Source organism: Pseudomonas sp. P179 (genome assembly GCF_000478485.2).
Classification (GTDB): domain Bacteria; phylum Pseudomonadota; class Gammaproteobacteria; order Pseudomonadales; family Pseudomonadaceae; genus Pseudomonas; species Pseudomonas aeruginosa.
Map to the genome: position 1 here is coordinate 244185 of NZ_KI517354.1, position 57671 is coordinate 301855.

The window sequence follows — 57671 nt, forward strand, 5'->3', positions numbered from 1 at the left end:
CGTTCACTGCCGTGTAGGCAGCTAAGAAATGGGGCGAAACCCCTAGGCGCCGGGCTAGCTCGTTCACTGCCGTGTAGGCAGCTAAGAAATCCTCAAGTTTTGTCAGCCGAGCCAGCATTTCGTTCACTGCCGTGTAGGCAGCTAAGAAATCGATGCCCCGGCGAACCGGGGCGGGGTGGTTGTTCACTGCCGTGTAGGCAGCTAAGAAATGATTGCTGCGGCACCTGAACTGCTCTCCATTGTTCACTGCCGTGTAGGCAGCTAAGAAATACCCCTCATTAGCCCGGCAAGTCCGGGCATTGTTCACTGCCGTGTAGGCAGCTAAGAAAACTCTGCGCCTCGACGTCGGGATCTACGAAAAGTTCACTGCCGTGTAGGCAGCTAAGAAAAAAATGAAACGGATCAGCTCGCCGACAATCTCGTTCACTGCCGTGTAGGCAGCTAAGAAATGGAGCGCTGCACCATTACCCGCGCAGCCCGAGTTCACTGCCGTGTAGGCAGCTAAGAAAACCCGAATGCATCACCAACCCACGGCGTGCCCGTTCACTGCCGTGTAGGCAGCTAAGAAACTCCAGAGCGGGTCCGACAATAGTCAAAACCCGTTCACTGCCGTGTAGGCAGCTAAGAAAAGGACTCAGCGAGCCTTCACAAGACGCCTCCAGTTCACTGCCGTGTAGGCAGCTAAGAAAATCGAGCAGTGCATCGCCGTCTACAACCAGCTGTTCACTGCCGTGTAGGCAGCTAAGAAATGATCGACATCAGGAACGCCCACAGAGGCCGCGTTCACTGCCGTGTAGGCAGCTAAGAAAATCACGCCCCAGCCACTTTTCAACCCCGCACTGTTCACTGCCGTGTAGGCAGCTAAGAAAGGTGTGTGCGGCCAGCTCGGACCCGAACTTGAGTTCACTGCCGTGTAGGCAGCTAAGAAAAGTCACAGCCGCCGCAGCAGCCAGACCGCCCGGTTCACTGCCGTGTAGGCAGCTAAGAAATTAGCGAGTCACCGGGACAAAGGTGACCACGGGTTCACTGCCGTGTAGGCAGCTAAGAAATGTCCGAACTCCCATCTGTTGCCCTGATCAACGTTCACTGCCGTGTAGGCAGCTAAGAAAAGAAACTGCGGAACCGGAAGTGCATTGATCAAGTTCACTGCCGTGTAGGCAGCTAAGAAAAAGTTCGTGACTGAGCACCGGCACCTGGGCATGTTCACTGCCGTGTAGGCAGCTAAGAAAATCACGTGTGATTTTCGATGAACGTGATTTTTGTTCACTGCCGTGTAGGCAGCTAAGAAAGGAACGAAGCGGGTGCGACACGTCGCAACTGCGTTCACTGCCGTGTAGGCAGCTAAGAAAAGACCATCACACCGGTGACGCTGCACATCGTCGTTCACTGCCGTGTAGGCAGCTAAGAAAGCATAAAAGTGCCAACGTCGACTTTGTAGCGTGTTCACTGCCGTGTAGGCAGCTAAGAAAAGGAGGTTCTGGTCCGTCGCCCAGTTCCCGGTGTTCACTGCCGTGTAGGCAGCTAAGAAATCGCCCGTCACGGAGCCCGCCGCCTTGGTCACGTTCACTGCCGTGTAGGCAGCTAAGAAAAGAATGGACTGCCGAGCGCCGGCCGCCAGTTGGTTCACTGCCGTGTAGGCAGCTAAGAAACGGCATTGCTGAATGCCATAGCGGATCTGCTCGTTCACTGCCGTGTAGGCAGCTAAGAAAGGCATCCCCGAGCGCAAGCTTCCATCCCCGCCGTTCACTGCCGTGTAGGCAGCTAAGAAAAGCGGCCTGGACCTGGTTCGGCCCGTCCAGGCGTTCACTGCCGTGTAGGCAGCTAAGAAACAGAAGCGCCGGCCGTTGGCGAAGAACCAGTAGTTCACTGCCGTGTAGGCAGCTAAGAAAGATACCTGACGGCCTGGTGCTGGATCACCTGTGTTCACTGCCGTGTAGGCAGCTAAGAAATGTCCTTTCAACTCGGTCTGCTCGTAGAGGTTGTTCACTGCCGTGTAGGCAGCTAAGAAATTGAGAAGCCGCGGGTGTCTAAGAAACTGGTAGTTCACTGCCGTGTAGGCAGCTAAGAAAAAGACGTGGCAGGCGGCCTACAACCACGACGAGTTCACTGCCGTGTAGGCAGCTAAGAAATGACTGCGGGGCTGCACGACATAGTCGTCGACGTTCACTGCCGTGTAGGCAGCTAAGAAAGTATGAAGTGTGTTACCGCGTGGGCGATTCCTGTTCACTGCCGTGTAGGCAGCTAAGAAATCGTAGTGGCCCCACGTCGGCGGTAGCTCGCCGTTCACTGCCGAGTAGGCAGCTAAGAAACTCGAACCCACCTCGGCCACAACAGCCACCGGGTTCGCTGCCGTCTAGGCAGAACCACCCTCCCCATCCCGCTACCAAACATCCGAATATAAAAGTTCCTACCCCGCCCGCCAGCCTCGCCCGTCCACGACAATGTGCCCCGCTTGGAAGCTCACGCTCCTCATACAGACGAAAACGGGGTAGCGGCAATCGGCCATATCCGCTAAACAGTTGCCTTGGCGCAGAATTCGATAGATCCGATAGGGACAGGCCACGGTCAGCATGGACGACATTTCTCCCAGCGAACTGAAGACGATCCTTCACTCCAAGCGTGCCAACCTGTACTACCTGCAACACTGCCGGGTACTGGTCAACGGCGGGCGGGTCGAGTACGTCACCGACGAAGGCCGGCATTCGCACTACTGGAACATCCCCATCGCCAACACCACCAGCCTGTTGCTGGGCACCGGTACCTCCATTACCCAGGCAGCCATGCGCGAACTGGCCAGGGCCGGGGTATTGGTAGGCTTCTGCGGCGGCGGCGGAACGCCGCTGTTCAGCGCCAACGAAGTGGACGTCGAGGTGTCCTGGCTGACGCCGCAGAGCGAATACCGCCCCACCGAATACCTGCAGCGCTGGGTCGGCTTCTGGTTCGATGAGGAAAAACGCCTGGAGGCCGCCCGGCACTTCCAGCGGGCCAGGCTGGAGCGGATTCGCCACAGTTGGCTGGAAGACCGCGTATTGCGCGACGCCGGCTTCGCCGTCGATGCCACCGCGCTGGCAGTTGCCGTGGAAGATTCCGCCCGAGCGTTGGAGCAGGCTCCCAATCATGAGCATCTACTGACCGAAGAAGCGCGCCTGAGCAAGCGCCTGTTCAAGCTCGCAGCCCAGGCCACCCGCTACGGCGAGTTCGTCCGCGCCAAGCGCGGCAGCGGCGGCGACCCGGCCAACCGCTTCCTCGACCATGGCAACTACCTGGCCTACGGCCTCGCGGCGACCGCCACCTGGGTGCTGGGCATTCCCCATGGACTGGCGGTGCTACACGGCAAGACCCGGCGCGGAGGCCTGGTGTTCGATGTGGCGGACCTGGTCAAGGACTCGCTGATCCTGCCGCAGGCATTTCTTTCCGCCATGCGCGGCGACGAGGAACAGGACTTCCGCCAGGCCTGCCTGGACAACCTGAGCCGCGCACAGGCCCTGGACTTCATGATCGACACGCTGAAAGACGTGGCGCAGCGGAGCACGGTGTCCGCATGAACATCCTGCTGGTGTCGCAATGCGAAAAGCGCGCCCTGAGCGAAACCCGCCGCATTCTCGACCAGTTCGCCGAGCGCCGCGGCGAACGGACCTGGCAAACGCCCATCACTCAAGCCGGACTGGATACCCTGCGACGCCTGCTGAAGAAAAGCGCACGGCGCAACACCGCCGTAGCCTGTCACTGGATCCGCGGCCGCGACCACAGCGAACTGCTGTGGATCGTCGGCGATGCCAGCCGCTTCAACGCCCAGGGTGCGGTGCCGACCAACAGGACCCGCCGCGACATCCTGCGCAAGGAAGACGAGAACGACTGGCACAGCGCCGAGGACATCCGCCTGCTGACGGTGATGGCAGCGCTGTTCCACGATATCGGCAAGGCCAGCCAGGCCTTCCAGGCCAAACTGCGGAACCGCGGCAAACCGATGGCCGATGCCTATCGTCACGAATGGGTATCACTGCGCCTGTTCGAAGCCTTCGTTGGCCCAGGCAGCAGCGACGAGGACTGGCTGCGGCGCCTGGCGGACAAGCGAGAGACGGGCGATGCCTGGCTGTCGCAACTGGCCAGGGACGACCGGCAACCCGCGCCACCCGGCCCGTTCCAGAAAAGCCGGCTACCGCCGCTCGCCCAGGCGGTCGGCTGGTTGATCGTCAGCCATCATCGCCTGCCCAACGGGGACCATCGCGGCAGCGCCTCGCTGGCACGCTTGCCGGCCCCCATCCAGAGCCAATGGTGCGGTGCACGCGACGCAGACGCAAAAGAAAAGGACGCCTGCTGGCAGTTCCCCCACGGCCTGCCCTTCGCCAGCGCCCATTGGCGCGCCAGGACAGCGCTATGCGCGCAGAGCATGCTCGAGCGTCCCGGCCTGCTGGCTCGGGGACCGGCCTTGTTGCATGACTCCTACGTCATGCATGTGTCCCGACTGATCCTGATGCTCGCGGACCACCACTATTCCAGTCTCCCTGCCGACTCCCGGCTGGGCGACCCGAACTTCCCCTTGCACGCCAACACCGACCGGGACAGCGGCCAACTAAAGCAGCGCCTGGACGAACACCTGCTCGGCGTCGCCCTGCACAGTCGCAAGCTCGCCGGCACCCTGCCACGCCTGGAGCGACAACTACCGCGCCTTGCCCGGCACAAGGGCTTCACCCGCCGGGTCGAGCAGCCGCGCTTCCGCTGGCAGGACAAGGCCTACGACTGCGCGATGGCCTGCCGCGAGCAGGCTATGGAGCATGGATTCTTCGGCCTCAACCTGGCGTCGACCGGTTGCGGTAAGACCCTCGCCAACGGCCGCATCCTGTATGCGCTGGCCGATCCGCAACGCGGCGCGCGTTTCAGCATCGCTCTCGGCCTGCGCAGCTTGACCCTGCAAACCGGGCAGGCCTACCGCGAGCGGCTCGGCCTGGGCGACGACGACCTCGCTATCCTGGTCGGCGGCAGCGCCGCCCGCGAACTGTTCGAAAAGCAGCAGGAGCGCCTGGAGCGCAGCGGTAGCGAGTCAGCCCAGGAACTGCTGGCGGAAAACAGCCATGTACATTTCGCCGGCACGCTCGAGGACGGCCCTCTACGCGAGTGGCTCGGCAGGAACAGCGCGGGAAACCGCCTACTCCAGGCGCCCATCCTGGCCTGCACCATCGACCACCTGGTGCCCGCCAGCGAAAGCCTGCGCGGCGGACACCAGATAGCGCCACTGCTCCGCCTGATGACTTCCGACCTGGTGCTCGACGAGGTCGACGACTTCGATATCGACGACCTGCCCGCCCTGTCGCGGCTGGTGCACTGGGCCGGCCTGTTCGGCAGCCGCGTGCTGCTCTCCTCCGCGACCCTGCCGCCGGCCTTGGTGCAGGGCCTGTTCGAGGCCTATCGCAGCGGCCGGGAAATCTTCCAGCGCCATCGTGGCGCTCCCGGACGCGCTACGGAAATCTGCTGCGCCTGGTTCGACGAGTTTTCCAGTCAATCCAGCGCCCACGGCGCCGTAACCTCCTTCAGCGAAGCGCACGCGACCTTCGTCGCCCAGCGTCTGGCGAAGCTCGAGCAACTGCCGCCACGTCGCCAGGCGCAGCTATGCACCGTGCATGCCGCTGGCGAGGCCCGTCCCGCGCTGTGCCGCGAGTTGGCCGGGCAGATGAATACCTGGATGGCTGACCTGCATCGCTGCCATCACACCGAACACCAAGGACGTCGCATCAGTTTCGGCCTGTTACGGCTGGCCAACATCGAACCCCTGATCGAACTGGCCCAGGCCATCCTCGCCCAGGGTGCGCCCGAGGGGTTGCATGTCCATCTGTGTGTCTACCATTCGCGGCATCCCCTTCTGGTCCGCTCGGCCATCGAGCGACAACTCGATGAACTGCTGAAGCGTTCGGACGACGACGCCGCCGCGCTGTTCGCTCGTCCGACGCTGGCCAAGGCGCTCCAGGCCAGCACGGAGCGGGATCATCTGTTCGTCGTACTCGCCTCGCCGGTGGCGGAGGTCGGTCGCGACCACGATTACGACTGGGCCATCGTCGAACCCTCCTCCATGCGCTCGATCATCCAGTTGGCCGGGCGAATCCGCCGCCATCGCTCCGGCTTCAGCGGCGAGGCCAACCTGTACCTGCTATCGCGCAATATCCGCTCGCTGGAAGGGCAGAATCCGGCGTTCCAGCGGCCCGGCTTCGAGACTCCCGACTTCCCTCTTGACAGCCACGACCTGCACGACCTGCTCGACCCCGCCCTACTCGCCCGCATCGACGCCAGCCCACGAATCGTCGAACCGTTCCCACTGTTCCCACGCAGCCGGTTGGTCGACCTGGAACACCGACGCCTGCGCGCGCTGATGCTTGCCGACGACCCACCGTCGTCCCTGCTCGGCGTACCGCTCTGGTGGCAAACCCCGGCATCGCTCAGCGGCGCCCTGCAAACCAGCCAACCATTTCGCGCAGGCGCCAAGGAGCGATGCTACGCCCTGCTGCCGGACGAGGACGACGAGGAGCGCTTGCATTTCAGCCGCTACGAAGAAGGGACCTGGAGCAACCAGGACAACCTGTTGCGCAACCTCGACCTCACCTATGGCCCGCGCATCCAGACATGGGGCACGGTCAACTATCGGGAGGAGCTAGTCGCAATGGCCGGCCGCGAGGACCTCGACCTGCGTCAATGCGCCATGCGCTACGGCGAGATGAGATTGCGAGAAAACACCCAGGGATGGAGCTACCACCCTTATTTGGGGTTCAAGAAATACAACTGAGGAGCACAGCTTTCGAATGCGAGCACTCGTCAATGACAATCGACCAAGGAGGCATGGATGACCTCTCCCCTCCCAACGCCTACGTGGCAGGAGCTTCGCCAGTTCATCGAATCCTTCATCCAGGAGCGCCTCCAGGGCAAGCTGGACAAACTCCATCCCGACGAAGACGACAAGCGCCAGACATTGCTGGCCACCCACCGGCGGGAGGCCTGGCTGGCAGATGCCGCCCGGCGGGTTGGCCAGTTGCAGTTGGTGACCCACACGCTCAAGCCGATCCATCCCGACGCCCGCGGCAGCAACCTGCACAGCCTGCCGCAAGCACCCGGGCAACCGGGCCTCGCCGGTTCCCATGAGCTAGGTGACAGGCTGGTCAGCGATGTGGTGGGCAATGCCGCGGCGCTGGACGTATTCAAGTTTCTTAGTCTCCAGTATCAGGGTAAAAATCTTCTGAACTGGCTGACAGAAGACAGTGCCGAGGCAGTACAGGCGCTGTCCGATAACGCCGAACAGGCTCGCGAATGGCGGCAAGCGTTCATCGGCATCACGGCCGTCAAAGGCGCTCCCGCGTCCCACAGCCTGGCCAAGCAGTTGTACTTTCCCCTGCCCGGTTCCGGCTACCACCTGCTAGCACCGCTGTTTCCCACCAGTCTGGTGCATCACGTCCACGCTCTGCTCCGCGAAGCGCGCTTCGGCGACGCGGCCAAGGCGGCACGCGAAGCGCGCAGCCGCCAGGAGTCATGGCCCCACGGATTCAGCGAGTACCCCAACCTGGCGATCCAGAAGTTCGGCGGTACCAAGCCGCAGAACATCAGTCAGTTGAACAGCGAGCGCTATGGGGAGAACTGGTTGCTACCTTCGCTTCCGCCACATTGGCAAAGACAGGACCAGCGCGCACCGATACGCCATTCCTCGGTCTTCGAACATGACTTCGGGAGAAGCCCTGAGGTGTCCCGGCTGACCCGGACCTTGCAGCGCCTCCTTGCCAAGACCCGCCATAACAATTTCACCATCCGCAGATATCGCGCCCAACTGGTCGGGCAAATCTGCGACGAAGCCCTGCAATACGCCGCCCGTCTGCGCGAACTGGAGCCCGGCTGGAGCGCAACCCCCGGGTGCCAACTGCATGACGCGGAGCAGCTCTGGCTCGATCCGTTGCGCGCACAGACCGATGAGACGTTCTTGCAGCGCCGACTACGAGGTGACTGGCCTGCCGAGGTCGGAAATCGCTTCGCCAACTGGCTGAACCGGGCGGTCAGCAGCGACAGTCAGATACTGGGTAGCCCGGAAGCCGCCCAATGGAGCCAGGAGCTGAGCAAGGAACTGACGATGTTCAAGGAGATACTCGAAGATGAGCGTGACTGATCCCGAGGCGCTGCTGTTGCTGCCACGCCTGTCCATCCAGAACGCCAACGCCATTTCCAGCCCCTTGACCTGGGGTTTCCCTTCGCCCGGCGCTTTCACCGGATTCGTCCATGCCTTGCAGCGTCGAGTCGGAATCTCCCTCGATATCGAACTGGACGGTGTCGGCATCGTCTGTCACCGCTTCGAAGCGCAGATATCGCAACCGGCCGGCAAGCGCACCAAGGTCTTCAACCTGACCCGCAATCCGCTGAACCGCGACGGTTCCACCGCAGCCATCGTCGAAGAAGGGCGCGCCCATCTGGAGGTCAGTCTGCTGCTCGGAGTGCATGGCGATGGTCTGGACGATCACCCCGCACAGGAAATCGCCAGGCAGGTACAGGAGCAGGCTGGCGCCATGCGCCTCGCCGGTGGCAGCATCCTGCCCTGGTGCAATGAGCGCTTCCCGGCTCCGAACGCCGAACTGCTGATGCTGGGTGGCAGCGACGAACAGCGGCGCAAGAACCAGCGCCGGCTTACCCGCCGCCTGCTCCCCGGCTTCGCCCTGGTGAGTCGCGAGGCGTTGTTGCAACAACATCTGGAAACCTTGCGCACCACGCTCCCCGAAGCCACCACGCTCGATGCACTGCTCGATCTTTGTCGAATCAACTTCGAGCCTCCTGCAACCTCGTCCGAAGAAGAAGCATCGCCGCCCGATGCAGCCTGGCAAGTGCGCGACAAGCCCGGCTGGCTGGTGCCGATCCCGGCTGGCTACAACGCCCTGTCACCCCTGTACCTCCCCGGCGAAGTGCGAAATGCCCGTGATAGGGAAACACCGCTGCGCTTCGTCGAAAACCTCTTCGGTCTGGGCGAATGGCTCAGCCCCCATCGCGTCGCCGCGTTATCGGACCTGCTTTGGTATCACCACGCCGAGCCTGACAAAGGGCTCTACCGCTGGAGCACACCCCGTTTCGTCGAACACGCCATCGCATAAGGAAATCAGCATGTCCAAGCCAATACTGAGCACCGCTTCCGTCCTCGCCTTCGAACGTAAGCTCGACCCTTCCGACGCCCTTATGAGCGCTGGCGCCTGGGCGCAACGCGACGCCTCGCAGGAATGGCCGGCCGTGACCGTGCGCGAGAAGTCCGTACGCGGCACCATCTCCAACCGCCTCAAGACCAAGGACCGTGACCCGGCCAAGCTGGACGCCTCGATCCAGTCGCCCAACCTGCAGACGGTGGACGTGGCCAACCTGCCGAGCGACGCCGACACCCTCAAGGTCCGCTTCACCCTCCGTGTGCTCGGCGGCGCCGGAACACCGTCTGCCTGCAACGATGCGGCCTACCGTGACAAGCTGCTGCAAACGGTCGCCACCTACGTGAACGAGCAGGGCTTCGCCGAGCTGGCTCGTCGTTATGCGCACAACCTGGCCAACGCCCGCTTCCTGTGGCGCAACCGGGTGGGCGCGGAAGCGGTGGAAGTCCGTATCAACCATATCCGCCAGGGCGAGGTGGCTCGCGCCTGGCGCTTCGACGCCCTGGCCATCGGCTTGCGCGACTTCAAGGCCGACGCCGAACTGGACGCGCTCGCTGAACTGATCGCCAGTGGCCTCTCAGGCAGCGGGCATGTCCTGCTCGAAGTGGTCGCCTTCGCCCGTATCGGCGATGGCCAGGAAGTCTTCCCCTCCCAGGAACTGATCCTCGACAAAGGCGACAAGAAAGGCCAGAAGAGCAAGACCCTGTACAGCGTGCGCGATGCCGCGGCCATCCACTCGCAGAAGATCGGCAATGCCCTGCGCACCATCGATACCTGGTATCCCGACGAAGATGGCCTCGGCCCCATCGCCGTGGAGCCCTACGGCTCCGTCACGTCCCAGGGCAAAGCCTATCGCCAGCCCAAGCAGAAGCTGGACTTCTATACGCTGCTCGACAACTGGGTACTGCGCGACGAGGCGCCCGCCGTGGAGCAACAGCACTATGTGATCGCCAACCTGATCCGTGGCGGCGTGTTCGGTGAAGCCGAAGAGAAGTAAGCCATGGACCACTACCTCGACATTCGCTTGCGACCGGACCCGGAATTTCCCCCGGCGCAACTCATGAGCGTGCTCTTCGGCAAGCTCCACCAGGCCCTGGTGGCACAGGGCGGGGACAGGATCGGCGTGAGCTTCCCCGACCTCGACGAAAGCCGCTCCCGGCTGGGCGAGCGCCTGCGCATTCATGCCTCGGCGGACGACCTTCGTGCCCTGCTCGCCCGGCCCTGGCTGGAAGGGTTGCGGGACCATCTGCAATTCGGAGAACCGGCAGTCGTGCCTCACCCCACACCGTACCGTCAGGTCAGTCGGGTTCAGGCGAAAAGCAATCCGGAACGCCTGCGGCGGCGGCTCATGCGCCGGCACGATCTGAGTGAGGAGGAGGCTCGGAAACGCATTCCCGATACGGTCGCGAGAACCTTGGACCTGCCCTTCGTCACGCTACGCAGCCAGAGCACCGGACAGCACTTCCGTCTCTTCATCCGCCACGGGCCGTTGCAGGCGACGGCAGAGGAAGGAGGATTCACCTGTTACGGGTTGAGCAAAGGAGGTTCCGTTCCCTGGTTCTGAAGAACCCCGTCAGCACCTCATCGGCATGTCCGCAACGAAGTTCCATGGAAAGGGACTTCGTTTCGACTGGTGACCCCGGCCGACAGCGAACCGCATCAATCGATACTTCAGGGCTGCTGGCCGTTTCTTGACGACCTATGTGGCAGTGAAATCGCCCGAAGCCCGCTTATGAACTTCGGGACATTTTTTAGCTGCCTATACGGCAGTGAACGCCAGCGCGAACCAGCACTCGCAGCAGCTGGTTTTCTTAGCTGCCTATACGGCAGTGAACTGAGCTACAGCGAATCCGTGGCCTCCGGTGATTTTCTTAGCTGCCTATACGGCAGTGAACGCCAGCGCGAACCAGCACTCGCAGCAGCTGGTTTTCTTAGCTGCCTATACGGCAGTGAACTGAGCTACAGCGAATCCGTGGCCTCCGGTGATTTTCTTAGCTGCCTATACGGCAGTGAACGCCAGCGCGAACCAGCACTCGCAGCAGCTGGTTTTCTTAGCTGCCTATACGGCAGTGAACTGAGCTACAGCGAATCCGTGGCCTCCGGTGATTTTCTTAGCTGCCTATACGGCAGTGAACGCCAGCAGGCCGACATGATGATCGTGCTCACTTTTCTTAGCTGCCTATACGGCAGTGAACCGGGCCTTCGCTTCGGCATCGACACGCTGGTTTTTCTTAGCTGCCTATACGGCAGTGAACGAGTGCATCTTCGTATCGCTGGATGCGCTTCTTTTCTTAGCTGCCTATACGGCAGTGAACGTCTTGCGCGACCGTGCGCGCTCGATCACTGCTTTCTTGGCTGCCTATACGGCAGTGAACCTATGCCAAGTGGCTGAACTCCGCCTCGGATTTTTCTTAGCTGCCTATACGGCAGTGAACGATATCAAGTCATTGTCCTGCGGGGCTTTGCGTTTCCTAGCTGCCTATACGGCAGTGAACAACCATGCGCTGCGGCTGGTCATCAGCGAGCATTTCTTAGCTGCCTATACGGCAGTGAACCGGGGGATATCGCTCAGCTCGGGCTGGATGTTTTTCTTAGCTGCCTATACGGCAGTGAACGCTATGAGAGGGAAATGCGCCGGATGGCAGCGTTTCTTAGCTGCCTATACGGCAGTGAACAGGAAATGGTGAGTCAAGAGATCAGAGTCCTTTTTCTTAGCTGCCTATACGGCAGTGAACTTGCTCAGGGATGCTATGCGGGTTGTCGGACATTTCTTAGCTGCCTATACGGCAGTGAACCAGTTATCCGGATTACCGGCCTGCTGCGGACATTTCTTAGCTGCCTATACGGCAGTGAACCCATCCTCCGCGAATTACTAGCCGTCGGGCCCTTTCTTAGCTGCCTATACGGCAGTGAACGGTACTCGTCTGCTCGCATCACATGCCCTCCCTTTCTTAGCTGCCTATACGGCAGTGAACCCGGGGCATCGAGGACAACGAAATGAGCCTGATTTCTTAGCTGCCTATACGGCAGTGAACTGCGACCAGGTCCGCGGTAATCCCTTCTGACATTTCTTAGCTGCCTATACGGCAGTGAACAACAGTTCGTAGGTCTGGCCCGCACTGTTCCTTTTCTTAGCTGCCTATACGGCAGTGAACTATACGAGCAGATAGCCGCCCTCGATCAGCAATTTCTTAGCTGCCTATACGGCAGTGAACAGAGACGCCCCCAGCTGGCGGGTCGCCATCCTTTTCTTAGCTGCCTATACGGCAGTGAACAGCAGCGGAGTAAGCCCTGGCTGCATGGCGGATTTCTTAGCTGCCTATACGGCAGTGAACTAGACCAAAAAACCATCAACCTTCCAAGCTCCAAGGGCTCCAGCGCCAAAGCCCGGAAAAACCCTCTTTTTGCAGCGATCTCTAACCCTCTGATCTAAAAGGGCTTTAAAAAACCACCAAAAAAAGGGTTCCCAAGCATAGCGTCCATCCCCTGTTTTCTCCATGCCGGCGTAATGTTCAGAACGGCCTAGCTGTTCAGCGGGCTTGTGCCATCGGAGACTTCGTACAAGGCTTAGCCATTGCCGTCCTACAGGCGCTGTCAGTAGGCTTTTTTCGCCGGCGACTTCGGTTCCCGGCAGGCCACAGCCTGCTGGCCCAACACCCACGAGCGGCCTGTCTCCCTGCCGCGCCGGCAGAAGCCAGGCAGCGGACAGCTCAGAGAAGGATTTCTCCTATGCACGGCCATACCCAGCTTGCCCCGCACTACTTCTTCCGACAGCAGCGATTGCTGCGCGCGCTGCTGATCGACGACCAGGCCTGGTTCGTCCTCGACGACTTCGCCCGGCTCATCGAACACAGCCAGCCCGAACAGATGCTCGCCCGCCTGGACGACGACCAGGCGCGCCGGGAGTCGTTGCGTTCCGAACGTGGCGAAGACCAGGCGCAGTGGCTGATCAGCGAGTCCGGCGCGTATGCCGCGCTGATCTACCAGCAGCGCGGCGATGGCAGCGAATTGCGCCGCTGGCTCAGCGGCGAGGTGGTGCCGGAGTTGCGCAGCGCCACCGACGACAGCGGCATGCCACGCTACGTCAAGTTGCGCTGGGAGCGCCAGGTGGTGCACATGCTCGACTGGCAGGGCAAGCTCTGGGTGAATTTCAGCGAGATGCCCGACCTCCTCGAACGCCAGGGCGAACCCATGGTGCAACTGGGTTGGCGACGCTGGTTGAGCAAGTTGCGGCCGCTCTAGGCGCCGCTCTGGCGTCGTGTTGGGCGGGGCCTGTCAAATCTGCCAGCTTAAGCGGCGCGGCGCCATCCATTAACAATAGAGCAACGACTCGGGCCTAGCCTCTCCTTTCCCACGGACAGCACGAAACCGCTGGCATGAAGATAACGCGAAACCTTCTGGACGATCTCTACACGGATGACCAGGGCAGCCAGGACCTGACGGGCCTCCGTCAGCCTCGCAAGATGCGTCGTGAAACCAAGGAGAAGCCGCGCAAGCGAACGCTGCGCGACTCCCGGCCGGACCGTCCCCTGTAGGAGCTACGCTCGCCTAGCGGGCGGGTTCGCCGCTCCGAACGCCCCTCTCCCTCAAGGTCAGAGGGCTGGTTTGCCTAGAACGAATTTGTAGAAAGGCCCGCCAAGGACGCCCGGGCGTCTTCGGCGGGCCTTTTTCATGCCTTTCCGCCACGCGCCCCGCACAGGTATCCGGCCTGTGGCGGGGCGCGTGCCTCAGAGCATTTCCAGCTTCGACATCAGGTCGTTCAGGCGCTCGGCCTTCTGCTCGCTGATCTCACTCGGGGCCAGGGACTCGATGTAGCTGGCCAGCTCTTCCACCGTGGTGCATTCGAACATCGCCCGTAGCGGCACGTTGCGTTGCAGGGCCTTCTGCACCCGCGAGGCGATCTGGGTGGCCAGCAGCGAATGCCCGCCGAGTTCGAAGAAGTTGTCGAACACCCCGACCCGCTCGACCTTCAGCACCTCGGCCCAGATCCGCGCCAGGGTTTCCTCCAGTTCGTTGCGCGGGGCCTGGTAGGCCTGGTTCTGCATCTGGCCGATGTCCAGCGCCGGCAGCGCCTTGCGGTCGAGCTTGCCGTTGGCGTTGAGCGGCATCCGGTCCAGCACCAGCCAGTGCAGCGGCACCATGTAGTCCGGCAGGTCGGCGCGCAGTTGCTGCTTGATCCGCTCGAACCAGGCGCCCTGCTCCACCATCAGTCCGGCCGGCGAGTCGGCGCTGGAACGCTGTGTCTCGCCGGGAACCAGGTAGCCCACCAGGTACTTGCCGTTCGCCCCTTCCTGCACCGCCACCGCCGCCTCGCGGACGTCGGCGCGTTCGTGCAGGCGCGCCTCGATCTCGCCCAGCTCGATGCGCAAGCCGCGCAGCTTCACCTGGTGGTCGATCCGCCCGACATATTCCAGCACTCCGTCGGCGCGCCGCCGCGCCAGGTCGCCGGTACGGTACAGACGCTCGCCCGGCGCGCCGAACGGATGCGGGACGAAGGCCTGGGCGGTGCGCAGCGGATCGCCGACGTAGCCACGACCGACGCCGGTGCCGGCCACGCACAGCTCGCCCACCGCGCCCAGCGGCACCAGTTCGAAGGCGTCGTCGGCGCCGGCGCCGAGCAGGTACAGGCGGTTGTTGTCGGTGGGACTGCCGATCGGCAGGTAGGTGCTCTCGGTGGAGGCCAGGTCGACGCGGAAGAACGCCACGTCGTCGGAGCATTCCGCCGGCCCGTAGGCATTCACCAGGCCGATCCGCGGGTAGCGCTTGAGCCACTGGCGCGCCAGTTCCGGCGGCATCGCCTCGCCGGTGGGCAGCATCCAGCGCAGGCCGTCGAGGGCCTGGCGCTCTTCGGCGAGCATGCCCTGGATCAGCGACGGCACGCTTTCCAGCACCGTGATGCCCTGTTCGCCGACGTGCGCCAGCAGGCCCTGCGGATCGTGGGCGATGGCGTTCGGCACGATCGCCACGCGGGCGCCGAACAACGGCGCGGCGAGGAACTGCCAGACCGAGATGTCGAAGCTCTGCGAGGCGGTCTGGGCGATCACGTCGTTCTCGTCCAGTTCCAGGTACGGGACCTTGCTCAACTGGTTGTTGAGCATGCCCGCCTGCTCCACCATCACGCCCTTCGGCAGTCCGGTGGAGCCGGAGGTGTAGATCACGTAGGCGAGGTTCTGCGGCCCGCTGTAGACCTGCGGATCGTGCTCGGCGCCCTCGCCCTGCTGGATCTCGTCCCACACCAGCAGGCGCGGCCGGTCGACGCAGCCGAGTTCGTCGAACAGCGCCAGCGCCTGCTCGCGGCAGGCCTGGGTGCAGACCAGCACCGGCGTGCGGCTCAGCTCGACGATCCGGGTCAGGCGCTGGGTCGGATGGCCGGGGTCGAGCGGCAGGTAGCCGGCACCGGCCTTGAAGCTGCCGACGATCATGCCGAGCAGGTCGAGGCCGCGCTCGGCCAGCAGTGCCACCGGCTGGTCGATGCCGACGCCGGCGGCGCGCAGGGCGTGGCCGAGGCGGTTGGCCCGGCGGTTCAGCTCGGCGTAGCTCCAGCGCTGTTCCAGGCAACTGGCGGCGATGCGCTGCGGATGGGCCGCCACCTGCGCCTCGAACAGCCGCACGTAGCCTTGCTCCAGCGGGTAGTCGCGGGCGCTGCGGTTGCAGCCGTCGAGGAGGAAGTCGCGCTCGTCCTCGCCGAGCAGCGGCAAGGCCTCCAGTTCGCCGTGGAAACCGTCGGCCAGGGCCAGTAGCAGGCGCTTGAACTCGCCGAGCAGGCGCTCGACGGTCGGCGCCTCGAAGTAGCGCTGGTCGTAGGACAGGTGCAGGCCGAGGTCATCACCCGGATAGCAGACCACGGTCAACGGGAAGTTGGTGTGGGTACGCCCGGAGTCGGAACTGGCGTTCAGGCTCTGCGCGCGGTCCAGCACCGAGACTTCCACCGGAGCGTTCTCGAACACGAACAGGCTGTCGAACAGCGGCTGGCCCTTGGGCAGCTCGCTGCTTTCCTGGATGGCTACCAGGGGCAGGTGCTCGTGCTCGCGCAACTCCAGGTTGCGCTCGAACAGCCGGTTCAGCCATTCGCGCACCGTGCAGCGCTGGCCGGCGGCCGGCATCTGCACGCGCAATGGGATGCTGTTGATGAACAGGCCGACGGTGCGCTGCATTTCCGGCATGCCCACCGGGCGCCCGGCCACGGTGACGCCGAAGAGCACGTCGCGCTCGCCGCTGAAGCGGCGCAGGGTCAGCGCCCAGGCGGCCTGGGCGAAGGTGTTGACGGTGAGCTGGTAGCGCTGCGCCAGTTCGCGCAGGCGCGCGCCGTCGGCGGCGTCCAGACGCGTATAGCGGTCACCGACGATCATCCCGCCGCTTTCGCCGGCGTGCTCGCGGAGGAACGGGCGGTCGCTGGGCACCAGGGTCGGCCGCTCGAAGCCGCGCAGGCTCTCGCTCCACCAGCGGCGCGACTGCTCCAGGTCCTGGCGTTGCAGCCAGGCGATGTAGTCGCGGTAGCGCGGCGGCGTCGGCAGGTTCGCCGGGCGGCCTTCGCCGAGGGCGCCGTAGATCTCGAAGAAGTCGTTCATCAGCAGGCCACGGCACCAGGCATCGATGAGGATGTGGTGGTTGCTCATCATGAACCAGTAGCGCGCCTCGTCCAGGCGGATCAGGCGCAGGTGGAACGGCGGCTGTTCGAGCAGGTCGAAGCCGGCCTCGCGCTCGCGCTTGTGCAGCGCTTGCAGGCGTTCCTCGTGGCCGTCCTCCGGCAGTTCGCTCCAGTCGAGGAACTCGATGCGGGTGCGACCGGGCTTGTGGATCACCTGCAACATCGTTTCGCCAGCATTCCAGACGAACGACGCGCGCAGCGCCTCGTGGCGGGCCACCACCGCCTGCCAGGCGGCGGCGAAGCGCTCGGGATCGAGCGGGCTGTCGATCCGGTAGCGGTCCTGCATGTAGTAGATGCCGGTGCCCGGTTCCAGCAGGGTGTGCAACAGCAACCCTTCCTGCATCGGGGTCAGCGGATAGACGTCCTCGATCTCGCCGGCCGGCACCGCCAGGGCGTCCAGTTGCGCCTGGCTCAGTTGCGCCAGCGGGAAGTCGGACGGGGTCAGGCCGCCGGCGCCGTCTTCCAGGCAATGCTCGATCAGCGCCTGCAGTTCGGCGAGATAGGCCTGCGCCAGCTCGTTCACCGTCTGCGCGTCGTAGCGCTCGCGGCTGTAGGTCCAGCGCAGCACCAGCTCGCCGCCGTAGACCTGGCCATCGACGCTCAGCTCGTTGGGCAACGGCGCCTGCTCGTCGTGGATCGGCCCGGTGGGCTGGTCCAGCGGCTGGAACAGGGCGTCGGCGAAGCTCTGGTCGAACTGTCCGAGGTAGTTGAAGGTTATCGGCGCCGTGGGCAGCGCGGCCATCGCCTGGCGCACCGCCGGATCGGCGAGGTAGCGCAGCACGCCGTAGCCGAGGCCTTTGTGCGGCACCGCGCGGAGCTGTTCCTTGATCGCCTTGATCGACTCGCCCGGGCTCTGCGCCGGGGTCAGGCGCAACGGGTAGGCGCTGGTGAACCAGCCGACGCTGCGGGTCAGGTCGATATCGTCGAACAGCGCCTCGCGGCCATGCCCTTCCAACTGCACCAGCGTCGATGGCTGCCCGCTCCAGCGGCAGAGCACGCGAGCGAGGGCGGTCAGCAGCAGGTCGTTGACCTGGGTGCGGTAGGCCGCCGGCGCCTGTTGCAGCAATTGCCGGGTACGTTGCGGGTCGAGCCGCAGGCTGACACTTTCCGCCAGCGCCTCGCGGTTGTCGCCCTGCGGGCGGTCGCACGGCCACTCGACCGGCTGCCCACCCAGCCGGGCTTGCCACCAGCCCAGCTCCTCGCGCAGCGATTCGCTGCCGGCGTAGGCCTGCAGGCGTCCGGCCCAGTCGCGGAAGGCGCTGGTCTTGGCCGGCAGCGCCGGTTCGGCGCCCTCGGCGAACTGACGGTAGACCTGTTGCAGGTCCTCCAGCAGCACCCGCCAGGACACCCCGTCCACCACCAGGTGGTGGATCGCCAGCAGCAGGCGTTGCTCACCGGCCGGGCCGTCCACCAGCACCGCGCGCAGCAGCGGCCCCTGTTCGAGGTCGAGGCTGCGCTGGGCCTTGGCGAACAGCTCGGCGCATTCGTCGAAGGATTGCACCGGGACGTGCCAGAGCAGTTCCTGTTCGCGCAGCGGACGATGCTGCGCCAGCCACTCGCCGTCGACCTGGCGGAACGCCAGGCGCAGGGCATCATGCTGTTCGACCAGGCGTTGCAGGGACTTGCGCAGCAGACCGAGGTCAATGGCCTGCCGCGGCTGCAACAGCAGCGACTGGTTCCAGTGTTCGCGGCGCGCCAGCGGCAGGTCGAAGAACCAGTGCTGGATCGGCGTCAGCGCGCTGTCGCCCTGCACCGGCCCCTGCTCGGCCTGGCTGGCCTGGCTGTGCCGGGCCACCGCGGCGAGGCTCTGCACGGTCTGGTGCTGGAACAGGTCGCGGGGGCTGAAGTGGATGCCGAGCTGGCGGGCGCGGCTGACCACCTGGATCGACAGGATCGAATCGCCTCCCAGTTCGAAGAAGTTGTCGCCGAGACCTACCCGCTCGACGTTCAGCACCTCGCGCCAGACCCCGGCCAGTTGCTGCTCCAGCACGCTGCGCGGGGCCTCGTAGGCCTGCCGGTTGAGCGCCGGGTCGGGCGCCGGCAGCGCGCGGCGGTCGAGCTTGCCGTTGGCGGTCAGCGGCAGGCTGGCGAGCAACAGCAGGTGGGCCGGCACCATGTAGTCCGGCAATTGCTGCTTGAGATGCGTTTTCAGCGCCTCGCGCAGCGCCGCCTGGGCGTCCTCGTCCTGCTCGGCCACCGCGCTGGCGACATAACCGGCCAACTGCTTGCCGCTCGGGCTGTCGAGCGCCAGGACCAGCGCTTCGCGAACCTGCGGATGCTCCAGCAGGCGCGCCTCGATCTCGCCCAGTTCGATGCGGAAGCCACGGATCTTCACCTGGTGGTCGATGCGGCCGACATATTCCACCTGGCCGTTGTCGCACAGGCGCACCAGGTCGCCGGTGCGGTACAGGCGGCCGCCCTCGGCAGCGAAGGGATCGGGCACGAAGCGCTCGGCGCTGAGCGCCGGACGCTCATGGTAGCCGCGCGCCAGGCCGGCGCCGCCGACGTAGAGTTCGCCGGTCGCGCCCTGCGGCACCAGGGCCAGGTCGGCATCCAGGATGTAGGCGACCCGCGCACCGACCACGCTGCCGATCGGCACGCTGGCGGCGCCCTCCTCCAGTCGTTCGGGAGCCAGGCAGGCCAGCGGCATGACCACCGTTTCGGTCGGTCCGTAGGCATTGAAGAACGACGCCGGGGCGAAGGCCTGGCGAATCCGTTGCAGGTGCTCGCCGGTCAGCGCTTCGCCGCCGGTGATGCACATGCGCACCGGCAACTGCCGGCCCTGGCTCTCCAGCCACTGGGCGAGTTGGCTGCCGTAGCTCGGGGTGAAGCCGAGGATGCTCACGCCCTCCGCGCGGATCAGCTCGCAGATTTCCTCCGCGCCCCACTGGCCCTGGGCCCGCAGCACCACGCGGGCGCCGCACAGCAACGGGGCCAGCAGGCGCTCGCTGGCGGCGTCGAAGTTGATCGAATAGAAGTGCAGTTCACAATCCTCGGCGCGCATGCCGAAGCGCTCGATCACCGCGGCGCAGTGCATGGCGATCTCGCCGTGGGAGACCGCCACGCCCTTCGGCTTGCCGGTGGAGCCGGAGGTATAGATCAGGTAGGCCTGGTGCTGCGGCCCGCTCAGCGCTGCCAGCGGCGCGGGGTCCTCGGCGTCCAGCGCCGGGCCGTCCTCCTCGAGGCACCAGCGCGCCACGCCCGCCGGCAGCTCGCCGAGGGCCTCGAACAGCGCCGCGTGGCTGAGCAGCAGGCGTACGCCGCTGTCCTCGATCATGTATTGCAGGCGCTCCAGCGGATATTCCGGGTCCAGCGGCACGTAGGCGCCGCCGGCCTTGAGGATCGCCAGCAGGCCGACGACCATCTCCAGCGAACGCTCCAGGGCCAGGCCGACCCGCACTTCCGGGCCGACGCCGTGACTGCGCAGGACGCGCGCCAGACGGTTGGAGCGGGCATCGAGTTCGGCATAGCTCAGGGTCTGTCCGGCGAAGGTCAGCGCCGGGGCCTGGGGGCTGGCCGCCACGCGGGCGGCGAACAGGCCATGGAGGGTGTCCTGGAGCCCTGCCTCGCCGGCCGTGCCGGCGAGCAGCAGTTGCTTCCGCTCCTCGGCGGCGAACAGCGGCAATTCGGCAATGCGCCGCTGCGGGTCGCCCAGCAGCGCCTCCAGCAGGTTCTGCCAGTGTCCGGCCATCCGCGCGATGCGCGGTTCGTCGAACAGGTCGCGGCTGTAGGTCAGGCAGCAGCCGAGGCGCTGGTCGAGGTCGGTGACCTCCAGGTTGAGGTCGAACTTGGTCGCCCGCGCATCGTTGGCGATGTACTCGACGGTCATCCCGGCCAGTTGCCGGGTCTGCTGGAACTCCCAGCGCTGGACGTTGCACATCACCTGGAACAACGGGTTGTAGGCGGCGCTGCGCGGCGGTTGCAGGGCTTCCACCAGGTGGTCGAACGGCAGGTCCTGGTGCGACTGGCCATCGATCACGGTCTGCCGCACCTGCTCAAGCAGCTCGCCGACGCTCATCTGTCCGTCGAGCCGGCAGCGCAGCACCTGGGTATTGAGGAAGGCGCCGATCAGCCCTTCGCTCTCCGGGCGGATGCGGTTCGCCACCGGCGCGCCGATACGCAGGTCCTGCTGGCCGCTGTAGCGGTAGAGCAAGGCCGCAAGGGTGGCGGTCATGGTCATGAACATGGTCAGCCCGCGGGCGGCGTTGAAGCGCCGCACGCGCTCGGCCAGCTCGGGGCTCAGGTCGAAGCGGTAGAGGTCGCCCTGGTGGCTCTGCACCGGCGGGCGTGGCCGGTCGCCCGGCAGTTCGAGCAGCGGATGCTCGTTGCCCAGCTGGGCCTTCCAGTAGTCGAGCTGGCGCTGGCGCTCGCCGCTCTCCAGCCACTCGCGCTGCCACACGCTGTAGTCCAGGTACTGGACCGGCAACGGCTCCAGCGGCGATTCGCGGTCGTCGAGGAAGGCCTCGTAGAGCGCGCCCAGTTCGCGGGCGAAGATGTCCATCGCCCAGCCTTCGGTGACGATGTGGTGCAGGGTCACCACCAGGTAGTGCTCGCGCTCGGCCATCTTCACCATGCAGACCCGCAGCAACGGCCCGCTCTCAAGGTCGAAGGGCCGGTGCGCCTCGCTGTCGGCGAGGGTCTGCAGGTGCTGCTGGCGGCTGTCGCGGTCGAGCGCGGAGAAGTCCTGCCAGTCCATGTGCAGGCCGCCATCGCCGTGCACGCGCTGTACCGGCACGCCGTCGACGCTGGGGAACGTGGTGCGCAGGGTCTCGTGGCGCTGCACCAGGGCCTGTAGCGCGGCCTCGAAGCGCGCCACGTCCAGCGGCCCGCTCAGGCGTGCCAGGCCGCCGACGTTGTAGGCCGGGCTGTCCGGCTCCAGTTGCCAGAGGAACCACATGCGCTGCTGCGAGTAGGACAGCGGCACCGGCTGCTCGCGGTCGATGCGGCGGATCGCGCCGTGGCTGTCGGTACGTCCGGCGGCCTGGGCTGCGCGGACCTGTTCGCAGAAGGCCTCCAGTTCGCTGGCCTCGAACAGCGCGCGCAACGGCAGTTCGACGTCGCAGGCCTGGCGGGTGCGCGAGACGATGCGGGTGGCCAGCAGGGAATGCCCGCCGAGCTCGAAGAAATCGTCGCGCAAGCCGACCCGCGGCAGGCCGAGCACTTCGCTCCAGATCGCGGCGATGCGCCGTTGCAGCTCGGTCCGCGGCTCGACGTGCTCGCGCTGCTGCCAGACCGGCTCCGGCAGCGCCCGCGTATCCAGCTTGCCGCTCGGGCCGAGGGGCATCTGCGCCAGGCGCATCAACTGCGTCGGGACCATGTATTCCGGCAGTTCGGCCTGTAGCGCGGCGCGCAGACGCTGGTTCTGCTCGGCTTCCGCCTCGGCGCCGACAGCGCCGGTGTAGTAGCCGACCAACTGGCTGCCGGCCACGCCTTCGCGGATCACCACTACCGCCTGGGCCACCCCCGGCTGCGCCAGCAGGCGTGCCTGGATTTCCTCCGGCTCGATGCGGAAGCCACGCAGCTTGACCTGCTGGTCGAGGCGGCCGAGGTATTCCAGCACGCCGTCGGCGTTCCAGCGCGCGCGGTCGCCGGTGCGGTACAGGCGCTCGCCGGCGGCCGAGAACGGATCGGCGACGAAGCGCTCGGCGCTCAGCGCCGGGCGCCCCAGGTAGCCGCGGGCCAGGCCCAGGCCGCCGATGCACAGCTCGCCGGCGACGCCGGCCGGCAGCAGGTTGAACTCGGCGTCCAGCACGCGGCAGACCACGTTGCCCAGCGGTCGGCCGATCGGCGAACGCTCGCCGTCTTCCGCGCGGCACTGCCAATGGGTGACGTTGATGGCGGTCTCGGTCGGCCCGTAGCGGTTATGCAGGGCCACCGCCGGCAGGCGTTGCAACACGCGGTTGCGCAGCTCCGCCGGAAGCGCCTCGCCGCCGGAGAACAGGCGGCGCAGGCTGCCGCAGGCGGCGACGCCGGGTTCGTCGATGAACAGTTGCAGCAGCGGCGGCACGAAGTGCAGCGTGGTCACCCCGAACTGCCGCACCAGTTCCACCAGGCGCGCCGGATCGCGGTGCTCGCCGGGGGCGGCGAGGACCAGCCGGCAACCGGTGACCAGCGGCCAGAAGCACTCCCACACCGACACGTCGAAGCTCACCGGCGCCTTCTGCATCAGCACGTCGTCGCCGTCGAGGGCGTAGGTGGCCTGCATCCATTGCAGGCGCTCGGCCAGCGCCGCGTGGGTGTTGCCCACGCCCTTCGGCTGGCCGGTGGAGCCGGAGGTGTAGATGACGTAGGCGAGATTGTCGCCGTGCAGGTGCAGGCCCGGTGCCTGGCTCGGCCAGTTGTCGAGCTTGAGGCTGTCCAGGCAGATCGGCGTGACGCCCTCCGCGCCAGGCAGGCGCTCGAACAGATGGGCCTGGGTCAGCAGCAGCTCGACGCCACTGTCGGCGAGCATGTAGGCCAGGCGTTCGCTGGGGTAGTCCGGGTCCAGCGGCACGTAGGCGCCGCCCGCCTTGACGATCGCCAGCAGACCGACCAGCAGTTGCGGCGAACGCTCGGCGCAGATCGCTACCCGCACGTCCGGGCCGACGCCCTTGTCGCGCAGGTAGTGGGCCAGGCGGTTGGCCCGGGCGTGCAGTTCGGCGTAGCCGAGGCTGCCGCCGTCCCACTCCAGGGCGACGCGTTCGGCGGACTGCGCCAGTTGCCGCTCCAGCAGCTCCGGCAGCAAGGCGCGCGCCGGCTCGCAGGGCGCGCTGCCCCATTCGGCGAGGTGCGCCGCCTGCTCGGCGTCGACCAGGGCGATATCGCCGAGGCAGCGCTGCGGGTCTTCCGCGACCTGGCGCAGCAGCTCCAGGTATTGCGCGGCGAAACGCCGGATGCTGGCCTCGTCGAAGAGGTCCGCGGCGTAGTCGAAATTCAGGGTCAGGCGACCGCGAGCGTCCTCCTCGCTCTGCAGTTGCAGGTCGAACTTGGCTTCGCGGCTGTGCCAGGGCAGCTCGTCGGCGAGCAGGCCGGGCAGCCGGCGCAACGCCGACAGGTCGCGCTGCTGGTGGTTGAACAGCACCTGGAACAACTGGCCGCCCTGGCCGCAGGCCGCGAGCACCTGGTCGAACGGCAGGTCCTGGTTGGCCTGGGCCCCGAGGGTCGCCTCGCGAGCCTCGCCGAGCAACGCGGCGAACGGCTGGCGCGCCCGGGGCGTGCCGCGCAGGACCAGGGTGTTGATGAAGAAGCCGACCAGCCCCTGGGTCTCCAGGCGCTGGCGGTTGGCGCTGGGCACGCCGATGCGGATCTCGCCCTGCCCGCTGTGGCGATGCAGCAGCGCCTGGAACGCCGCCAGCAGCCACATGAAGACACTCGCCTCATGGTCCAGCGCGGCCTCGCGGATAGCCCGCGCCAGGGCTTCGTCGACCCGCAGGCTGTAGCGCGCGGCGGGCGACGCCTGGCGCGCCGTGCGCGGATGGTCGGTGGCCAGTTCCAGCACCGGCGCCGTGTCGCCCAGGCGCTCCCGCCAGTAGGCCAGTTGGCGGGCGCCCTCGCCCGCGTCCAGCCACTGCCGTTGCCAGGCAGCGAACTCGGCGTAGTGCAGTTCCAGCGGCGCCAGGTCGGCCGGCTGGCCGCCGCAGGCTTCGGCGTAGAGCCGCGAGAATTCGTCGAGCAGCAGGTTCAGCGACCAACCATCGGCGACGATGTGATGCAGGGTGACCCAGAGCTGGTGCTCCTGTTCGTCCAGGCGCACCAGGCTGACCCGCAGCAGCGGCCCCTTTTCCAGGTCGAACGGCTGCTGCGCCTCGGCTTCGCGGCGCTGCGCGGCAGCCGCGGCGCGTTCGTGCTCGGCCAGCGCGGCGAGGTCGACGAACTGCCAGGCGAACTCGCCCCGCTCGTCGATACGCTGCAAGGCCGCGCCGTCGCGCTCGAGGAAACGCGTGCGCAGCGCTTCGTGGCGTTCGACCAGGCGCTGGAAGCTGGCGCGCAGCGCCGCTTCGTCCAGCTCGCCGCGCAGGCGCAGGCCGCCGGGGATGTTGTAGGCGGCGCTCTGCGGATCGATCTGCCAGGTCAGCCAGAGACGCTGCTGCGCCGCCGACTGCGGCAGGTCGACACCGCGCGGCAGGTGCGCCATCGGTGCCTCGGCCGGCAGGCCGGCGGCCAGTTGGCGGGCCACCGTGGCGCTGAAGGCCTGCAGGGTCGGCGCCTCGAACAGTTGGCGCAGGTCGAGAGCGACGCCGAGACTGTCGCGCACCTGGGCGACCACCTGGGCGGCGCCGATGGAATTGCCGCCAAGCAGGAAGAAGTGATCGCGCGGCGCTACCTGCGCCACGCCCAGCCGGGCCTTCCAGATCTCGCCGATGCGTGCCAGCAGTTCGTCGTCGCCTGCCGGCGGCTGCGCCTCCTGCACGGCCTGGAGGCCGGGAAACAGCGCATAGCTGTCCAGGCTGCCGTCTTCCAGGCGCAGGCGGCAGGCGGAACGTTGCAGCTTGCCGCTGGACGTCTTCGGCAAGGCGCCGGGATTGAGCAGCGCCACCACCTTCGGCGCTTCCTGGTAGGCCTCGGCCACCGCCTGGCGGATCGAGTCGATCAGCTCCTGGGCCGGCACCGATTTCTGGACGCCGCGACCGATCTCGGCGGCGATGCCGATGCCTTCCTCGCCATCGACCGTGACCGCGAAGGCCGCGACCCTGCCCTTGCGCGCCGACGGCACCTCGCTCTCGACGGTGCGTTCGATGTCCTGCGGATAGAGGTTGTGGCCGCGGACGATGAGCATGTCCTTCAGGCGCCCGGTGACGAACAGTTCGCCGTCGCGGAGGAAGCCGAGGTCGCCGGTGCGCAGCCAGGTGCGCCCGTCACGCTCGACGAAGGTCTTCGCCGAAGCTTCCAGGTTGCGCCAGTAGCCGTGGGCGATGCTCGGCCCGGCGGCCCAGATCTCGCCGACGTTGTCGTCGCCGAGGACCTCGCCGCTCGCCGCGTCGACGATCAGCACGGCGTGTTCCGGCTGGCTGCGGCCGCAGCACATCAGCACGCTGCCTTCGCCTTCGGCGATGCGGTTGCGCGCCAGCGCCTCGCCATCCACCGCCAGGGCGGGAATGCCCTGGCCGCGCTGGCCGCCGGTGACGAACAGGGTCGCCTCGGCGAGGCCGTAGCAGGCGAAGAAACTGGACGCATCGAAGCGGCTGGCGGCGAATTTCTCGGCGAAGCGTTCCAGGCTGTCCTGGCGGATCGGCTCGGAACCGGAGAAGGCTACCCGCCAGCCGCTCAGGTCGAGACGCTGCAGGGCCGACTCGGCGACCCGCTCGCTGCACAGCCGGTAGGCGAAATCGGGACCGCCGCTGACGGTGCCGCCGTACTGGCTGATGGCTTCCAGCCAGCGCACCGGACGTTCGAGGAAGTAGCGCGGCGACATCAGCACGCAGGGTACGCCGCTGAAGATCGGTTGCAGCAGGCCGCCGATCAGGCCCATGTCGTGGTACAGCGGCAGCCAGCTGACGATCACGTCGTCGGCACCGATGCCGAAGCCTCGGCGGATCAGCACCTCGTTGGCGACCAGGTTGCCATGGCTGACCTGCACGCCCTTGGGCAATGCGGTTGAACCGGAGGTGTACTGGAGGAAGGCGATGTGCTCGGGACGCACTTGCGGCTCGTCCCAGGCCTCGGCAACGGCCGGGTCCAACTGGTCGACGCAGAGCAGTTGCAGGGCGTTGGCGGCGGACAGTTGCGCGTTCATCTGCAGCAATGGCTCGCGCAGGTCAGCGGTGGTCAGGACCAGGCGCGGCTCGGCGTCGGCGATGATCGACAACAGGCGTTCCTGGTGATGGCGGCGCGCCGATTCCGGCGGGTAGGCCGGCACCGCGATGACCCCGGCATACAGGCAACCGAAGAACGCCGCGACGTAGTCGGGGCCGCTGGGAAACAGCAGTACCGCGCGATCGCCCAGCTGCGCATGGGCCTGCAGGGCCGCGGCGATGCTCCGCGCGCGCAGGTCGAGATCGCGATAGCTGAGGACCACGCCTTCGCCATCGTCCTCGGCGAGGAAGCGCAGCGCCAGGCGCTCGGGCTCCTGGACAGCGCGGCGACGCAGGGCCTGGACCAGGGTGGTGGGAAGTTCGAAGGCGTCCATCATGTGTTTTCCTGCCTGAATTCGGCTTGCAATCGAGTTCTAGTGAGTCCCGGAAACAGTCGTCGCGGCCGCCCCTCAACTGGCGGCGCGCATGCTTCCCCGGACCTTGTCCTTGTGCCAGCGCAGCAGATGCTGGCCGGCGTAGCGACGCAGCAGGCGCAGCAACTGCCCCTGCTGTTCACGGATGAAAAAGTGCTGCCCGTCGAGCAGGTCGAGGGTGAAGTCGCCCCCGGCCTCATGCAGCCAGCCGAGCAACTCGGCGCTGCGCAGGCTGTCCTCGCGTCCGCCGAACAGGTGCAGCGCCGCTTCCAGCGGCCCATGCGCCTGGTAGCGGTAGCTGCCGGTGACGAGAAAGTCCGCTCGCACCACTGGCAACAGCATCTGCATCAGCGACGGATCGTTGAGGACGACCTCCGGAGTACCCCGGTAGTCGCGCAACGCGGCAACCAGTTCGGCGTCGGCCTTGGCGCGCCGGTAGCCGCTGACATCGTTTTCGGCGGGCGGGGATACGCCGGAGAGGAATAGCGCCAGCGGCCCTTCGAGGCCGCGCCGACGCATGGCATGGGCCAGTTCGAAGGCCAGCAGCCCGCCCAGGCTGTGGCCGAAGAAGGCGTAGGGAGAAGCGCTATCGAGGGTGCCGTGCAGCTCGCCGGCCAATTGCGCGACCAGGCTGGCGGCATCGGTATGCAGGGCCTCGCCGAAGCGAAGGCCGCGCCCCGGCAATTCCAGGGGCAGCAAGCGGATCCAGCCCGGCAGGCTGGGCTGCCAGCGGCGGAACAGCGTGGCGCTGGCCCCCGAATAAGGCAGGCAGAACAATTGCAGGGAAACGGCCGGGCTCACCTGCCGACCTCCTTGCGCCGCTGTCGTGGCCCTCGTCCGGGGCAGAGCGCTTTCCCATGATCGATCGGCATTTCCGTCTCCTGCTGCGCACGCCGGGGCGCCGGGCACCTGCCCGCGCTGTCACAGAGGGGAACGGATAACAACGGCAAATAATTAGCGCATGTAACCGCAATCTCCGGGCAACCGCGGAGCATTGCGCGAAAGGACGCCAACCCCTATCCATTCTGATGGGTTGTGCCCGGCGCTATCGCCGCATCGGCGATAGCGATGTACGCCATGGAGCAGTCGGGAACGGTTGTCGCAGCGCCTTCGCGCAGTTCTTGCGCGGAACGCCGGCAGGAGCGGCGAGGCATTCAATACCGATTTCTAACTAGCTGATTCCTAAAGATTATTAAAAAAATTTCGTCTGCGACGCATGACTGCAACATTGGCGCGGCCATCCTTCTGAAACGCCGAAGAATTTCTCCCCTCCATCATTCGCAGCGGCTATTTGCCAGCATGCGGACCATTCACGAATAAAGGTGAGATTGGTTATTTCTTCGTAATTGACAATCATTATCATTCAACATAATTTGTTGCGCCATGTGTGGGTCTTACCCCACCGCCAGTGCTCTGCAGCCCCCTCCGCAGCAAGGTGATTTCCATGTCGGAACAACTGTCTACCCGCAGATGCGATACCCCGCTCCTCCAGGCATTCGTCGATAACCGTACGATCCTGGTGAAGATCGCCGCCCGCATTACCGGTTGCCGCTCGCGAGCCGAAGATGTGGTCCAGGATGCGTTCTTCAGGCTCCAGTCGGCGCCGCAGATCACTTCGTCGTTCAAGGCACAGCTCAGCTACCTGTTCCAGATCGTCCGCAACCTGGCCATCGATCACTACCGCAAGCAGGCGCTCGAACAGAAATACTCGGGGCCGGAGGAAGAAGGCCTGAACGTGGTGATCCAGGGCGCCTCGCCGGAAACCTCGCACATCAACTACGCGACCCTCGAACACATCGCGGATGCCCTCACCGAGCTGCCCAAGCGCACCCGCTACGCCTTCGAGATGTACCGCCTGCACGGCGTGCCACAGAAGGACATCGCCAAGGAACTGGGCGTCTCGCCGACCCTGGTCAACTTCATGATCCGCGACGCCCTGGTGCACTGCCGCAAGGTCACCGCCGAGCGCCAGGGCGACAACGTCACCCATCTCAGCGCCCGCCGCTGACGGCGGCGAGCATTCCTCAGCGCCGGTAGCGGCGCACCGACGCCGCCTGCGCCTCGGCCCTGGCGGCGAAATGGGTTCCCAGCAGCAACAGCGCCGCGCGCTTGTGGCGAAAATCGAAGGGTTGGCCGCAGCAGCGGCAAAGGCCCGGCGCGGTTTCGCAGCGCTCCTTTCCCAGCGTTGTCCTCGGCGGCTCAACGGGACCGTCCAGGTAGAAATGGTGGACCAGCGCCGCCAACCACTCCGCCACCCGCTCCGGCTCTCCCCGCTCCCGCGGCCCAAGGGCGTAAAGCAAGCCCGTGGGATCGCCACGCCGGCGCTCCTCCTCGATGAATGCGCAGGTCGCGACAGGTTCAGGACGCTCCTGCGCCGGCTCGTGCGACTCGTTGCACGCAGGCCGTTGCCTGTCGCAGCGGGCATATGGATCGGCCTCGCGGCGCTCGAGGGGCGACGGAAACGACAGGCTGGAGGCTGGGGACGGAAGCATGGCCGGCTACTCGTGGGGCTTGCCTGAGTAACGTCGCATCCCGCCGCGAATTTACCCGTCCAGCCCGGCGTCCGGCCGAACGGCCATCAATAGACTTCCGGCACGATGATCTCACCGGGCGTCGGATGCCTGACGTAATCGGCGTGGCGCAGGCGCTCCGGCAGGTGTACCGGCGGCTGCGGAACTTCCCGGTAGGGCATCTGCTGCAACAGGTGGTGGATGCAGTTCAGCCGCGCGCGCTTCTTGTCGTCGGCCTGTACCACCCACCAGGGCGCCTCGGGGATGTGGGTGCGTTCGAGCATGGTTTCCTTGGCCTTGGTGTAGGCCTCCCAGCGCCGCCGCGACTCCAGGTCCATCGGACTGAGCTTCCACTGCTTGAGCGGATCGTGGATACGGCTGAGGAAACGCAGGTGCTGCTCGGCGTCGGAGATGGAGAACCAGTACTTGAGCAACTGGATGCCCGAGCGCGCCAGCATCTTTTCGAACTCCGGCACGCTGCGGAAGAATTCCTCGTATTGTTCGTCGTTGCAGAAACCCATGACCCGCTCGACCCCGGCACGGTTGTACCAGCTGCGGTCGAACAGGACGATCTCGCCACCGGCCGGCAGGTGCGAGACGTAGCGCTGGAAATACCACTGGGTCTGCTCGCGGTCGTTCGGCGCGGGCAGCGCGGCGACCCGGCAGACCCGAGGGTTGAGGCGCTGGGTGATGCGCTTGATCACGCCGCCCTTGCCCGCCGCGTCGCGTCCCTCGAAGAGAATCACCACCTTGTGCCCGGTGTGCACCACCCAGTTCTGCAGTTTCACCAGTTCCCGTTGCAGGCGGAACAGTTCGCGGAAATAGCGGCGCCGACTCAATTCGCCGGGCGCATCCTCCTGCTCGGGACCGAACAGCTCGTCCAGGTTCAGCTCGTCGTCGAGCAGTTCCTGCTCCAGCTCTTCGTCGTGTCGATCGAGCCAGTCGCGACCGATGCGGCCCGAGGTATCGCCATAGGAGTCCATGCGCTGCTCTCCACGTCATGCCGAAATACCGCGAATGCTAGGCGCGTCTTCATGACGGTTTGGTGACGGTTCGATGAAAACGTAGCGATCGCCCGCCGTCGAAAACAGTCGAAAGGTCACTGAAAGTCAGAAAATTCCCTAATCATTTGAATGACTTGGCCTAAGCTGGCCAGCCTCTCCGCACTTTCCACATGCTCCGCGCACCCCGGCGACCGCCGGGGCGAACCGCGCCCTTGCGGCGCCATTGATCGGAGATCGACCATGCAAGCGTTTTCCAAACAGCAACTCATCGATGCGCTGAATGCCCAGAGCAGCGACCTGGCCACCCTGCAGAGCCTGGTCATGGGCCTCTACCTGTGGATTCGCGACAGCCATGGCCAGGCCAGCGTCGATGCGGCCTTCCAGCGCGCCCGCGAGGAGGCCAGGCAATTCCGCCAGCAGAGCGGCAACCAGGCTGACGAGCGATTGATCCTGCACCTGGCGGAAATCGTCCGCGAACAACCCTGAGCCATGACCGGCACAGACTGACCGGTTCGGCCTGACTCAAGGCCGCAAGGCAGTCCCGGGCGCCGCGGAATCGACTTTCGCGGTGTCCTCCGCGGGCAGCACCCGGATGGTCGCGGTCACGCCGGCGCGCAAGGTGTTGCGCTGGCGATAGGCGGGATCGATGGCGATGCGCACCGGAATTCGCTGGGCCAGCTTGACCCAGGTATAGCTCGGGTTGATGTTCGCCAGCAGGCGCGAGCCCTCGGCATTCTCCCGGTCGGTGATGGCATGGGCGATGCTCTGCACGCGCCCGTCGAAGCGCTCGCCGCTCATCAGTTCCACCCGCGCCCGGCTGCCGACGTGGATGCCCGGCAACTTGGTCTCCTCGAAGTATCCGCTGACATAGAACGAATCGCGGTCCACCAGCGCCAGCAATGGCACCCCGGCGTGGGCGTAGTCGCCCTCGCGGGTCTGCAGGTTGGTCACGTAGCCGCTGACCGGGGCGCGCACCTGGGTACGTTCGAGGTCGAGACGGGCCTGCTGCAAGGCGGCTTCGGCAAGCTCCACGTTGGCCTGGGCCAGGCCGAGGCTGGCCTGGTTCCTCAGCAACTCGGCCTGGGCCAGGCTGACGTCGGTCTGGGCCTTTTCGTTCTCTTCCACCGATAGCATCGAGCGCTTCTGCAATGCCGAGCGCCGTTGCGCCTCGCTGCGGCGCTGGCGCAACTGGGCCTGGCTGGCCTCGATCGCCGCGCGCGACTCGCCCAGCGCCGCCCGCGCCACGTTCACCGCGCGCTCGGCGCGCAGCACCGCCAGTTCATAGCGCGCCGGATCGATGCTGAGCAGCAGCTCGCCCTTCTCCACGGGCTGGTTGTCGCTCAGCGGCAACCGGGTGATCAGCCCGGAAACGTCCGCCGACAGCGTCACCACATCGGCGCGGACCCGCGCGTCACGGGTCCAGGGCGTGCGGGTGTAGCGTTCCCAGGCGAGGAACACCAGCGCCGCCGCCACCAGCACCGCCAGCAGGGTGGCCAGGCGCGGCCATTTGCCTTGCAACAGGTTCATCGGGACATCTCTCCCATCCACAGGATCAGACCGGCGCAGATCGCGCAGTACAACGCGCCCTGGAACAGCGCTTCGTGCCAGACCCGCTGCAACACGCCGAAGCGCCGCAACAGCGGGTTGAGCAGCAGCAGGATCAGCCAGGCCAGCAGCAGCGCCTGGGCGATCGGCGGCAGGTAGGCGCCCCCGACCTCGACATCAGCGGGCATGTCCGCCCTCCTCTTCTGGTTCTTCGACGACCGCCGGTGCGCCGCGGTCCTCCTCCAGCAGCGTCCGATAGCGTTGCAGCGACTGCTGCAGGATCAGTACCGCGACATTCATGATGAAGCGCTGCCGCGTCGCCCCGAGGTCCTTCGACGGCTGCGCCAGCAAGGCCTCCAGGCCCCGCCCGAAACGCCGCAGGGCGGCCAGGGCGAGGTCCTGCCGCGGGGCGTCCGCGCCGCCGGCTATGTAGGCGGCGACCTCGCGCAGCGCCTCGCCCAGCAGCGGCTGCAACTCCAGCGGCACCACCCCGGCGTCATGCAGCGGCTCGCGCAGGCGGTTCAACGCCACGCCCATCACCACGCAGCCCAGGGCGCACTGGAAACGTTCCGCCGCAGCCGGCTCCTGGCTCGCCGGCAGCAGGCCGACCATCACCGCCAGGCGATCGATCATCCGCGTCTCGAAGGCGAAGCGCTGCGCCTCGCTGGCCTCGCAGCGCGACATTTCCGCGACGTCCTGGCGCGACAGGTAGAGCAGCCGGCGCAGGCGCGGGTCGGCGCGGAACGGATAGACCAGGGCGAACACCAGCACGGCGAGGACCGCCGCGGCGAGGAAGCCGCCGACGAACTCGAACCACTGCGAAGCGTTGCTGTAGTAGACCGCGATATTCTGCGGCGCCACCATCAGCAGGGTCTCCAGGCCGATGCCCATGGCGATCCCGGCGCTCAGCGGGCTGCTCAGGCCGACCGCGACCACGTACAGCAGCAACGCCATCCACAGCGCCAGCCACTCGAAGTCGGCGGATGCCGGCAACAGCACGAACAGCAGCGCCGCCGAGATCAGGATCGCCAGCAGCAGCCCGCGCAGGAAGTTCTGCGCCGCCAGCAGCGGACGCGGGAAGGTCGCCATCAGCGAGCACATCACGCCGACCAGCAGCAGGCTGCTGAGGGCGCCGTTCCAGGCGCTGGTGATCCACAGCCAGGCGGCGCAGGATAAGGCAACGAAAGCGCGCACGGCGTTCATCGAGGCCAGTGCCCAGTCCAGGTGCAGCGCCTGCGCCTGGCCACGGCGGTAGAAACTGCTGGCCTGGCGGCCGGACTGGATCGCATCGTTGAGTTCGAGCACTTCGCCCAGGCGCTGGAACAGCCGCGCGTATTCCCAGCGCAGGATCGCCACCTGCGGGCGCAGCGCCGGGCTCAGCGCCTCGTCGTAGGACTCCGCGCGCGTCGCCGCGGCATCGAAGGCCTGGCGCACCGCCTGGAACTCCTCCAGCACCTCGGAGGGTACCGCCCGCCCCTGCTCGGCCAGCGCGTCCAGCACCCGCAGCGCACGATCCAGCAGCGCCTGGATATCCGCCGGCAACGGCCCGACCCAGTGCGCCCGCACCAGCAGGCGATGCTGGCGCAGCAGCAACAGCCGCGAGGCCATCAGCACCAGCAGGTTACCCAGCAACTGCACCAGGCCATCGGCGCGGCGCAGGTTCGGCGCGTCGAAATAGAGGTGCCGGCGCAGGCCGTCCAGCGCGGTGATGCTGGCGACCAGTTGCATCTGCCGCTGGTTGAACGACTCGTCGCCCTCGTCGCCGCGGATCACCGCCGCGGCGTGCCGCGCGGTACTGCGGATCAGGCCGTCGACCTGGGCGAAGTAGCCCTTCGCCACCGCCTGCGGTCGCGCGCTGAGCAGGCTGACCAGGGCCACGCAGGCGACGCCCAGCAGGGTCTCGGTGACCCGCACCACGGCGAGCATGAAGGTGTTTTCCGGATCGGGAATCGACAGCACGGCGACGATCACCGCGGTGAAGCCGCTGAGCACGAAGGCGTGCGAGTCGGTGTAGCGCAGCAAGGTGCCGCCGGCGGTGCAGAGCGCCAGCCAGAGTCCCAGGGCGACGAAGAACGGCAACGGTTGCTGGGCGAACAGCGCCATGATCAGCACCGCCACCACGGCGCCAGCGAAGGTACCGAGGACCTGGGCGAAACTGCGCTTGAGAGCCATCCCGGCCAGCGGCTGGCTGACGATGACCACGGTCATCAGCGCCCACTTCGGCTGCTCCAGGTCGAAGAGGAAGGCCAGGTACAGGGTCAGCAGCCCGGCGGCGACGGTGCGCAGGGCGAACAGCAGGGTTTCCCGCGGCGGCCGCCAGAGCAAGCGGGCGTAGAATTTCAGCCCTTCCATGCCCGGCCCCGCACCTCCAGGCAACGGTTGGCCGCGGACCAGGCGGCGATGAAGCGACTCGACATGCTGGTTTCTCGTTCGGGGTTCATGCGGCGGGTTCGCTTCCAGTCTAGAAGGCGCAAGGAAATCCGTGGCCGCCTACGGGGGCGGGCAGGTGCGGTCGGCCACGGAGCGACGAGTCGCGGCTACAGGGTAAAAGCCCCGACGGCCTTCCCGGTAGCGCGTCCAGGCGAAAACCGTTTTCGCTGAGAACGAACGCTGCGGCGCCTTTCGATTGGGTAAGCTTGCTCAAGGCTGGATCGATTTAGCTTGCGAATCAAGCGGATAGAAAGCCCAAGGAAAACGACCAGGAGGAGCCGAGAATGCGTCGAGCGATTGCCACTGTATCGTGGGCCCACCGATGAGCCTGCGTTTCGACGATATCGAAGCCTTCCTCAACGTCGCCGAACTCAACAGCGTGACGTCGGCGGCCGAGCGCATGAGCCTGTCCAAGTCGGTGATCAGCAAGCGTGTCAGCGATCTCGAACGACGCCTCGGCGTCCGCCTGCTCTATCGCACCACGCGCAACGTCGAGCCGACCGAGGCCGGGCATTTCTTCTACAAGGCCGCCAAGGCCTCGCTGCAGGAACTCAACAACGCCGCGGAGATCGTCGCCCTGCGCGAGAACGACCTGTGCGGCGAATTGCGCATCGTCACCCCGATGAGCTTCGGCACCCTCTGGCTGTCGCCGATCATCGCCGACTTCATGAGCCAGCACCCGCGCCTGGAGATCGTCCTGCAGATGGACGACCGCCTCACCGACTTCGAGAAGGAAGGCTACGACCTGAGCATCCGCGTCACCCGCCTGGACGACAGTTCGCTGATCGCCCGGCCGCTGGCCAACAGCCAGCGGGTGGTCTGCTGCAGCCCCGACTACGCGGAACGCCACGGCACGCTGGACACCCTCGAACAACTGATGCAGCACGAGTGCCTGGGCTACAACAACGCCACGCCGAGCCAGGTCTGGACCTTCGAACCGGCGTTCCCCGGCGCCAAGCCCCGTGCCGTCTCGCCACGCGGACGCTTCAGCAGCAACAACGGCCAGGCCATGCGCGACGCCGCCCTGCGCGGCCAGGGACTGGCGTTGCTGCCGCTGTTCATCGTCGCCGAGGACCTCAAGAACGGCCGCCTGGTGGACGCCGCGCCCGGCCTGCGCCCACTCGACGACGTGATCTACGCGATGTATTCGCGGGCGGCGGCGATGTCGCCGAAGGTCAAGGCGTTCATCCAGCATCTCCAGCAGGCGCTGTCGATCCCGCCCTGGGGCAACGGCTGAGCGACCGAACCATTCCGGCGAGGCTCCGGTCAGATACTGGGCATGCGGAGAAGACTCCCAGGAGCCTGTCGTCTCTCCCCCGTCCGGCCACCCGGCCCACAAAGGAGAACTGCCATGATCGTGCGTACCCTGCTCATCGCCGCCGCCCTGCTCGGCGGCACCGCCCAAGCCGCCGAAAGCACCGACCTGTGCGGCGCCAACCTGCAGAAGCTGGACGATATCCTCGCCGTGCGCGGCAAGACCTCGGTCACCGGTGCGCGGGTCACCGAGGTCAAGGAACTCCAGGCCAAGGCCAGGCAGGACCAGGCCAGCGGCGACACCAAGGGCTGCATCACCGCCACCACCCAGGCCCTGCAGATCCTGCAGAACGCCGGGAAGAAATGATCCGCGACAGACGCAAGGCGGATAACCGCAAGCGGTTATCCGCCCTACCCCAATGCAACCCTCCGTAGGGCGAATAGCGCCGCAGGCGTTATCCGCCGACACTCCAGCCCCCGCCCCGACCGCGTCCGATTTCGCTCATTCGAAGCGCAGGCTTTCCCGCACCGCACGGATTTCTGCCTGGCTGGCGTCGTAGGCCTCGGCCAGGCCGGCATAGGACAGCGAATAGGCCGAGGTCTTGCCGGCCGCGGCGAGCAAGGTCTGCTTCATCACCACGGCGCCGCGCTGGCGAATGGTGCAGGTGGTCTCCAGCGCCGCCAGCCCGCCGGTGGTGGACGGCTGCGGCGAGGTGCAGGCGGTCTGCAGGCCGTTGCGCAGGAACTCGATCTGCACCAGCTTGCGCATGTGCCCGAGGACTTTCTCCAGGTTCACTGCCTGCCCGCTCTGCAGGGGCATCCGCGTTACCTCCATCACCAGTGCCTGGGAGCCGTCTGCCTGCAACTTGACCGCGCGCTGGCGCTGGCCGGCGCCGGCCTGGCCGGGCTGCGCGGCGGGCAGGTCGCTGACCTGCCAGCCCGCCGGCCAGCGCGCCATCGACGCCTCGGCCAGGCTCAGCGCGGACAGCGTGCCGACCGCCAGGGCCAGCCAGCGCCAGCCGTTGCGTCGCGTTTGCGCCTGCCTCACGGTGTACCCTCCTCTTCGCGTCCCTCCACGGCCGGCCGGGGCTGCCCGAGGGGCTCCTCGAAACGCAGCAGGCGTCCGGCATTGCCCAGCACCAGCAAGGTGCTGAGGTTGTGCAGCAGCGCCGCGACCATCGCCCCGGCCGCGCCGAGCAGGCCGAAGGCTGCCGCGGCGACGATCGCCAGGGTCCAGCCGAGGCCGATCGCCACGTTGACCTGCAGGGTCCGCCGGCATTGCCGGCTGAGCCGCACGCAGGTGCCGAGGCGGCGCAGGTCGCTGCCGATCAGCACGATATCCGCCGAGGCCAGGGCGATGTCGGCGCCGCCGGCGCCCATTGCCACCCCGACCACACCGGCCTTCAGCGCCAGCGAATCGTTGATGCCGTCGCCGACCACCATCGGCCGGAAACCGCTGCCGATCTCCGCGCCGACCTGGCGCAGCTTGTCCTCCGGCAACGCCTGCGCCACCAGTTGGCGAATCCCCACCTGCTTGGCCACGGCGTCGGCCACCGCCCGGCGATCGCCGGTCAGCAACAGTTGCCGGCCCAGACCCAGTTCGCGCAGATCGGCCAGGGCCTCGGCGGCCTCCGCGCGTACGCTGTCGGCCAGCAGCAGCCAGCCGAGGAAGCGCCCGTCCAGGGCGATTCCGGCGATCGGTCCCTCATGCTCCGGCACCTCGCTGGCGTCGATGCCCAGTTGCTGGAACAGTTCGGGCCGGCCGAGGGCGGCTTCGCCCGCCGCTGTTCGTGCGACCACGCCGAACCCCTGGCGTTCGCGAATATCGCTCAATGGATGATAGGCATCGTGCGCCGCCAGGGCTGCCAGCGCTCGGCTCACCGGATGGCTGCTGGCGGCACCGAGGCTGGCGGCCAGGCGCAGCACCGACGCCTCCTCGGCGGCATCGGCCAGGCGCAGCGCCTGCAGGCGCAGGCTGCCATGGGTCAGGGTGCCGGTCTTGTCGACCACCAGCGAAGTCAGGTCCGCCAGCTCCTCGAGGAAGGCCGAGCTGCGGATCAGGATACCGTGGCGGGCGGCCACGGCGATCCCGGCGATAGCCGTGGCCGGGGCGGACAGCACCAGGGCGCAGGGACAGGCGGCGACCAGCACGGCGAGCATGGCCTGGGCATCGTTGGTGACGAACCAGGTGACCGCGGCGATCAGCAACACCAGCAACATGTACTGCCCGGCGTAGCGCTCCAGCAGGCGGGTGATCGGCGGCTTGGCGCGCTCGGCCTGTTGCATCAGGCCGATCACCTTGCCCAGGGTCGAGGCCTCGCCGGTACGGGTTATCTCGATGCGCAGCAGGCCGTCGAGGTTGATCGCGCCGCCGTAGACCTCCATCCCCGGCGCCACCTCGAGCGGCACCGACTCGCCGGTGATCGGCGCGGTGTCGAGACTGGCCTGGCCCTGCAGGACCCGCCCGTCGGCCGGAACCCGGTCGCCGGCGCGCACTTCCACCTGGTCGCCCGCTCGCAGGCTGGCGTTGTCCACCTCGCTCAGGCTGCCGTCGGCCTCGATCCGCCGGGCATGGCTGCGGGTCAGCTCGCCGAGGGCGGCGATGGCCTCCTGGGAGCCGATCACGCTGCGCTCCTCCAGTACATGGCCGAAGATCATGATGATCGGCAGCAGCGCGGCGGTCAGCAGGTCGCCGCTGGCCCAGGCGCCGAGCATGGCCAGCGCGATCAACTGGTCGGTGACGCCGTGCAGGCTCGGATGCCGCAGGCTGTCCCAGGCCGAGCGGGCCACCGGAAGCGCCACCAGCAGCGACGCGACGCCGAGCAGGATCTGGCTGACCCCGGCCTGGTCCGCCGCCAGCCAGCGCCAGGCCAGGCCGAGCAGCAACAGGCCGAGGGCGAGCATCGCCAGGCTCAGCTGGCGCGCGGCGCGGCGCTGCTCGTCGCGGCTGAGCAGGCCGCCGCCGAACGGCAGGTGATGATGGTGGTGCGCGCAGCCGCCATGGCTGCCGTGGGCGGTCGGCTCGCTCATGCGCACCTCCCGGGGCGAGCCGCGGCGGCTATTGCGGGAAGCGCGCGTCCGGCCGGCGTACGTAGTCCAGGGCTTCCTTCTCGGTGAGCTCCCAGATCTGCTTGACTTGCCCGTTGTTGTCGCTCTTCAGGCCGACGAAACTGCCCTTGAGCTGGGGCATGCGGCCATAGACGATGAACAGGTTCTGCGCCGTGCGGATGCGCACCGACGGCGCCACCGAATAGCTGACGGTCTTCTTCCCCAGCCCCAGGGTGAGCACGCTGCGCAGCAGGCTCTGCTTGGGCTTCTTCAGGGTGATGACCGGGTACTGCGCGCTGGCCACGAAGCCCACCAGCATGTCGCTCGGCAACTGCCGCGCCAGCGCCTCGCCGCCGCACAGCAACAGCGCCAGCCCGCACAGCAGGGCCCTGCCGGGTGATAGCCGCGCACCGTTGCCCGTGAATGGAATACCGCCTGCCGTCATTGCCCGTCCCGTTCGCCTGGTTGTTCGACTCGGCGCCGCGTTCCGCTGGCGGAAGCGCGTACCGAAGGTTGATGCCGACGCAGGGTAGCCGTTTCACGTTCGCTTGTCCGTCCATTGTTTCACAGCCCGCGAAGGGCACCGTCGGGCAGCGGCTCATGGCTGCCCACCTTGCAGAATCAGGCGGCCATCGTCGCGCGGATCGACGCTGCCGACCGAACCGGCCTTGCCGAGGATCGCCGGCACCCGTTCGCGGTACAGGCGCCAGAGCAGGCCGGCATCGGTCGCGCCCAGCGCCGGGGCCAGGCCAACGATGCTGGCGGTGTCGCGGCGCGCCTGGGCCAGCCGTTCGCCGGCCTCGGCGCGGGCGAGCTGCAGGGTGCGGTCGGCCCCCTCGGTGGCGGCCTGGGTGAGTTTCTCCGCCTCGGTGCGCGCCTTGGCGACGTTCTGCTCGGCCAGTTGGCTGGCGGTCAGCACCGCGTTGAAGGCGCTTACCGCATTGCGCGGCAGGCTCGACTGCACGTCGACCCGCACCACCTGGATGCCCAGCCCGCTGCCGGCCGCGGCCAACGCCGCCAGGCTGTGGTTGATGCCCTGCACCAGGTCGCCGCGCAGGCGTTCGCGGCGCTCGGCGACCGCGCTGTCGTTGCCGAGCAACTCCGGGCGCGCCACCAGGATGGTGTCCAGGTCGCGCGCGGCGCAGACCTGCACGGCGTTGCGCGCCACCAGCCGGTCCAGCGCCGGCAGCACGTGGGCGCCCTGGAGGACGTAGGCGTACGGGTCGTCGACCTTGTAGAACACCCGCACGTCCAGTTGCACCACCCCGGCGTCGCCGGTCAGCAGGTAGCCGGAGCCGGCCAGCGCGTCGCTGGACAGGCTGACGTCGAGATCGGCGCGACGCGCCTGCTCGGAACGCAGCAGGCCCTCGACGCGGCGTTCGATCACCTGTTCGGCGGACGGCAGCAGCACCACCTGCTCCAGCGGCTGCGGCCAGGCCAGCAGCAGGCCGGGACCGGCCAGGCGCTCCAGCGCGCCCAGGCGCAGCACTACGGCGCGGTTCTCCGGGCCGATCTGGCGGACGTTGGAAAACGCCCAGGCCAGCGCCGCCAGGAGGGTCACGCCGAACAGTGCGAGGAACGCCAGGCGTCCGGCCTGCAGCCAGGGGCTGCGCAGCCCCTCGTGCGCTTCGCCGCTCATGGCCGGCGCCCGTTGGCCGGCGCTTCGGCGGGGAGCGCCGGCGGCCCGTCGACCAGCACGCGGAACGGTGCGGCATCGGTGCGCAAGACCAGCCGGGTATCGCCGTTGACGATGGTGCCGAGGGTGTCCAGCGAGCGCAGCAGGTTGTATAGCTGCGGCGAACCGGCGTAGGCCTTGCCGTAGATGCGCGCCGCCTCGACCCGTGCCTGGGCCTCGATCTCCGCGGCTTTCACCGAAGCCTCGGCCTGGATCACCCGGGCGTCGCGCTCCGCCGCCGAACGGATCTCCGCGGCCTGGCGACGGCCCTCGGCGGTACGCTCGGTGGCGATGGTCTCGCGCTCGGCGCGCATGCGGTCGACGGTGGCGCCGAGGGTCACCTTGGGCAGGGTCAGGCGCTCGATGCCGACCTGCACCACCTTGACCCCGTAGGTCGCCAGCAACTGATGGTCGATCTGTTCGCGCAGGCGCGCTTCGAAGTCGCCGATACGCACCCGCGACGCCTCGGTATTCACCAGGTCGGCCAGGTCATAGGCGCTGGCGGTGGTTTCCAGCGCCGAGCCGACGAAGGTGCGCAACTGCCGGGCAGCCTCGTCCGGCTGGTTGCGCACCGCGCGCATGAAGCGCTGCACGTTGTCGGCGTCGCCCTGGACCTGCCAGGCCACGTAGGCCTGGACGATGATCCGCAGGCCATCGCGGGTGCCGACGTCCTGCAGGCCGCTGGAGGTGGTGCGCAGGCGCAGGTCGACCGGGATCGCGCTCTCGAACGGCAACGGCAGGCGCCAGGCCAGGCCCGGTTCGAGCAGGACCCGCGCCGGGTTGCCGAAACGGGTGATGACCATCGCCTCGCCGGAACGTACCTGCACCAGGCAAGCGGCGGCGACGGCGAACAGCACCAGCAGCGCGGCGACCAGCAGCCGGCGCCAGGGCGACGCGGCCTGTGCGCCATGGCCGTGATCGTGATCGTGATCGTGATCGTGATCGTGATCGTGATCGTGATGATGCTCGTGGTGGCTGTGCGAGTGGGAGTGACCGAGGCTCAAGAGCGCTCTCCTCATGGTGCGGATTGCCCGGCCGCGGACGCCGGAGCGGCGGACGGACGGGACGAAGACGGGGAATCCAGGCGGCCGAGGCCGAAGCTGCGCAGGTCGATGGTCGGCGCGCCGGCGCCGGCGATGCGGTGGTCGATGAGCAGCAGGTTGGCCTTGCCCAGGCCGCGTCCGAGTTGGCGGTAGTAGGCCTCCAGCAGGAAAGCCTGGCCGGCGTCGGCATAGCCTTCCCGCTCGGCGGCGAAGCGCCGGTCGGCGGCCTGCGCGGCGGCCAGGGTCTCGCGGGCCTGCGCGCTGGCCCGGTCGTGCGCCACGCTGGCCTGTAGTTGCGCCTCGTTGCGTTGCGCGGCGGCCTGCCCGCGCTCGCGGGCGATCAGCGCCTGGGCGGTGATCTGCGCGGCCTGCACCGCGTGGTAGGCATTCGCCGCACCGGCCGGCGGATGGATCGCCTCGACCGCCGCGCCCAGTACCTCGACGCCGCTGCCGAGGCGGTCGAGATCGGCCTGCACGGCCTGGCCGATCTGCTCGGCCAGGCCCGCACGCTGCTCGCCGAGGACCTCATCGAGGGTCCGCGAGGCGAAGGCATGCACCAGTACGCGGCTGGCGGTGCTGCGCACCAGCGTCGGCACGTCGGCGCTGCGGTAGGTCGCCGCCAGCGCCGATGCGTCGTCGAGAGCGATGCGGTAGACGATGCGCACGTCCATGTTGACGATCTGGAAGCTCTGCCGATGGTCGGCCAGGCTGGCGATGACCTGCGATTTCTCGCTGACGTGGGAGGCGTCCCACAAGCGGTTGGCGCTATCCGGGGCCGGACCTTCGGCGGGCGCGAGCGGCTCGGCTCCGCCGTCGCCGGCGGCGACGCTGGTGGCCAACTCGTGGACCACCCCGTTCTCCACCGCCAACACCCGCCCCAGCGGCCAGGGCAGCCCCAGGTGCAGGCCGGGGCCGAGCACCGCGACCGGCTTGCCGAAGCGCTCGTAGACACCCCGTGCATCCATGCCGATCTCGCGTACGCCGCTGAGCAGCCAGCCGCTCAGCAACACCACCGCCAGCACCGGCAGGAACGCCCGCCGCATGAAACCGAAGGCCCAGACCTGGCGCAGGTCGATGCCGAAGCGCTGGTGCAACTCATGCTGCAGACGCTGCAGGGGACGCGGCGGCCAGCGCAACAGGTCGGCCAGCAGGCTGGTGGCGACCAGGCGCGGTTCGAGGCCGGCACGCTGCGGCGCGAACATCGCCAGGATCGCCCTGCCCAGCAACTCCAGCGCCAGCGCCGCCGGCAACAGGCCGAGCAGTACCGCCAGGCGCGGGGCCCAGGGGTGTCCCTGGCGAGCCAGGAACAGACAGAGGGCGGCCAGCACCAGGGTACCGATCAACGCCCGCGCCAGTTGCCCGAGGACCGGGGCTTCCGGCCACTGCGCCGGCCCTTGGCTGGCGAAGCGACGTTCCAGCACCAGCACCGCGAAGGCCAGCAGCAGGCAGATACCGATGGCGAGGTCGGCCGCTTGCCCGGAACTGGCCGGCGGCAGGTCGAGACGCCAGCCGGCGGCTACCAGGCACAACGCCAGCGCCGCGCTCGCCGCCAGCCACAGCGCAGCGTGCCCGAGCTGGGCCAGGCCGTGGGCGATGGCCTGGCCCAGGCGCTCCAGCAGCCGTTCATAGGCGCTGTCGGCGGTGGCGTCGGGTTCGTCCCGCTGCCAGCGCAGCCAGGCAGGCCGCGCGCTGGCCTCCGCGCCGAGGACCACGCAACGCCAGGCCGCGACCCGGTAGGCCGCGTGCAGACCGGCGAACAGGACCAGCCAGGCCGCGCCGAGGTTGTACAGCAGCGGCGGCCAGAGCGAGTCGGCGGCGAACAGGCCGATGAAGAACCCCAGCACGGCGCAGGCGGCGGCCAAGGCGACGCTGGCCGCTGCCCATCGCCACAGCTGGCGCAACTGCCGGGGCGCCTGCTGGAAACGCGGCAGCGATTCGGCGGCGACGCCCTCGGCGTCCAGGTCGACTCTCATCTTCACTCCAGGCAAAACTCGAAGGTACCGGCCAGGCCGGCGCAAACGCCCGCAACTTTATAACAATGCGCGTTAAGAAGTTGTCATGATTTGAAAAACAGTCTGCATCCCAAGGCTCTTGACTGGAAGACGAGAGTCTGTGTGCAGCACCCTGGGCAACACCTAACCAATCGAAAGGTTCTAAGCAGCCGGGAAAAACCACCGGACATCCGTGCAAACGACCATTCGTCGGCAATTCTCATTCAAATCGGATTTCTTATAACCAATCCGCATAGGCCTACCGGAGCCCTCATCTCCCCCGCAAAGGCACGCCATTCCGGGCCTCGACGCGTAGCCGGCAGGCCTTTTCGCATAGCCTGACGGTTTTATAACAGCGGCAGAGCGTCAATAATCCGACCATCGACTGTGATAGCGTCAAAAAAGAATCATATCGATCCTTTGTAGCGTTATCCGGTGCCATGCAGTCCTTATCGAACAACCGCCGGGGCCTCGCAAGCCCCGGTTCGAGCCACGCATTGCGTGGTCGCAGCAAACGTTTGTGCGGATTACCCCAGGAGGCTCGCCCATGACCGAATCGACTGCCGGGGCCGGAGTCCATGGCACAGCCTCCGGACAGGCTGGCGAAAGCCCTGCCGCGCGCAGGGAACGATCGCCGGTGACGGATCGTCGATGAGCCGGGGGAAGCCATGCGAAGCCTGATCGGGATGACGTTCCTGAACTCCTCCGTAGGCCAGCGCCGGCTGCGCCAGAACGGTATCGTGCTGCGCCTGGGACCGGTAGTCGCGGATCGCCGGCGCGCGACCCTGCCGCACCGGCAAGGCCACTGCCTCGATCGTCAGGACCTGGAAACCCTGTTGCTATGGCTACAGCGGCACTTCCTCTGCGTGCCCCTGGAACACCTGTTCGAAGGCCCCGCTCCAGCCTGCCTGCGGATCGCCCTGAGCGTCGACGGCAACCCTGCGGAACTGGCCGAGCAGGTCTATCCGCTGCTGGAACGCTACGAAATGCCGGCGAGCGCCTTCATCGGCGGTGACCCGCGCAGTTGGCGCGAAGCGGTGGCCGAGACGCTCTGGCAGGCCGATGCGACTGCCGCCGGACCCTTGCTGGAACTGCTGGAGGGTTACAGCGGCGCGGCACTCATGGCGGTGTTCGAACGCACCGGCGACGACCAGCGTCGCAGCCGCAACCTCGACCTCCTCCTGCGCAAGCTGGAACGCCTCGACCCGGCCTCGCAGCAGGCCTTGCACGCGGCCTGCCCGGTTCCCGCACCGTACAGCGCTGGCGACTGGGAGCGGGTCCGCCGCCTGGAAAACAGCGGCCTGCTTCGCTTCGGCCTGCGCGGACAGGAGCCGCACCCATCGGCAGGCCTTTGCGCCGAGGACTGTCTCGGCCGCGCCCACCGCCAGCTCCAGCAGCATTGCGCCGCCCCCCTGCCGGTGTTCTGCCAAGCTCGCACCACACCCGCCGCGCAACCCGGCCTGCGCGCCGCCCTCGGTCGGCTTGGCTACCGCTTCGCCTTCGGCGCGCGCAATGGCCTGGTGGATACCCGTTGCGACCCGCTGGACCTGCCGCGCATCGAGGTGGATGCGGCGATCGCCGCCCGTCCCGGCCGGCTGGCCTGGCACATCTATCGTGGAGCCCGCCCATGAGCATGGCTTCCAGCCCGTTCCCAAGGAGGCGCGACAGGCAGTCGCCCTCCGCCGGAAGACCGCCCGAACCACGGGAAGCGAACGCGCCGTCGCCCGCCATGCCGCAGCGACGCCGCTCTCAGGGATATGGCCAGCCCAGCTGGCCCGGTATCAGCAAGGATCGTCCCATGACTGCAGACACCCCTACCTCTGTCGCTACCATCAACCACCTGCTGCTCGGCGCGCCCTACACCAGCCCACTGGTGATCCCCGGCGACTGGCTGGTCGACGAGCTGGAAGGCGCCGTGGAGGTCGGCGGCTTCACCGACGGCCTGTTCCGCTGGCCGACGCGCAAGCGCAGCGGCCGCCCTTCGCCGATTCTCTGCGGCGACCTGCTGCGCGCGGTACGTACCGAATGCGCCGAGTCGGTGCAGTTCTGGTGGGGTTTCAGTCCGAGCCTGGTGGGGCGCTGGCGCCGCGCCCTCGGCGTGACCCGCCGCAACAATCCCGGCGACCAGGCGGTGGCGCGCGCCCGCGCCGCCCTCGCCCGCTCGCTGGACCGCAAGGCGCCGCCGAAGGCACCGGCCGCCTGGTCCAGCGAAGAAGTCGAGTTCATCCGCCGCCATGGCAGCAAGCGCAGCCTGGCCTGGTGCGCCTACATGCTCGGCCGCAGCTACCAGAGTGTCGCCAGCAAGGCCGAGGAGCTTTCCCCGCACAGCGGGCGCGACCGCAACAATGCGATCTGGAGTAAGTCCGAGGAAGATCTGTTGCGCCAGCACTACCAGCAGCGCGGCTCGCTATGGTGCGCGCAGCAGACCGGCAAGACCCGCGCAGCGGTATTCCACCGGGCCAAGAAGCTGGGCCTGCAACGGCAGCGGCCGAAACACCCGTGAGGCCGGTCGCCGCCCTCTCCCGCCGAGGCGAGAGAGGGCCAGTGCTCAACCGCGGTAGTAGCGCTGCGCCACGAAGGGCATCTTGCTGACCACCAGGGTCACCGGCTTGCCGCGCACCATCGCCGTCACCTCGCTGCCCAGGCCGGCCAGCTCGCTCGGCACGTAGCCCATGGCCAGCGGCGCGTTGAGACTCGGACCGAAACCGCCGCTGCTGACCTTGCCGATCGCCCGCCCCTGGGCATCGACGATCTCGGCGCCCTCGCGCACCGGCATCCGCCCCTGCGGCAGGAAACCGACGCGCTTGCTGGCAACGCCCTGCGCCTGCTGGGCAAAGATCCGCTCGGCGCCGGGGAAGCCGCCGGCGCGCACGCCGTCGGCGCGGCGCGCCTTGGAAATGGCCCAGCCGAGGCTGGCTTCGACCGGCGTGGTGGCGCTGTCCATGTCGTGGCCGTAGAGGCACAGGCCGGCTTCCAGGCGCAGCGAGTCGCGCGCGCCGAGGCCGATCGGCGCCACTTCCGGCTCGGCCAGCAGGCGCCGCGCCAGGGCCTCGGCATGGGCGGCGGGCACGGAGATCTCGTAGCCGTCTTCACCGGTATAGCCGGAGCGGCTGACGTAGCAGTCCTGGCCGAGCAGCTCGACGCGGGCGAACTGCATGAAGGTCATCTGCGCCACCTGCGGCGCCAGGCGCTCCAGCACCCGCACCGCCGCCGGCCCCTGGAGGGCGAGCAAGGCGCGCTCCTCGAACAGCGGCTCGACGCTGCAACGGCCCTCCAGGTGACGACGCAGGTGCGCCAGGTCCTGATGCTTGCAGGCGGCGTTGACCACCAGCAGCAGGCAATCGCCGAGGTTGGCCACCATCAGGTCGTCGAGGATCCCGCCCTGCTCGTCGGTGAACAACGCGTAGCGCTGCTGGCCCACCGGCAGGTCGAGGATGTCCACCGGCACCAGGCTTTCCAGGGCCAGCGCCGCATCGGCGCCCACCAGGCGAATCTGGCCCATGTGCGAGACGTCGAACAGACCGGCCTGCTCGCGGGTGTGCAGGTGCTCCTTGAGCACCCCGGCCGGGTACTGCACCGGCATGTCGTAGCCGGCGAAGGGCACCATCTTCGCCCCCAGTTCCAGGTGCAGGGCGTGCAGGGGCGTCTTGGCGAGGGTTTCTGCGGTCATGTTTCACTCCATGGCATCCCGGCCTCCTTTCTGCCGGAGAGCCGCGATCGATTGTCGGGAAAGAAAAAAGGAAGCGCCGGCGCAGCGGCGCGGTTCAGCATTCGATGATGTTCACGGCGAGGCCGCCGCGCGCGGTTTCCTTGTATTTGCTTTTCATGTCGGCGCCGGTCTGGCGCATGGTGCGGATGACCTTGTCGAGGGAAATGAAGTGCTGGCCGTCGCCGCGCAGGGCCATGCGCGCGGCGTTGATCGCCTTCACCGAAGCCATCGCGTTGCGTTCGATGCAGGGCACCTGGACCAGCCCGCCGACCGGGTCGCAGGTCAGCCCGAGGTTGTGCTCCATGCCGATTTCGGCGGCGTTCTCGACCTGCTGCACGCTACCGCCGAGCACTTCGCAGAGCGCCCCGGCAGCCATCGAGCAGGCCACGCCGACCTCGCCCTGGCAACCGACCTCGGCGCCGGAGATCGAGGCGTTTTCCTTGTAGAGGATGCCGATCGCCGCCGCGGTGAGCAGGAAGCGCACCACGCCGTCGTCGTCGGCCCCGGGGATGAAGCGCGCGTAGTAATGCAGAACCGCCGGAATGATCCCCGCCGCGCCGTTGGTCGGCGCGGTCACCACGCGGCCGCCGCTGGCGTTCTCCTCGTTCACCGCCAGGGCGTAGAGGTTGACCCAGTCGAGCACGCTGAGAGCATCGCGCAGGCCGGCCTCCGGCCGCTGGCACAACTGGCGGTGGAGCGCCGCCGCGCGGCGCCTGACCTTCAGTCCGCCGGGCATGATGCCCTCGTTGCGGCAGCCGGCCTCGACGCAATCCTGCATCACCTGCCAGATACGCAGCAGGCCGGCGCGGGTTTCCTCGGCGGGGCGCCAGGCCTTCTCGTTCTCGGCCATCAACTGGCTGATCGACAGGCCTTCGCGGACGCAATGGTCGAGCAGTTGCCGCGCGGTCTTGAAGGGGAACACCAGCGGCGTGCGGTCCTCGACGATGCGGTCGAGGCCGGCGGCCTCGTCGTCGACCACGAAACCGCCGCCCACCGAGTAGTACTCGCGGCTGCGGACCTGCAGGCCGGCGGCGTCGAAGGCACGGAAGATCATGCCGTTGGGATGGTAGGCCAGCGGCTTGCGGATCAGCGCCAGGTGTTCCTTCTCGACGAAGCGGATCGGCCGCTCGCCGAGCAGGCGCAGCTCGCCGCTGGAACGGATGGCATCGAGCCGAGCGGGAATCGCGGCGGTATCCACCGTGTCCGGCTGCTCGCCCTCCAGGCCGAGCAGTACCGCCTTGTCGCTGCCGTGGCCCTTGCCGGTGGCGCCGAGCGAGCCGTACAGCTCGACCTTGACGCTGGCAGTGGCCTCCAGCAACCCCTCGCGCCTCAGCCCCTCGGCGAAGCGCGCGGCGGCACGCATCGGCCCCACGGTGTGGGAGCTGGACGGCCCGATGCCGATCTTGAACAGATCGAAGACACTCAGGGACATGCTCGTCTCCGCTTGCGGATTGGCCGCCACCACGGCGGCGTTCCTGTTCAATCAGCGTAGACCGGGAAGTGCCGGCAGAATTCGCCGACCTGGCCCCTGACCCGTTCGCCGACCTCGGGATTGTCGATATCGTCGAGGATGTCGCAGATCCAGCCAGCCAGTTCTCGGCACTCGCCCTCGCGGAAACCGCGAGTGGTCACCGCTGGGGTGCCGATGCGGATGCCGGAGGTGACGAACGGGCTCTGCGGATCGTTCGGCACGGCGTTCTTGTTCACCGTGATGTGCGCCGCTCCGAGCGCCGCGTCGGCGGCCTTGCCGGTCAGCCCCTGCTTCACCAGGCTGATCAGCATCAGGTGGTTGTCGGTGCCACCGGAAACCACGTCGTAGCCGCGCCCGATGAACACCTCGGCCATCGCCTTGGCGTTGCGGATCACCTGCGCCTGGTAGTCCTTGAAGCCCGGCTCCAGCGCTTCCTTGAAGCACACCGCCTTGGCCGCGATCACGTGCATCAGCGGGCCGCCCTGGGCGCCAGGGAATACCGCGGAGTTGAGCTTCTTCTCGATCTCCTCGTTGGCGCGCGCCAGGATCAGGCCGCCGCGCGGGCCGCGCAGGGTCTTGTGGGTGGTGGTGGTGACTACGTCGGCGAAGGGGATCGGGTTCGGGTAGAGGCCGGCGGCGACCAGCCCGGCGACGTGGGCCATGTCGACGAACAGCAGCGCGCCGACCTTGTCGGCGATGGCGCGGAAGCGCGGGAAGTCGAGGGTCTTGGAGTAGGCGGAGAAGCCGGCGACGATCATCTTCGGCTTATGCTCCACGGCCAGGCGCTCGACTTCGTCGTAGTCGATCAGCCCAGTAGCGGTGTCCAGGCCGTACTGCACGGCGTTGTACAGCTTGCCGGAGGAGGACACCTTGGCGCCGTGGGTGAGATGGCCGCCGTGGGCCAGGCTCATACCGAGGATGGTGTCGCCGGCGTTGAGCAGCGCCAGGTACACCGCGGCGTTGGCCGAGGAACCGGAATGCGGCTGGACGTTGGCATAGTCGGCGCCGAACAGCTGCCTGGCGCGGTCGATGGCCAGCCGCTCGACCTTGTCGACGTGTTCGCAGCCGCCGTAGTAGCGCTTGCCCGGATAGCCCTCGGCATACTTGTTGGTCAGGCCGCTGCCCTGCGCCTGCATGACCCGCTTGCTGGCGTAGTTCTCCGAGGCGATCAGTTCGATGTGGTCTTCCTGCCGCCGGTCTTCGGCGTCCATCGCGGCGAGCAGTTCGTCGTCGTAGCCCTGGAGCTGGTCGTGCTTGCTGAACATGGCGCTGGCCTCTTGTCGTGTCGGTGTCAGGACGCTCGCTGGCGCGAGCGTGGCCGCGGCGCCGCTACGCAAGCGCGGCGCCGGGAAAGGGGTATCGCCGGAAACGCGAGGACGCCGCCGCTGGCGGCGCCCTCCTCGTCCGTCACTCCTCGCTGTACGCCTCGATGGGCGGGCAGGAGCAGGTCAGGTTGCGGTCGCCGTAGACGTTGTCGACGCGGCCCACCGGCGGCCAGTACTTGGCCTCCACCAGGCTGGCCAGCGGATAGGCGGCCTGCTCGCGGCTGTAGGCGTGGTTCCATTCGCCGAGCAGTTCGGCGGCGGTGTGCGGCGCGTTCTTCAGCGGGTTGTCTTCCTTGTCCAGCTCGCCGCATTCCACCGCGCGGATTTCCTCGCGGATGCGGATCATCGCGTCGCAGAAACGATCCAGCTCGGCCTTCGACTCGCTCTCGGTGGGCTCGATCATCAGCGTGCCGGCCACCGGGAAGGACATGGTCGGCGCATGGAAGCCGAAGTCCATCAGGCGCTTGGCCACGTCGTCGACGCTGATCCCGCTGCTGTCCTTGAGCGGACGCAGGTCGAGGATGCATTCGTGGGCGACCAGGCCGTTGCCGCCGGCGTAGAGCACCGGGTAGTGCTCCTCCAGGCGATGGGCGATGTAGTTGGCATTGAGGATGGCCATTTCCGAGGCGCGCTTGAGGCCTTCGCCGCCCATCATGCGGATGTACATCCAGGTGATCGGCAGGATGCTCGCGCTGCCGTACGGCGCCGCGCTCACCGCGCCTTCCTTGCGCTCGCCGCGAGCGTGGCCGGGGAGGAACGGCGCCAGGTGCGCGCGCACGCCGATCGGGCCGACGCCCGGGCCGCCGCCGCCGTGGGGGATGCAGAAGGTCTTGTGGAGGTTCAGGTGGGAAACGTCGCCACCGAACTTGCCCGGGGCGCACAGGCCGACCATGGCGTTCATGTTGGCGCCGTCGATGTACACCTGGCCGCCACAGTCGTGGACGATGGCACAGATCTCGCGGATCGCTTCCTCGAACACGCCGTGGGTGGACGGATAGGTGATCATCAGCGCGGCCAGGCGTTCCTTGTGCTCGCTGGCCTTGTTGCGCAGGTCCTCGACGTCGACGTTGCCGCGCGCGTCGCAGGCCACCACCACCACGCGCATGCCGACCATGCTGGCGGTAGCCGGGTTGGTACCGTGGGCGGAGGACGGGATCAGACAGATGTCGCGCTGGCTGTCGCCGCGGCTCTGGTGGTAGGCACGGATCGCCAGCAGGCCGGCGTACTCACCCTGGGAGCCGGCGTTGGGCTGCAACGACACGGCGTCGTAGCCGGTGGCGGAACAGAGCATCGCCTCCAGTTCGTCGGTGAGCTGGCGGTAGCCTTCGCTCTGCTCGGCCGGGGCGAACGGGTGCAGGTTGCCGAATTCGGCCCAGGTCACCGGGATCATCTCGCTGGCGGCGTTCAGCTTCATGGTGCAGGAGCCCAGCGGGATCATCGTGCGGTCCAGCGCCAGGTCCTTGTCCGCCAGCTTGCGCAGGTAGCGCATCAGCTCGGTTTCCGAGTGATGGCGGTTGAAGATCGGGTGGCTGAGGATCGCCGACTGGCGCAGCAGCTCGACCGGCAGGCGGTCCCCGCTGCTGGCGGCAAGGGCGGCGAAGTCCGGGAGCGCCTGGCCCTCTTCGGCCAGCAGGCCCCAGAGGGTCTCCACGTCGGCCTGGCGGACGGTCTCGTCGAGCGACAGGCCGAGACGGCCGGCATCGATCTCGCGCAGGTTGATCCCGGCGGCGCGGGCCTTGGCATGGATCGCCGCGGTACGCGCGCCGGTGGCCAGGCTCAGGGTGTCGAAGAAATGCTTCTGCTCGACGGCCACGCCCAGGCGCTCCAGGCCGGCGGCGAGGATCGCGGTCAGCCGGTGGGTGCGCCGGGCGATGCGCAGCAGGCCCTGCGGGCCGTGGTAGACGGCGAACATGCTGGCGATGTTGGCCAGCAGCACCTGGGCGGTGCAGATGTTGCTGGTGGCCTTCTCGCGGCGGATGTGCTGCTCGCGGGTCTGCATGGCCAGGCGGTAGGCCGGCTTGCCGTGGCGGTCGATGGAGACGCCGACCAGGCGTCCCGGCATGTCCCGCTTGAAGGCGTCGCGGGTGGCGAAATAGGCCGCGTGCGGGCCGCCGAAGCCGAGCGGCACGCCGAAGCGCTGGGCGCTGCCGATGGCTACGTCGGCGCCGAACTCGCCCGGCGGGGTCAGCAGGGTCAGCGCCAGCAGGTCGGCGGCCACCGCGACCAGCGCATCGACCGCATGGAAGCGGCTGACCAGTTCGCGATAGTCGACGATCTCGCCGTCGCAGGTGGGGTATTGCAGCAACGCGCCGAAGTAGGCGGAGAAGTCTTCGATGGCGCTCTCGTCGCCGACCACCACCTCGATGCCCAGCGGCTCGGCACGGGTGCGCAGCACGTCGAGGGTCTGCGGGTGGCAATGGCGGGAGGCGAAGAATGCCTGGCTGGTGCGGTTCTTCGACAGACGCTTGCAGAAGGTCATGGCCTCGGCGGCGGCGGTCGCCTCGTCGAGCATCGAGGCGTTGGCGATCGGCAGGCCGGACAGGTCGCTGACCAGGGTCTGGAAGTTCAGCAGCGCCTCCAGGCGGCCCTGGGAGATTTCCGGCTGGTACGGCGTGTAGGCGGTGTACCAGGCCGGGTTCTCCAGGAGGTTGCGCAGGATCGGTGCCGGGGTGTGGCAGTTGTAGTAGCCCTGGCCGATGAAGGAACGCAACGCGCGATTGCGCGCGGCGATCGCCTTCAGGCTGGCCAGCGCCTCGGCCTCGCCCATGCCGGCCGGCAGGTCGAGCACGCTGCTGCCCTTGATGCTGTCGGGGATCACGTTGCCGATCAGCGCGTCCAGCGAGTCGTAGCCCAGGCGCTGGAGCATGGCCTGGGTGTCGGCGGCACGCGGGCCGATATGGCGGGCGATGAATTCGTCGTCGGTGCCCAGGTCGATGGCGCCGAGGTTCAGGTTATCGGTCATGACGGGATCCTCAGGCGTCGACGTTGGCGTTCAGCAGGCGGTCGTAGGCGGCCTGGTCGAGCAGCTTTTCCCAGGCGCCGGCGTCGGCCGGACGGAAGCGGAAGAACCAGGCCTCGCCGAGCGGATCCTGGTTGACCAGCTCCGGGGCGTCCGGCAGCGCGTCGTTGATCGCCACCACCTCGCCGTCCAGCGGCATCAGGATGTTGCTGGCGGCCTTGACCGACTCCAGCACCGCCACTTCACTGCCGGCGGCGTGTTCGCCGAGTTCCGGCAACTGCACGAATACCACGTCACCGAGGGCGTCCTGGGCGTAGGCGGTGATGCCGACGGTCAGCAGCCCGTCGTCGTCCTGGCGCAGCCATTCGTGGTCGGTGGTAAAGCGCAACTTGCTCATGCTGGATCCTCATTGTCAGCGGGTCGCCCGGTCGGGACGGGACTTTGTTCTGCGGCTGCCCGTAGCAAGCAGGGTGCCAAGCGGCCCCGGCCCTGTCGCCACGGGGCGTGGCCGGGCGCGGGGGAAACCCGGACAGGGCCGCCATGGAACGCTTTCGTTACAGACCCGCCGGACATTTCCCGAACCAGAGCGCAAACGCCTGACAGCAAAGGTTTTTCCGGCAATCGGAACGAATTCGTTCCACTCGTAACCGAAGCGTTACAGCCGATGGCACAGCCCCTGTCGCTGCAAGCTGGCGCGCAGGTGCTCGAGGAACGCGCGGACCTTCCGCGTGTTGCGCCGGTGCCCCGGATAGAGGACATGGATGGAGGGCCCGAACGGCCCCGGGTCGAAGTGGTAGTCGCCGAGCAGGCGCACCAGCCGCCCTTCACCGAGCAGCGGCGCGACGCTCCACTGCGGGCAGAACTGCAGGCCCAGCCCGGCCAGCAGGTGGGCGAGCAGGAAGTCGTAGTTGTCGCTGGCCAGTCGCGGGCGCGGCTGGTCGATACGCTGGCGGGCGCCGTCGCGCTCCATCCACCAGAAGTTCTGGTTCAGCGAAGGGTGCTGGAAGACCAGCCAGGCGTGCCGCTCGAAGTCCTCCGGGCCTTGCGGCGCGGGTTGCCGCGCCAGGTAGGCGGGGCTGGCGCAAAGCACGATCTGGTTCGGCGCCAGCGGCCGCGCCACCAGCCCCGGCAGGTCGATGGGGCCGTCGCGCAGGCCGAGGTCGTAGCCGCCTTCGCTGAGATCGAGGAAGGTTTCGTCGAGGTCCACCCGCAGGCTGATCCGCGGATGCGCCTCGAGGAAGCTGGCGCAGGCCTGCTGGAGGAACGCCGCGGCGAACGACGGCGGCGCGGCGAGGCGCAGTTCGCCGCGCAACTCCGACTCCAGCAGTTCGATCTCCTGCCCCGCCGTGCGCAGCGTTTCCAGGGACTGGCGGGCCGCCTCCAGGTAGATCTGCCCGGCCTCGGTCAGCGCCAGGCTGCGGGTAGTGCGCTCGAACAGGCGGGCACCGAGTTCCGCTTCCAGGTGGGCGACGGCCTTGGTCAGCGCCGAGGGCGTCTTGCCCAGGCGCTCGGCGCCACGGCTGAAGCTACCGGTTTCGGCAGTGGCGACGAACATCGCCAGGGCATTCAATTTGTCCATCGACTCCTTCCGTTCCGGCACAAGTGTTGTGCGCCGCGCCCGGTTCTGCCGGGCCGGCGCTTTGGCTAGTCTCGCCTTGCCCGGGCCACGCTACACAAGACCAAGAAGCAAAGGAAACCACCATGAAGCAACGGATTCCCACCCTCCTCGCCGGCGCCTGCCTGGCCATCCCCCTGCACGCCCTCGGCGCCGCCGACCTGCTGGTGGTCAACGCCAGGATCTTCACCGCCAATCCGCAGCAACCCTTCGCCGAGGCCCTGGCGGTAGAGGACGGGCGGATCCTCGCGGTCGGCGACGAGGCCGGGCTGCGCGCCCTGGCCGATGGCGACAGCCAGGTCGTCGATCTCGGCGGCAAGCGCCTGATGCCCGGCCTGATCGACACCCATTCGCACGCGGTGTTCGGCGGCCTGGAGCTGGCCGGCGCGGACATGGGCAACGAACAGGTCGGCCTCGACGAACTGGAACGGCGCCTGCGCGCCTGGCGCGACAACGGCAAGGCGCGACATGGCGACATGCTCAATGTCAGCGGCATGCATACCGCCTACTGGAGCCAGGTCAAGGACTTCCGCGCGCGCTTCGACCACGGCGAATGGGCCGACCAGCCGCTGGCCTTCATCGGTAGCGACCACCACACCGGCTGGGCCAACGCCGCCATGCTGAAACGCGCCGGCATCGACGCCGCGCGGGTCCGCGCCCTGCCCGAGGAACAGCGCAACACCATCGGCCACGACGCCGACGCCACCCCCAACGGCTTCCTCGCCGATGCCGGTCTCGACGCGGTGCTCGCGGTACTGCCGGCGCCGAGCGCGGAACAGATGCTAGAAGCCGGACGCAGCGCGGTGCGCTACAGCAACTCGCTGGGCCTGACCGCATGGATGGACCCGGCCGCCAATGGCTCGCCGGGCGACGCCCTGTTCAGCCTCAGGCCCGACGAGAACACCGTCGGCGTGCTACCGGTCTACCAGCGGCTGGCCAAGGGCGGCGAACTCAGTGCCCACGTCGCCGCCCTCCTGGTCGCCAATCCACGCAGCCGGCCGGCCGACCTCGAGGTGCTGGACAAGGTGCGCCAGCGCTTCCTCGGCAGCCCCAACCTGACCCTGCCGGGAATCAAGGTGTTCGCCGACGGCGTACCGGAATACCCGGCGCAGACCGCCGCGCTCCTCGAGCCCTACCGCAACAGCAGGAAGACGGGCGAACTGCTGATCGACCCGGCGCACTTCGGCGAACTGGTCAGCGCCGCCGACGCCCGCGGCTGGCTGGTCCACGTCCACGCCATCGGCGACCGCGCGGTGCGCGAGGCGCTGAACGGCATGCAGCAGGCGCGGCGCGACCGCGACAGCGGCATCGCCCATTCGATTACCCACCTGCAACTGGTCAATCCCAAGGAGTTCGAGCGCTTCAGGCCGCTTGGCGTGATCGCCTCGATGCAGCTGTACTGGGCCGCCGCCGACGAAACCACAGTGGACCTGATGAAGCCCTATATCAGTGCCTTCGCCTACCGCTACCAGTACCCGGCGCACTCCCTGCTGAGCAAGGGCGCGACCATCGCCGGGGCCAGCGACTGGCCGGTGTCCAGCCTGTCGCCGTGGAAGGCCATCCAGCAGGCGGTGACCCGCAAGGGCCCGCAGGGCGTGCTCAACGCCGGCGAACGCCTGGACCGCCAGACCATGTTCTACGCCTACACCCGCAACGCTGCGCGGACCATCGGCCTGGAGCACCGGATCGGCAGCCTGGAGCCGGGCAAGCAGGCGGACTTCATCGTCCTCGACCGCGACGTGTTCGAGGTGCCGGAGACGCAACTGGGCGAAACCAAGGTGCTGAAGACCTGGTTCGCCGGCAAGCCGGTGTATTCCAGCGAGGGCTGAGCCCGCTTCAGGCGCGCGGACCGATGCCGTACTTGCGCAGGCGGTGGGCGATGGCGGTGTGCGAGGTTTGCAGGCGCGCCGCCAACTGGCGGGTCGATGGATAGCTGACGTAGAGCTTCTCCAGCAGGGCTTTCTCGAAGCCCTCCACCGCCTCCTCCAGGCTGCCCACCTCGCCGTCGTTCTGCCGCGCCACGGCGGTGCCGGCGATCTCCAGGTCGCCGATATCCACCAGGCTGCTCTCGCAGATCGCAGCGGCGCGGAAGATCACGTTCTGCAACTGGCGCACGTTGCCCGGCCAGCGGTTGCTCAGCAGCGCCGGGTAGGTGCCCGGTGCCAGCCGGCACACCGGGCGCTGGATCTGCGCACAGGCCTGCTGCATGAAGTGCCGCGCCAGCAGCAGGATGTCGTGGCCGCGCTCGCGCAGCGGCGGGACTTCCAGGCTGAGCACGTTGAGGCGGTAGAACAGGTCCTCGCGGAAGCTGCCCTCGGCGACCATCTTCTCCAGGTTGCGGTGGGTGGCGCTGAGGATCCGCACGTCGACCCTCACCTCGCGGTCGCCGCCGACCCGGCGGAAGCTGCCGTCGCTGAGGAAGCGCAGCAGCTTGGCTTGCAGATAGGGGGACATCTCGCCGATCTCGTCGAGGAACACCGTGCCCTGGTGGGCCAGCTCCAGCAGGCCCGGCTTGCCGCCGCGCTGGGCGCCGGTGAAGGCGCCGGGGGCGTAGCCGAACAGCTCGCTTTCGGCCAGGTTCTCCGGCAACGCCGCGCAGTTCAGCGCCAGGAACGGCGAGTTGTGCCGCGCACTCAGGGCATGGCAGCCGCGCGCCACCAGTTCCTTGCCGGTACCGGTCTCGCCGTGGATCAGCAGCGGCGCGTCGAGCGCCGCCACGCGCTGCGCACGGGTCTTCAGGGTGCGGATCGGCTGGGAATCGCCGAGGAGCATCTCGAACCCCTCGGCATGGTCATGGTGCAAGGCCGCCAGGCGCTCGCCGATGCGGTTCGGTTCGTAGAGGGTCAACAGGCCGCCGGCCAGGTGCCGCTCGCCCTCGCCCGGCCCTTCGGTGATCGGCGTGGCATCGAGCAGCAGGGCCTGGCCCATGAAGGTCACTTCGCGCAGCGGCAGGCGGAAGCCCTGCTCGACCAGCGCATCCTCCAGGGTTTCATCGTCGAACAGGCTGGCCAGCCGCTCGCCGGCCGGGTCGCGTCCGCAGCGCTCGCTGAAGGCCGGGTTGGCCAGCAGCACCAGGCCCTTGCCGTCCACCGCCAGCACCGGATCGGCCATCGCCGCCAGCAACGCATCGAGCTGCAAGCGGCGGCGCTGGCCG

At 67.5% G+C, this 57671-nt stretch carries 34 protein-coding genes and 2 CRISPR repeat arrays (1 of these 36 only partly in view); of the genes, 14 read left to right on the forward strand and 20 right to left on the reverse strand.

All coding sequences use genetic code 11. The features are described from left to right. A CRISPR array of direct repeats spans positions 1 to 2309; the repeat unit is 28 nt; unit sequence GTTCACTGCCGTGTAGGCAGCTAAGAAA. A gap of 261 nt (positions 2310 to 2570) precedes the next feature. The 7 genes from cas1f to HMPREF1224_RS13975 all read left to right on the forward strand — a co-directional run bounded on the left by cas1f (position 2571) and on the right by HMPREF1224_RS13975 (position 13388). Continuing rightward, positions 2571 to 3545: a type I-F CRISPR-associated endonuclease Cas1f gene (gene cas1f / locus HMPREF1224_RS13945; RefSeq protein ID WP_010793035.1), complete on the forward strand. Its 975-nt coding sequence runs from the start codon at positions 2571 to 2573 to the stop codon at positions 3543 to 3545. Next, positions 3542 to 6772, forward strand: a complete 3231-nt coding sequence (gene cas3f / locus HMPREF1224_RS13950; protein ID WP_010793036.1) for a type I-F CRISPR-associated helicase Cas3f — start codon at positions 3542 to 3544, stop codon at positions 6770 to 6772. Before cas1f ends, cas3f begins: the two co-directional genes overlap by 4 nt. A 57-nt stretch (positions 6773 to 6829) precedes the next feature. After that, positions 6830 to 8134 (forward strand): type I-F CRISPR-associated protein Csy1, encoded by a 1305-nt coding sequence (gene csy1 / locus HMPREF1224_RS13955; protein WP_004343803.1) that lies wholly within the window; start codon positions 6830 to 6832, stop codon positions 8132 to 8134. After that, positions 8121 to 9104 (forward strand): type I-F CRISPR-associated protein Csy2, encoded by a 984-nt coding sequence (gene csy2, locus HMPREF1224_RS13960; protein ID WP_003116910.1) that lies wholly within the window; start codon positions 8121 to 8123, stop codon positions 9102 to 9104. The genes csy1 and csy2 overlap by 14 nt, the downstream gene beginning before the upstream one ends. A gap of 10 nt (positions 9105 to 9114) precedes the next feature. Next, positions 9115 to 10143 (forward strand): type I-F CRISPR-associated protein Csy3, encoded by a 1029-nt coding sequence (gene csy3, locus HMPREF1224_RS13965; protein WP_003143949.1) that lies wholly within the window; start codon positions 9115 to 9117, stop codon positions 10141 to 10143. Positions 10144 to 10146: 3 nt separating this feature from the next. After that, on the forward strand, positions 10147 to 10710 hold the full coding sequence (gene cas6f / locus HMPREF1224_RS13970; protein WP_003162920.1) for a type I-F CRISPR-associated endoribonuclease Cas6/Csy4: 564 nt from the start codon (positions 10147 to 10149) through the stop codon (positions 10708 to 10710). A 183-nt stretch (positions 10711 to 10893) separates the two neighbouring features. Further along, positions 10894 to 12481: direct repeats of the CRISPR family, unit length 28 nt; unit sequence TTTCTTAGCTGCCTATACGGCAGTGAAC. 394 nt (positions 12482 to 12875) lie between these two features. Further along, complete coding sequence (locus tag HMPREF1224_RS13975; RefSeq protein WP_010793037.1) at positions 12876 to 13388, forward strand: BRO-N domain-containing protein; 513 nt, start codon at positions 12876 to 12878, stop codon at positions 13386 to 13388. A 485-nt stretch (positions 13389 to 13873) separates the two neighbouring features. Here the strand turns inward: HMPREF1224_RS13975 and pvdL are convergent, their stop codons facing one another. Next, the gene (gene pvdL / locus HMPREF1224_RS13980) at positions 13874 to 26902 is read right to left on the reverse strand and encodes a pyoverdine non-ribosomal peptide synthetase/polyketide synthase PvdL (RefSeq protein WP_010793038.1); all 13029 of its coding nucleotides are present in this window, start codon (positions 26900 to 26902) and stop codon (positions 13874 to 13876) included. Positions 26903 to 26974: 72 nt separating this feature from the next. Continuing rightward, positions 26975 to 27739, reverse strand: coding sequence for a pyoverdine biosynthesis thioesterase PvdG (gene pvdG / locus HMPREF1224_RS13985; protein ID WP_010793039.1), 765 nt, complete (start codon positions 27737 to 27739; stop codon positions 26975 to 26977). A gap of 643 nt (positions 27740 to 28382) precedes the next feature. Here pvdG and pvdS point away from each other — a divergent pair. Then, the gene (gene pvdS / locus HMPREF1224_RS13990) at positions 28383 to 28946 is read left to right on the forward strand and encodes a pyoverdine signaling pathway sigma factor PvdS (RefSeq protein ID WP_003113068.1); all 564 of its coding nucleotides are present in this window, start codon (positions 28383 to 28385) and stop codon (positions 28944 to 28946) included. A gap of 16 nt (positions 28947 to 28962) precedes the next feature. On the opposite strand, the gene HMPREF1224_RS13995 is transcribed toward pvdS, so the two are convergent. Both HMPREF1224_RS13995 and ppk2 read right to left on the reverse strand, forming a co-directional pair. Next, the gene (locus HMPREF1224_RS13995) at positions 28963 to 29430 is read right to left on the reverse strand and encodes a hypothetical protein (RefSeq protein WP_003113069.1); all 468 of its coding nucleotides are present in this window, start codon (positions 29428 to 29430) and stop codon (positions 28963 to 28965) included. Positions 29431 to 29516: 86 nt separating this feature from the next. Then, complete coding sequence (gene ppk2, locus HMPREF1224_RS14000) at positions 29517 to 30431, reverse strand: polyphosphate kinase 2 (RefSeq protein WP_003089666.1); 915 nt, start codon at positions 30429 to 30431, stop codon at positions 29517 to 29519. 261 nt (positions 30432 to 30692) lie between these two features. Here ppk2 and HMPREF1224_RS14005 point away from each other — a divergent pair, with 261 nt between their 5' ends. Beyond that, positions 30693 to 30938, forward strand: coding sequence for a hypothetical protein (locus HMPREF1224_RS14005; protein ID WP_003113070.1), 246 nt, complete (start codon positions 30693 to 30695; stop codon positions 30936 to 30938). A gap of 36 nt (positions 30939 to 30974) precedes the next feature. On the opposite strand, the gene HMPREF1224_RS14010 is transcribed toward HMPREF1224_RS14005, so the two are convergent. Genes HMPREF1224_RS14010 through HMPREF1224_RS14020 form a run of 3 tightly spaced genes read right to left on the reverse strand, consistent with a single transcriptional unit; the run spans position 30975 to position 34349 of the window. After that, complete coding sequence (locus HMPREF1224_RS14010) at positions 30975 to 31979, reverse strand: HlyD family secretion protein (RefSeq protein ID WP_003113071.1); 1005 nt, start codon at positions 31977 to 31979, stop codon at positions 30975 to 30977. After that, entirely contained in the window at positions 31976 to 32185 is a 210-nt protein-coding gene (locus HMPREF1224_RS14015; protein ID WP_003116901.1) for a DUF1656 domain-containing protein, read from the reverse strand. The genes HMPREF1224_RS14010 and HMPREF1224_RS14015 overlap by 4 nt, the downstream gene beginning before the upstream one ends. Then, a complete protein-coding gene (locus HMPREF1224_RS14020) occupies positions 32175 to 34349 on the reverse strand; it encodes an FUSC family protein (protein WP_003160355.1) in 2175 nt (724 codons plus the stop codon). The genes HMPREF1224_RS14015 and HMPREF1224_RS14020 overlap by 11 nt, the downstream gene beginning before the upstream one ends. Positions 34350 to 34749: 400 nt before the next feature. Between HMPREF1224_RS14020 and HMPREF1224_RS14025 the strand changes: the two genes are divergently transcribed. Continuing rightward, entirely contained in the window at positions 34750 to 35664 is a 915-nt protein-coding gene (locus HMPREF1224_RS14025; RefSeq protein WP_003089677.1) for a LysR family transcriptional regulator, read from the forward strand. Positions 35665 to 35778: 114 nt separating this feature from the next. Beyond that, a complete protein-coding gene (locus tag HMPREF1224_RS14030) occupies positions 35779 to 36048 on the forward strand; it encodes a hypothetical protein (RefSeq protein ID WP_003089681.1) in 270 nt (89 codons plus the stop codon). 135 nt (positions 36049 to 36183) lie between these two features. Here HMPREF1224_RS14030 and HMPREF1224_RS14035 read toward each other — a convergent pair whose 3' ends face one another. The 6 genes from HMPREF1224_RS14035 to hflK all read right to left on the reverse strand — a co-directional run bounded on the left by HMPREF1224_RS14035 (position 36184) and on the right by hflK (position 43420). Continuing rightward, positions 36184 to 36729, reverse strand: a complete 546-nt coding sequence (locus tag HMPREF1224_RS14035) for a DUF4946 domain-containing protein (RefSeq protein WP_003102966.1) — start codon at positions 36727 to 36729, stop codon at positions 36184 to 36186. Then, positions 36726 to 38711: a cation-translocating P-type ATPase gene (locus tag HMPREF1224_RS14040; protein ID WP_003102964.1), complete on the reverse strand. Its 1986-nt coding sequence runs from the start codon at positions 38709 to 38711 to the stop codon at positions 36726 to 36728. The genes HMPREF1224_RS14035 and HMPREF1224_RS14040 overlap by 4 nt, the downstream gene beginning before the upstream one ends. A 28-nt stretch (positions 38712 to 38739) precedes the next feature. Continuing rightward, positions 38740 to 39174: a hypothetical protein gene (locus tag HMPREF1224_RS14045; protein ID WP_003089693.1), complete on the reverse strand. Its 435-nt coding sequence runs from the start codon at positions 39172 to 39174 to the stop codon at positions 38740 to 38742. A gap of 153 nt (positions 39175 to 39327) precedes the next feature. Next, a complete protein-coding gene (locus HMPREF1224_RS14050; RefSeq protein ID WP_010793040.1) occupies positions 39328 to 40368 on the reverse strand; it encodes an SPFH domain-containing protein in 1041 nt (346 codons plus the stop codon). Next, positions 40365 to 41408 (reverse strand): protease modulator HflC, encoded by a 1044-nt coding sequence (gene hflC, locus HMPREF1224_RS14055; protein WP_010793041.1) that lies wholly within the window; start codon positions 41406 to 41408, stop codon positions 40365 to 40367. Before hflC ends, HMPREF1224_RS14050 begins: the two co-directional genes overlap by 4 nt. Before the next feature lie 11 nt (positions 41409 to 41419). Beyond that, positions 41420 to 43420: a protease modulator HflK gene (gene hflK / locus HMPREF1224_RS14060; RefSeq protein WP_010793042.1), complete on the reverse strand. Its 2001-nt coding sequence runs from the start codon at positions 43418 to 43420 to the stop codon at positions 41420 to 41422. Positions 43421 to 44106: 686 nt separating this feature from the next. On the opposite strand from hflK, the gene HMPREF1224_RS14065 reads away from it, so the two are divergent. Both HMPREF1224_RS14065 and HMPREF1224_RS14070 read left to right on the forward strand, forming a co-directional pair. Next, positions 44107 to 45069, forward strand: coding sequence for a polysaccharide deacetylase family protein (locus tag HMPREF1224_RS14065; protein WP_003122378.1), 963 nt, complete (start codon positions 44107 to 44109; stop codon positions 45067 to 45069). Then, complete coding sequence (locus HMPREF1224_RS14070; RefSeq protein WP_003119384.1) at positions 45066 to 45941, forward strand: hypothetical protein; 876 nt, start codon at positions 45066 to 45068, stop codon at positions 45939 to 45941. The genes HMPREF1224_RS14065 and HMPREF1224_RS14070 overlap by 4 nt, the downstream gene beginning before the upstream one ends. 45 nt (positions 45942 to 45986) lie before the next feature. On the opposite strand, the gene gcvT is transcribed toward HMPREF1224_RS14070, so the two are convergent. The 6 genes from gcvT to HMPREF1224_RS14100 form a co-directional block, all read right to left on the reverse strand. Continuing rightward, positions 45987 to 47108, reverse strand: a complete 1122-nt coding sequence (gcvT, locus tag HMPREF1224_RS14075; protein WP_003106757.1) for a glycine cleavage system aminomethyltransferase GcvT — start codon at positions 47106 to 47108, stop codon at positions 45987 to 45989. A gap of 94 nt (positions 47109 to 47202) precedes the next feature. Then, complete coding sequence (locus HMPREF1224_RS14080) at positions 47203 to 48579, reverse strand: L-serine ammonia-lyase (RefSeq protein ID WP_003139205.1); 1377 nt, start codon at positions 48577 to 48579, stop codon at positions 47203 to 47205. Between the two features lie 47 nt (positions 48580 to 48626). Then, positions 48627 to 49883: a serine hydroxymethyltransferase gene (gene glyA / locus HMPREF1224_RS14085; protein WP_003162506.1), complete on the reverse strand. Its 1257-nt coding sequence runs from the start codon at positions 49881 to 49883 to the stop codon at positions 48627 to 48629. Between the two features lie 142 nt (positions 49884 to 50025). Continuing rightward, positions 50026 to 52905: an aminomethyl-transferring glycine dehydrogenase gene (gcvP, locus tag HMPREF1224_RS14090; protein WP_010793043.1), complete on the reverse strand. Its 2880-nt coding sequence runs from the start codon at positions 52903 to 52905 to the stop codon at positions 50026 to 50028. A gap of 10 nt (positions 52906 to 52915) precedes the next feature. Next, positions 52916 to 53299: a glycine cleavage system protein GcvH gene (gene gcvH, locus HMPREF1224_RS14095; RefSeq protein ID WP_010793044.1), complete on the reverse strand. Its 384-nt coding sequence runs from the start codon at positions 53297 to 53299 to the stop codon at positions 52916 to 52918. Positions 53300 to 53557: 258 nt separating this feature from the next. Next, positions 53558 to 54481 (reverse strand): LysR family transcriptional regulator, encoded by a 924-nt coding sequence (locus tag HMPREF1224_RS14100; RefSeq protein WP_003089722.1) that lies wholly within the window; start codon positions 54479 to 54481, stop codon positions 53558 to 53560. Positions 54482 to 54603: 122 nt separating this feature from the next. Here HMPREF1224_RS14100 and HMPREF1224_RS14105 point away from each other — a divergent pair, with 122 nt between their 5' ends. Further along, positions 54604 to 56346: an amidohydrolase gene (locus HMPREF1224_RS14105; RefSeq protein ID WP_003111567.1), complete on the forward strand. Its 1743-nt coding sequence runs from the start codon at positions 54604 to 54606 to the stop codon at positions 56344 to 56346. A 7-nt stretch (positions 56347 to 56353) separates the two neighbouring features. Here HMPREF1224_RS14105 and HMPREF1224_RS14110 read toward each other — a convergent pair whose 3' ends face one another. Next, a protein-coding gene (locus tag HMPREF1224_RS14110; RefSeq protein WP_003105794.1) for a sigma-54-dependent transcriptional regulator crosses the window boundary here: on the reverse strand, positions 56354 to 57671 show its 3' portion. The gene runs 218 nt beyond the window's last position; the window shows 1318 of its 1536 coding nt (coding positions 219–1536); the start codon falls outside the window, past its right edge; the stop codon is at positions 56354 to 56356.

Coding starts and splice junctions, on each gene's coding strand:
- HMPREF1224_RS14065 (WP_003122378.1), top strand. CDS start 44,107: ATGCGAAGCCTGATCGGGATGACGTTCCTGAACTCCTCCGTAGGCCAG.
- HMPREF1224_RS13995 (WP_003113069.1), bottom strand. CDS start 29,430: ATGCTTCCGTCCCCAGCCTCCAGCCTGTCGTTTCCGTCGCCCCTCGAG.
- gcvH (WP_010793044.1), bottom strand. CDS start 53,299: ATGAGCAAGTTGCGCTTTACCACCGACCACGAATGGCTGCGCCAGGAC.
- HMPREF1224_RS14030 (WP_003089681.1), top strand. CDS start 35,779: ATGATCGTGCGTACCCTGCTCATCGCCGCCGCCCTGCTCGGCGGCACC.
- glyA (WP_003162506.1), bottom strand. CDS start 49,883: ATGTTCAGCAAGCACGACCAGCTCCAGGGCTACGACGACGAACTGCTC.
- HMPREF1224_RS14025 (WP_003089677.1), top strand. CDS start 34,750: ATGAGCCTGCGTTTCGACGATATCGAAGCCTTCCTCAACGTCGCCGAA.
- cas6f (WP_003162920.1), top strand. CDS start 10,147: ATGGACCACTACCTCGACATTCGCTTGCGACCGGACCCGGAATTTCCC.
- HMPREF1224_RS14010 (WP_003113071.1), bottom strand. CDS start 31,979: ATGAACCTGTTGCAAGGCAAATGGCCGCGCCTGGCCACCCTGCTGGCG.
- HMPREF1224_RS14040 (WP_003102964.1), bottom strand. CDS start 38,711: ATGAGCGAGCCGACCGCCCACGGCAGCCATGGCGGCTGCGCGCACCAC.
- gcvP (WP_010793043.1), bottom strand. CDS start 52,905: ATGACCGATAACCTGAACCTCGGCGCCATCGACCTGGGCACCGACGAC.
- HMPREF1224_RS14020 (WP_003160355.1), bottom strand. CDS start 34,349: ATGGAAGGGCTGAAATTCTACGCCCGCTTGCTCTGGCGGCCGCCGCGG.
- cas3f (WP_010793036.1), top strand. CDS start 3,542: ATGAACATCCTGCTGGTGTCGCAATGCGAAAAGCGCGCCCTGAGCGAA.
- HMPREF1224_RS14080 (WP_003139205.1), bottom strand. CDS start 48,579: ATGTCCCTGAGTGTCTTCGATCTGTTCAAGATCGGCATCGGGCCGTCC.
- hflK (WP_010793042.1), bottom strand. CDS start 43,420: ATGAGAGTCGACCTGGACGCCGAGGGCGTCGCCGCCGAATCGCTGCCG.
- ppk2 (WP_003089666.1), bottom strand. CDS start 30,431: ATGGACTCCTATGGCGATACCTCGGGCCGCATCGGTCGCGACTGGCTC.
- gcvT (WP_003106757.1), bottom strand. CDS start 47,108: ATGACCGCAGAAACCCTCGCCAAGACGCCCCTGCACGCCCTGCACCTG.
- HMPREF1224_RS14005 (WP_003113070.1), top strand. CDS start 30,693: ATGCAAGCGTTTTCCAAACAGCAACTCATCGATGCGCTGAATGCCCAG.
- csy3 (WP_003143949.1), top strand. CDS start 9,115: ATGTCCAAGCCAATACTGAGCACCGCTTCCGTCCTCGCCTTCGAACGT.
- pvdS (WP_003113068.1), top strand. CDS start 28,383: ATGTCGGAACAACTGTCTACCCGCAGATGCGATACCCCGCTCCTCCAG.
- HMPREF1224_RS14045 (WP_003089693.1), bottom strand. CDS start 39,174: ATGACGGCAGGCGGTATTCCATTCACGGGCAACGGTGCGCGGCTATCA.
- HMPREF1224_RS14050 (WP_010793040.1), bottom strand. CDS start 40,368: ATGAGCGGCGAAGCGCACGAGGGGCTGCGCAGCCCCTGGCTGCAGGCC.
- HMPREF1224_RS14070 (WP_003119384.1), top strand. CDS start 45,066: ATGAGCATGGCTTCCAGCCCGTTCCCAAGGAGGCGCGACAGGCAGTCG.
- csy2 (WP_003116910.1), top strand. CDS start 8,121: ATGAGCGTGACTGATCCCGAGGCGCTGCTGTTGCTGCCACGCCTGTCC.
- HMPREF1224_RS13975 (WP_010793037.1), top strand. CDS start 12,876: ATGCACGGCCATACCCAGCTTGCCCCGCACTACTTCTTCCGACAGCAG.
- HMPREF1224_RS14105 (WP_003111567.1), top strand. CDS start 54,604: ATGAAGCAACGGATTCCCACCCTCCTCGCCGGCGCCTGCCTGGCCATC.
- cas1f (WP_010793035.1), top strand. CDS start 2,571: ATGGACGACATTTCTCCCAGCGAACTGAAGACGATCCTTCACTCCAAG.
- HMPREF1224_RS14015 (WP_003116901.1), bottom strand. CDS start 32,185: ATGCCCGCTGATGTCGAGGTCGGGGGCGCCTACCTGCCGCCGATCGCC.
- csy1 (WP_004343803.1), top strand. CDS start 6,830: ATGACCTCTCCCCTCCCAACGCCTACGTGGCAGGAGCTTCGCCAGTTC.
- HMPREF1224_RS14100 (WP_003089722.1), bottom strand. CDS start 54,481: ATGGACAAATTGAATGCCCTGGCGATGTTCGTCGCCACTGCCGAAACC.
- pvdL (WP_010793038.1), bottom strand. CDS start 26,902: ATGATGGACGCCTTCGAACTTCCCACCACCCTGGTCCAGGCCCTGCGT.